The following is a 55,933-nucleotide window of genomic DNA, read 5'->3' as shown; positions in this document are numbered from 1 at the left end:
GCCAGGGCCTGCGTTTTCTGTCCGGCCAGCAACAGCAGGCGGACCTGCCAGCGCACATACCAGTCTTCGAGCGAATTTTTCATTGACACAGCTGCACCCCGATCTTCACGCAATGGGAGATCTTGGCCACTGTCGCCCCCGCCCAGACCAGCCCCAACAACAGAAACGCCACCAGTGGATGGTGGCGTTCCAGCACGAAACGCGGTGTGATCAGGCGCGCCAGCAGCACAAAGGGCCGTCCGATCTGTTCCAGCACCTGGTAGAACAGGTTGGTTGACTTGCGCTGCCCTGCCAGCAGTCCAAGCACCCATTGCCCGAACAGCGCCATCAGCGCGATTTCGGCAATCAGTTTGATGGCGAGGATGAGCGTCAGCATGTAAGGATCGTGTAACGGTGGGCCCATTCTGATTTGGTAACTTACCAACTCCTTACAAACTTGTCCGACAAGCACAGCCCTCCGGTCAAACACCAAGAGGGTTTACCCTGGCCCACTCTGGCCCGGATGTAGGATCGGTTCACCCCGTCACACAATCGTTGCGCCATGGACAACGCATCTTCATCTTCCAGCTTGCTCGCCAGCGCGCTGGAGAGCCACCGGGCTCTGGGCATGCTGGCGCCATCGACGCGGGCGTCCCTCGCAAAAGCCCTGGTCCCGGAGCAGGTGCCGGCCGGCGAACGACTGTCCGGCAGCGAGCGTTTCGGGGACCACCTCTACTGGCTGCTCGAAGGCCAGGCGGAGCTGCTCGATGCAGACGGCGACCCGGTGCTGGATCTGCAGGCGGGAGACCTGTTCGGCCTGGGCCTGGGCGATGCGCTGGGCGTCTTCGGTGCCAGGGCCACAACAGCCGCCACCTGCGTCCGACTGGATGCCCTTACGGTGCAGACCCTGTGTCGGGAAGCACCGGGACTGGCCTATTTCTTCGGCCCTGTTCCCGGCGCCCCCAGGCCGGGACCCGGCGCCAGGGTCGGAGGTGGCGGACCGAGCGACCCCGCGCTCAACCTCATGACCACACCGGTGCGCGCCCTGATCAAGCGCGAGCCGGTCGCGCTGTCGCCGCAGACCAGCATCCGCGAAGCCGCCCGGGTGATGAGCGAGAAGCGCGTGTCTTCGGTGCTGATCGTCGAACAGGACCTGCTGTTCGGCCTCATCACAGACCGCGACCTGCGCAACCGCGTGATCGCAGCCGGGCTCGACACCTCGCGTCCCATCGCCGACATCGCCACATTGGCGCCGATGAGCATCGACGTGCACAGCCCGGCCTTCGATGCACTGCTGCTCATGGCGCGACACAACATCCACCATGTGCCGGTGCTCGACGGCCAGCGCATCGCGGGCATGATCACCGCTACCGACCTGACCGAGCAGCACAGCACCTCGGCCGTCTACCTGGCGGGAGACATCTACAAGCAGACCACGCTCGAAGGACTGCAGGCGGTGGCGGGCAAGGTCAAGCGCCTGCAGCAGAGCCTGGCGGCGGCCGAGGCATCGGCCTACAGCACAGGCCACATCGTCACCGCCATCACCGACGCGATCACGAGCAGGCTGCTGCAGCTGGGCGAAGCGGAGCTCGGGCCGGCCCCGGTCGACTACGTGTGGGTGGCAGCGGGTTCGCAAGCCCGCAGCGAGCAGACAGCCAAGTCCGACCAAGACAACTGCATGGTGCTCGACGACGCCTACGACGAGGCGCTGCACGGGGCCTACTTCAAGGCTCTGTCGACCTTCGTCTGCGACGGGCTTGATGCCTGTGGCTACGTGCACTGCCCTGGCGAGATGATGGCGATGACGGACGAGTGGCGACAACCGCGGCGCAAGTGGATGGAGTACTTCGCACGCTGGACCGGCCAGCCCGATCCTAAGTCGCTCATGCTGACCTGCGTGTTCTTTGACCTGCGAGCCATCCACGGCAACCTGGACATGCTCGACAAGCTGCGGCGGGACGTCCTGCAGCGCACCCAGGGCAACAGCATCTTTCTGGCCTACATGGTCGGCAACGCGCTTCAGCACCAGCCCCCCCTGGGCTTGTTCAAAGGGCTCACCACCATCCGCAGCGGTGAGCACAAGGGAACGATCGACCTCAAGCACAGCGGCATCGTTCCCATCGTGGACCTGGCCCGCGTCTACGCGCTCGCTGGGGGCGACAGTGCCGTCAACACGCACGACCGCCTGCTCGGCGCGGCAGCGGGTGGTGCCATCAGCGAGCAGAGCGCCCGCGACCTGCGCGATGCCCTGGAGTTCCTGGCCTTTCTGCGCATTCAGCACCAGGCGCGCCAGATCACCGCGGGTCAGAACCCCGACAACTTCCTCAGCCCCGACGAGATCTCCAACTTCGAGCGCACCCAGCTCAAGGACGCCTTCGCGGTGGTGGCTTCTCTGCAGGGCGTGCTGGCCCAGAGATACCGGATGTGACCCCCCGCGCTGCCTGCGGCGGGGGGGTCAGTACCTGATCCGGGCGTAGTAGGTCTTCTGCGCGGCCTCGCGCGCTTGGCCGAGGGTGCGAATGCCCTTTTCCGCCAGCAGCGGAATCAGCTTGAGGAACACCTCGGCCGTCACCATGGCGTCGCCCATCGCGGTGTGGCGGCCGATGACGGTGACGTTGAAGCGCTCAGCGATCGCCTCCAGCCGGTGGGAGTCCTGGTTCGGGTGGATCACCGCCGACAGCAGCAGCGTGTCCAGCACCGGCTGGTCGAACGCCACACCGGTCTGCCCTTCCTTGAGCTGCAGAAAGCGCATGTCAAAGGCCGCGTTGTGCGCCACCAGCACCGTGTCCTGCGCAAACGCATGGAAGGCCGGCAGCACCTGGTCGATGGTCGGCTGGCCGATCACCATCTCGGGCTGGATGCCGTGGATCGGGATCGTGGCCGGCGGAATCGGCCGTTTCGGGTCCACCAGCTGCTCGAAACACTCCTGCCGCAGCAGCTTGTTGTTGACCAGGCGCGCAGCCCCGATCTGGATGATCTCGTCGCCCTGCGACGGGTTCAGGCCCGTGGTTTCGGTGTCGAACACGGTGTAGGTCAGCTCGGTCAGCAGGCGATCGTCCATCGAGCGCGTCTGCTCGGTGGTCTTGAACAGGTCGAAGTCGTAGTACTCGGGTCGGCTGTCGCTGCGCACGAAGGTGGCGGCATCCACCTGCTCCTGCGGGCTGGCCAGCGGCAGCAGGATGCGGAAAAAGGCCTGGTGGCGGATGCGCTCGCGCTCAAACCAGAAGGCGCCGTTGTGCCGCTCGACCACATCGCGCACCGTCAGGCGCTGGGTCTCGCCCCCCACCGTCATCGGGTCCATCTCCCAGCTCATCACGGTCTCGGTGCTCATGGCCTGGCCACTCCAGATCAGGTCCAGCCAGGCCTTGCCCGCCGCCCCGGTGGCAGGCTGCAGGCGCAGCTGCACGAAACGCACCTCGAACTCGTCAGACAGGCGCCCCGTCAGGTACACCAGGGCCTGGATCAGCGAAAAGCTCTCGATTCGCAACCACAGCGCGCCATCCACCTCGGCGGCCGACACCGGCACCGAGGTCGCCACCTCAATGCGCTTCAGGGCCGCGGTCACGAAGTCGGCACCCAGCATGTCCTCCAGCGGCCAGCGGGTCTTGAGGCTGTCGGCCGAGCCAGCCTCCAGGTCGCCGATGCGCCGGCTCAGGGCGCCTGTCTCGTCGCGGATCACGCCCAGAAAGCGCTCGCGCATCGCCGCATCCAGGTCGGGGTAGTCCAGCATGTCCAGCGCCGCCTGCATGTTGGCCAGCGCCGCCCGGCTGCGTTCGGTCAGCGTGTGCAGCACCTGGTCCTTGGCCGCCTCGACCTCGAACTCGCGCGTGATGTTGTCCAGCATGAGCACGAAGCCCGTCAGCGCCGCGCCGGACGCATCGGCCTCGTCGCCGGCCGGCGCGCGCACCGGCGTCATCTGCACGCGCAGCAGCTGGCCGGCCGGCGTGGTGGTGACGAACTGGGCCGAGGGCTGGGCGGCACCGCGCGCCATGCGCTGCTGGATGTTCTCCAGCGCGTGCGCCACCAGCTTGCGGTCGAACACGCTGTAGACCGAACGCCCCAGCCCGATCAGCTCGGCGCCCCCGGCCACGCCCGGCGCCTGCGACAGCGCACGGAACTGCATGCGCGCCCGGTTGTTGTAGAGCAGGATGCGCCCGTCCAGGTTGCAGACCACCACGCTCTGGGTCAGCTCCGACATCAGCGCCGCCAGCCGACTTTTCTCCTGCTCGATGCCGCGCGCCGCTTCGTGCACCTTGCGGTCCATCTCGCGGCGCAGGTCTTCCCGCTGTGCCACCAGCTGGTTGAACAGGCCCACCAGCACCTTGGTTTCTGCATTGCCCTTGGGCGTGAGTTCGCGCACCACGTCGGTCTTGAGCAGGACCTGGGCCTCCTCGGCCAGCTGCACCGAGGGCGTGACCCACAGGTCGAACCAGCGCTTGAGGCCCCAGCCGATCACCGCCATGCCGGCCGCCCAGGTCAGCACGAGCAGCGCCAGGCGGTCGCCCACGGTCTGCAGCACCGCCTGGCGTTCCTCGGCCTCCATGGCCGAACCGATGAGGCCGACGGTCGCACCCAGCCACAGCAGGGAGGCCACCGCGGCCGCGCCCAGCAGCCACCACAGGCGCGGGTCGGTCTTCTTCTGAAGACTCATGCAGCGCCCCCCAGCAGCTCCCGCACCTTCTGCACCAGTTCCTTGGTCGAGAACGGCTTGGTCATGTAGGCGTTGGCGCCCAGCGCCAGGCCCTTGGCCACGTCGGTGTCGCGCCCCTTGGCCGTGAGCATGACGATCAGCGTGTCTCGCACAGCCTCGTGGGCGCGCACCTCGCAACAGACGTCGAAGCCGGTCTTGATCGGCATCATCACGTCCAGCAGCACCAGCGCCGGTCGCTCACGGACGATGGCGTCCATCGCTTCCTGGCCGTCGCGCGCCAGCACCACCTCGTAGCCCTCGCGCTTCATCAGGAACTCCAGCGAGATCAGGATGTTCGGTTCGTCGTCGGCGATCAGAATCTTGGTGCTCATGTGTCTTGTCTCCTCTGTGGGTCTGTCTGTTCATGCCCTGCGGCCACTGGCAGCGAGAACCCGAAGCAGGCGCCCTGCCCCGGCTCCGACAGCAGCCACATGCGCCCGCCGAAATGCTCGACGATCTGGCGGCTGATGGGCAGCCCCAGCCCAGTGCCGCCGGGCCGGTAGTGCGCGTCGCCGGCCACCTGCCGGAACTTCTCGAACACCATGGCCTGCTGGTCCAGCGGTATGCCGGGGCCGTTGTCCTGAACCTCGATGCGCACGCTGCCACCATCGCAGTCCAGACGCAATACCACCTGTCCGTTCTCGCGCGGTGCGTACTTCAGCGCGTTCGACAGCAGGTTCAAAACCACCTGGGTCAGGCGGTCGGCATCTGCCTCCACCAGGGGCACATGCCCGACCAGTTCCCGCTGCAGCGCCACGCCACGCTCCCGGTACATCTCGGCCATGCTGTCGGCCGCCTGCTCGGCCACCTCGCGCAGGTCCACTTCGGCCACGGTCCACTCCGCATGCCCGGCCTCGATCTTGGCCATGTCCAGCACCTGGTTGACCAGGCGGCTCAGGCGCTCGGCCTCGGTCACGATGATGCCCAGAAACTGCTGCCGCTGCGCCAGTTCCATGGCGTCATCGTCGCGCATGAGTTCCGACAGCGCCCTGATGGATGTCAAAGGCGTGCGCAGCTCGTGCGTCACCGACGACATGAAGTCGTCCTTGAGCCGGTCCAGGCTCTGCAGCTTCTCATTGGCCTCCCGCAGCTCGGCGGTGGCACGCTCCAGCGACTGGGACTTGTCCTCCAGCGCCTTCGAATAGGCCCGCAGCTGCGACGCCTCGTCCAGGATGCGCATCACATCGTCGAGGTCCAGCTGCTCCTCCTCGGCCACCGAAGCCACCATCACCCGGGCCGAGGCGCTGCCGATGGCACCTGCCAACTGGGTCTCGACAAAGTGCACCAGTCGCGCGTCGGCCGGAATGTCGTCCAGCTGCGCCACGCCGCGGTCGCGCGCATGGGCCTGCAGCAACTGACCGGCCTTCGCGGCACCGAGGAAACGGGCCATCAGGGCCTGCAGGTCGGACACCTGAGCCCGCCCCTGCCAGAACACCGGGCGCGCACCCTCGGTGCGGTGAAACACATCGACAAACAGCAGCGCCTGACTGGTCTCTGCCGCCGTCGGTGCGCGCCAGAGGGACACCGCCACATAGGCGCCGACGTTGGCCAGCAGGCTCCAGAACAGCGCATGGGTCAGGTTGTCCAGGCCGCTCAGACCCAGAAAGGCCTCGGGCTTGAGCCAGGACCATCCGAACAGGCCATGGACCAGAAAGCCATCGGGCAGCCAGCCCGACTTTGCCAGCGACGGCAGCATCAGCGTGTAGGCCCACAGGCCGAAGCCCAGCACCAGGCCCGCCAGCGCACCGCGCTGGGTGCCGCCCTTCCAGTACATGCCACCCAGCATCGCGGGCGCGAACTGCGCCACCGCGGCAAAGCTGATCAGCCCGATGCTCACCAGCGCGTAGGCCTCGCCCGCCAGGTGGAAGTACAGGTAGCCCAGCAGCAGGATCAGCAGGATGGCCAGGCGCCGGATCAGCAACAGCAGCCCGGTCAGGTCGCTGGCCGAGCGCATGCCGACGCGGCGGCTGCGCAGCAGCAGCGGCATCACCAGGTCGTTGCACAGCATGGTCGACACCGCAATCGCTTCCACGATCACCATGCCTGTGGCGGCCGAGAGTCCGCCCACGAAGGCCAGCAGCGCCAGCCCGTGCAGCCCCTCGGACAAGGGCAGCGACAGCACGAAGGTCTCCGGGTCCATGCTGCCCGGGCCGAAATGCATCAGGCCACCGATGGCAATGGGCAGCACGAACAGGTTGATCAGCAGCAGGTACAGCGGAAACACCCAGACCGCGCGGCGCAGGTGCTGCTCGCGAACGTTCTCGACCACCATGACCTGGAACTGGCGCGGCAGGAACAGCACCGACAGCATGGCCAGCAGCGTCTGCCCGGTCCACTGTGCGTAGGCGAAGGGCTGGCCCTGGTCGAACTGCAGCAGGCGGTGGATGGCCTCCTGTGCGTCCGCTTTCTCGAACAGGTCACCCAGCCCGTCGTAGAGACCAAAGGACACGAACACGCCCACCGAAAGGAACGCCACCAGTTTGACCACCGACTCGAAGGCGATGGCCGCCACCATGCCCTCGTGCCGTTCGGTGCTGTCCAGATGCCGGGCACCGAACACCATGGTGAAGCCTGCCAGCGCCAGCGCCACATAGAGGGTGCTGTCGCGCCACCAGTGCTGCGGCGCCGCAGCCGCCTCGCCCGGCGGCGAGGTCAGCACCGCGTAGCCGCTGGCGATGGCCTTGAGCTGCAGGGCGATGTATGGAACGATGCCCACCAGCGTGATGAGCGTCACCAGCCCGGCCAGCAGCGGGCTCTTGCCGTAGCGGCTGGCAATGAAGTCGGCGATGGAGGTGATGCGGTAGGTGCGGGCGATGCGGATCATCTTGCGCACCACCATCCAGGCCAGGATCATGGCCAGCATGGGCCCCAGGTAGATCGGCAGGAACCACACGCCCGAACTGGCGGCGCGGCCAACGCTGCCGAAGTAGGTCCAGGCGGTGCAGTAGACCGCCATCGACAGCGCATAGACCCAGGCATTGCCGATGACCGAGCGCCCCGCCTGCGCGCGGCGGTCGCCCCAGTAAGCCACGGCAAACAGCAGCAGCAGATAGGCAAAGGAAACGCCGATGACCAGCGGGGCGGACAGCATGGTTCAGTGGCGTTCGCCTTCCGGCGTGACCTCGGGTGAGCGCTCGACGATCCAGGCCAGCGCGGCGATCATCAGGCCCCAGATCAGGAACAGCGCAGCCGGAAACAGCGGCAGGCCCAGCACCCGGACATCGTGGTCCCACAGAGCAAGCAGCGGAAAGTTGAACAGCAACAGACCCGCCACGAACAGGGCCACCAGGCGTTGGGCGTCCAGTCCTTGAAACATGCGCGTCTCCTCGGTCGGCGGCGGCCTCCTGGGGCCGCCTTTGTGCCTGATTGTGCGCCAGGCACTGACCCCGGCCTTACGCTGGCGCACAAAGCAAAACGGCCGGGCAGAGCCCGGCCGTTTTGGCATTCAAAGGTCGGCGGTTACTTGGCGGACGACGCCAGCAGCTGCCAAGTGTCGACCACCGAGTCGGGGTTCAGCGAGATCGAGCTGATGCCCTCATCTCGCAGCCACTGCGCGAAGTCCGGGTGATCGCTGGGGCCCTGGCCGCAGATACCCACGTACTTGCCCTCGGCCTTGCAGGCGCCAATGGCCAGCTTGAGCAAGGCCTTGACGGCCGGGTCGCGCTCGTCGAAGTCGTGCGCCAGCAGCTCCAGACCGGAGTCGCGGTCCAGACCCAGGGTGAGCTGGGTCAGGTCATTGGAGCCGATGGAGAAGCCGTCGAAGTACTGCAGGAAGTCCTTGGCCAGCACCGCGTTGCTCGGGATCTCGCACATCATGATCAGCTTGAGATCATGCTCGCCCCGCTTCAGACCCTTCGCCGCCAGCAGCTCAGTGACCTTGCGCGCCTGCTCCAGCGTGCGCACGAAGGGCACCATCACCTGCACGTTGGTCAGGCCCATGTCCTCGCGCACTCGCTTGAGCGCTTCGCACTCCATGGCAAAGGCTTCGGCGAAGTCCTCGCTGATGTAGCGCGCCGCGCCACGGAAGCCCAACATCGGGTTCTCTTCGTCGGGCTCGTAGCGGCTGCCGCCGACCAGCTTGCGGTACTCGTTGGACTTGAAGTCCGACAGGCGCACGATCACCGGCTTGGGCCAGAACGCAGCGGCAATCGTCGCCACACCTTCGGCCACCTTGTCGACGTAGAAGGCGCGCGGCGAGGCGTGGCCACGGGCCACCGATTCCACCGCCTTCTTCAGGTCGGCATCGACGGCCGGGTAGTCCAGGATGGCCTTGGGGTGCACGCCGATGTTGTTGTTGATGATGAACTCCAGCCTCGCCAGACCGACGCCGCCGTTGGGAATCTGGGCGAAGTCGAACGCCAGCTGGGGATTGCCCACGTTCATCATGATCTTGACGTCGATCTCGGGCATGGTGCCACGCTGCACTTCGGTGACCTCGGTCTCCAGCAGGCCGTCGTAGATGTGGCCGGTGTCACCCTCGGCACAGCTCACCGTCACCAGCGTCCCGTCCTTGAGATGGTCGGTGGCATTGCCGCAACCGACCACGGCCGGGATGCCCAGCTCGCGCGCGATGATGGCCGCGTGGCAGGTGCGGCCGCCGCGGTTGGTGACGATGGCGCTGGCGCGCTTCATCACCGGCTCCCAGTTCGGGTCGGTCATGTCGGTCACCAGCACGTCGCCGGGCTGGACCTTGTCCATCTCGCTGATGTTGTGCACCAGGCGTACGGGGCCGGTGCCGACCTTCTGGCCAATGGCGCGGCCCGAGGCCAGCACGGCGCCCTTGCCCTTGAGCTTGTAGCGCACCTCGGTCTTGCCAGCCGACTGGCTTTTCACCGTCTCGGGCCGGGCCTGCAGGATGTAGAGCTGGCCGTCGGTGCCGTCCTTGCCCCACTCGATGTCCATCGGACGCCCATAGTGCTGCTCGATCACCAGCGCGTAGTGCGCCAGTTGCTCCACTTCGGCGTTGGTCAGGCTGTAGCGGTTGCGCAGTTCGACTGGCACGTCCACGGTCTTCACCAGCTTCTTGGTGGCGGCCTTCTCCTCGGGCGTGGAGAACACCATCTCGATCAGCTTGCTGCCCAGGTTGCGGCGGATCACGGCCTTCTTGCCAGCCTTGAGCATGGGCTTGTGCACGTAGAACTCGTCGGGGTTCACCGCCCCCTGCACCACCGTCTCGCCCAGACCGTAGCTGGAGGTGATGAACACCACGTCCTCGAAGCCGGACTCGGTGTCGATGGTGAACATCACGCCCGCTGCGCCGAGGTCGGAGCGCACCATGCGCTGCACGCCGGCCGACAGCGCCACGTCGGCGTGGGCGAAGCCCTTGTGCACGCGGTAGCTGATGGCGCGATCGTTGTACAGGGAGGCAAACACCTCCTTCATCTTGTGCAGCACGTCCTCAATGCCGTGCACGTTCAGGAAGGTTTCCTGCTGGCCAGCGAACGAGGCATCCGGCAGGTCCTCGGCGGTAGCGGAAGAACGCACGGCGAACGAGGCGTCGGGGTTGCCTTCACTCAGGCGGGCGAACTCTTCGCGGATCGCCTTTTCCAGATCGGCCGGGAAAGGCTGGTTCTCGACCATGGCGCGGATCTCGGCGCCGGCTTCGGCCAGCGCGCGCACGTCCTCGGTGTCCAGCGCGTCCAGGCGGGCGTTGATGCGCTCGGTCAGACCATCGAATTTGAGGAACTCGCGGAAAGCATGGGCCGTGGTGGCGAAGCCCGTGGGCACCTTCACCCCCTGGGGCAGTTGCGAGATCATCTCGCCGAGGCTGGCGTTCTTGCCGCCGACGACCTCGACATCGCTCATTCGCAGTTTTTCGAAAGGCACGACCAGGGCGGTCGGCTCGAACAGGTTGGACATGGAAGACTCCTAAGGTTGAAAAACCGGGGGGCTCCATGCGCCAGCGGGTGACCTGTGGTTCTGTTATGGGTCGTGCACCGGGCAGGGGGCGAGCAATCTGGGCGCCCGTGATTGTAGGATGGTGCCGCCAGCGCCGGACCACCCCGTGTCCGCCCCCCTGTGAAATCAGCAGGGACTGGTCATGAAATTTCTTGAACACCGAGCGAGCCCTGCCATGCCCAACCGCACCGTCTTCTTCATCTCCGATGGCACCGGCATCACCGCCGAGACCTTCGGAAACGCCATCCTGGCCCAGTTCGAGACCACGGTCCGCCGGGTGCGCCTGCCGTTTCTGGACAGCGTGGACAAGGCCCACCAGGCCGTCCGCCAGATCAACCACACCGCCGAGGTCGAGGGCCGGCGCCCCCTGGTGTTCGCCACAGTGGTCAACATGGAGGTGCTGGCGGTGGTCAAGGAACACTGCCACGGCATGATGCTGGACATGTTCGGCACCTTCGTCGAACCGCTGGAAGATGAGTTGGGCATCAAGTCCAATCACCGGGTCGGACGCTTCTCCGACGCCTCCAAGAGCAAGGAGTACAACGACCGCATCGAGGCGATCAACTTCGCGCTGATGCACGACGATGGCCAGAGCCACAAGGACCTGGAGGGCTCGGACGTGATCCTGGTGGGCGTCAGCCGCAGCGGTAAGACGCCGACCTCGCTCTACCTGGCCATGCAGCATGGCCTGAAAGCCTCCAACTATCCCCTGATTCCCGAAGATTTCGAGCGCCGAAAGCTGCCCCCAGCACTGATGCCCCACCGCAAGAAGATCTTCGGCCTGACCATTGCCCCCGAACGGCTGTCCGAGATCCGCAACGAGCGGCGGCCCAACTCGCGCTACGCCAGCCTGGAAAACTGCCGGGCCGAGGTCAACGAGGCCGAGGCCATGATGCGCCGCGAGGGCATCCGCTGGCTCTCGACCACGACCAAGTCGATCGAAGAGATCGCCACCACCATCCTGCAGGAAATCCGGCCGGAACGGCTGGCGTACTGAGCCCTCCCGTCGCCCGGGTCAACCCTGCTTGACCCGCCCGCCTTTTTTGCCGGCCGGTGGCAGCCCGTGGGCATGGCGCCCCAGGGCGAAGGATGCAAAGAGCTTGATCCACAGGGTGGAGCCGGCGATGGCCACCCAGGTGTCGTAGTCCAGCAGGCCCAGCACCACCATCACGATCACGCATACGATGACCGTGCCTGCCACACCATTGATCGCCAGTTCATAGGGCGCCCATCGCTCCGCGTCGTGCGGGGGCACGCCCTTCTTCAACGCCACCTCGGAGAAGTCGCGCTTGACCAGAATGCGCCAGGTGCGCCGCAGCCAGAAGAAGGCCACCGGGAACAGCGCGAGGAAAAAGATGATGCGGATCGGAAAGATGCTCAGGCCGGATTCCATGAAGGGTCCTTGAAGACGGTTCGCCCAACGCTGGCGGGATGGGCATTGTGGCGCAGGGCCTGCCCGAAAAGCAAAGCCCCGCCGGTCGCCCGACGGGGCTTGTCACCCACCCCCGGGCAACCGGGCGGTGGGCCTGTCACGCTCAGTGACCGGTGGCCGCGCCCGCGCCCTTGGGGATACGGATCGACTCGACCAGGTCCTGGATGTGCTTCGGTGCCGGAGCCGTCATCTTGTTCACCAGGTAAGCCACGGCGAAGTTGACGATGGCGCCCAGGGTGCCGATGGCTTCCGGCGCGATGCCGAACCAGCCGTTGACACCACCGACCAGGTCCACGAACTCGGTGCCCTTGATGAAGAACAGGCCCTTGTGTGCGAACACGTAGAACAGCGTGGTGAACAGACCGGCCAGCATGCCGGCGATCGCACCCTTGTCGCTCATGGTCTTGCTGAAGATGCCCATCATGATCGCCGGGAAGATCGAGCTGGCGGCGATACCGAAGGCCAGGGCCACGGTACCGGCCGCGAAGCCCGGCGGATTCAGACCCAGGTAGCCCGAGATGACGATGGCCACGGCCATGGCGATCTTGCCGGCCAGCAGCTCGCCCTTTTCAGAGATGTTCGGGTTGAACACATTCTTGATCAGGTCGTGCGACACGGCGGACGAGATGGCCATCAGCAGACCGGCGGCAGTGGACAGCGCGGCCGCGATACCACCGGCGGCGACCAGGGCGATCACCCAGTTCGGCAGGTTGGCGATCTCGGGGTTGGCCATCACCATGATGTCTGCGTTGACGGTCAGCTCGTTACCGCCCCAGCCAGCGGCGGCGAACTTGCCGGCCTTGGCTTCGTCGTGCTTCTTCTGGGCAGCATCCACGGCGGCCTGTGCCTTGGCGACGTCGCCGCCTTCCTTGGTGGCCTTGGCCAGCGCAGCCTTGGCTTCGGCCAGACCGCTGTCGCTGTAGTACTGGATGCGACCGTCGCCGTTCTGGTCGGCAAACTTCAGCAGGCCGGTCTTTTCCCAGCGCTTCATCCAGTCCGGGCGCTGCTCGTACTGCAGGCTCGATTCGGCGGCGTACAGGTCGCCGTTGGTCTTCACGGCCGTGTTGACGGTGGCATGCAGGTTCAGCTTGGCCATGGCACCGACGGCGGGAGCGGTCGTGTACAGCAGGGCAATGAACACCAGGGCCCAGCCAGCGGACGAGCGCGCGTCAGCAACCTTCGGCACGGTGAAGAAGCGAACGATCACGTGCGGCAGACCCGCGGTACCGATCATCAGCGACACGGTGTAGAAGAACATGTTCAGCATCGAACCAGCGCTGTTGGTCGTGTACTGCTTGAAGCCGAGGTCGGTGACGACCTGGTCGAGCTTGGCCAGCAGCGGAGCTCCGGCGCCCTGCAGGTCGGCACCCAGCCCGGTCTGCGGGAAGAAGTGGCCCGTCAGGTTCAGCGAGATGAAGATCGCCGGGATGATGTAGGCGAAGATCAGCACGATGTACTGCGCCACCTGGGTGTAGGTGATGCCCTTCATGCCGCCGAACACCGCGTAAAAGAACACGATGGCCTGGCCGATGTAGATGCCGGTGGCGCTGTCGACGTTCAGGAAGCGCGAGAACGCCACGCCCACGCCCGTCATCTGGCCGATGATGTAGGTGGTCGACGCGGTCAGCAGGCAGATCACGGCCACGGTCGAGGCGGACTTCGAGTAGAAGCGGTCGCCAATGAACTGGGGCACTGTGAACTTGCCGAACTTGCGCAGGTACGGGGCCAGCAGCATGGCCAGCAGCACGTAGCCGCCGGTCCAGCCCATCAGGAACACGGCGCCGCCGTAACCCATGTTGGAGATCAGGCCGGCCATCGAGATGAACGAGGCTGCCGACATCCAGTCGGCGGCCGTGGCCATGCCGTTGGTAACCGGGTGCACGCCGCCGCCGGCGACGTAGAACTCCGAGACGCTGCCTGCGCGCGCCCAGAAGGCAATGCCGAGGTACAGCGCGAAGCTGGCACCCACGACGAGGTAGATGGTGGTTTGGAGATCCATGGAAGGTGCCTCTTGATCAGTCTTCGCTCACGCCGAACTTGCGGTCGAGTTTGCCCATCGCCCAGGCGTAGTAGAAGATCAGGACGATGAACACGTAGATGGATCCCTGCTGGGCGAACCAGAAACCCAGCGGATAGCCGCCAAGCTTGATGCCGTTGAGCATGTCCGCAAACAGGATGCCGGCGCCGTAGGACACCAGGAACCAGATGACCAGGATCTTGGTCAGCAGCCCCAGCGTTGCAGACCAGTAGGCCTTCGCGTTGCTTTCACTAGTCATGAAAGTTGTCTCCTCGAAGTGATGCGTTTGCTGTTTTGACGGCTGTCACCGCCGCGCTTTGCGCAACCGGAAAAGGACTTTTCCAATTGCCACGGGCCGGACTTTGGTTGCGCTTCCTTACAGCTAAATTGCTGCTGACTGTCAGCGGCGGTAATCCAAGGGTAAGTCCTAGGTAAGAGGGTCCACTTAGCCTCCGGAGCGTTTCCATTCAAAGGAGGACTCCATGGAAGACAAGATGGTCCAGCGCATCCTGGACAACCCCAAATACCAGCAGCTCAAGCAGCGGCGATCCAGCTTCGGCTGGTGGCTGACCGCCGCGATGATGATCGTCTACTACGGCTTCATCCTGCTGGTGGCCTTCAACAAGGAATGGCTGTCGCAGCGCCTCGGCGAAGGCGTGATGACGGTGGGCATTCCGGTCGGCTTCGGGGTGATCCTGTTCACCATCGTGATCACCGCGATCTACGTGCGCCGCGCCAACAGCGAGTTTGACGACCTGTCCCACGCCATCATCACCGAGGTGCACCAATGAACACCCGCACCTTGCTGCGCCCTGCCCTGACCCTGGGCGCCCTGTTCACCGCTTCAGCCGCCGCCCTGGCAGCCGGCGCCGATCTCGGCCAGGCGGAGAAGCAGGCCACCAACTGGACCGCGATCACCATGTTCGCGCTGTTCGTGGTGTTCACCCTGTTCATCACCAAGTGGGCCGCTGCCAAGACCAAGAGCGCCGCCGATTTCTACACCGCCGGTGGAGGCATCACCGGGTTCCAGAACGGCCTGGCGATTGCGGGCGACTACATGTCGGCCGCATCCTTCCTCGGCATCTCGGCCGCGGTGATGGCGTCCGGCTTTGACGGCCTGATCTACTCGATCGGCTTCCTGGTCGGCTGGCCGGTCATCACATTCCTGATGGCCGAGCGCCTGCGCAACCTGGGCAAGTTCACCTTCGCCGACGTGGCCGCCTTCCGCTTCGAGCAGAAGCCGATCCGCATCTTCGCGGCCTCGGGCACGCTGGTCGTGGTCGCCTTCTACCTGATCGCCCAGATGGTGGGCGCGGGCCAGCTGATCAAGCTGCTGTTCGGCCTGGAGTACTACATCGCCGTGATCATCGTCGGCGCGCTGATGATGGTGTACGTGCTGTTCGGCGGCATGACGGCTACCACCTGGGTGCAGATCATCAAGGCCTGCCTGCTGCTGGGCGGCGCTTCGTTCATGGCCTTCATGGTGCTGTGGCACTTCGGCTTCAGCCCCGAGGCCATGTTCGCCAAGGCGGTCGAGATCAAGGCGGGCCTGGCCGGCACAGCGGGCAAGACGCCCGAAGAAGCCGCCGCCGCGGGCCAGTCCATCATGGGCCCTGGCAACTTCGTGAAGGACCCGATCTCCGCCATCAGCTTCGGCATGGCGCTGATGTTCGGCACCGCCGGCCTGCCGCACATCCTGATGCGCTTCTTCACCGTACCCTCGGCCAAGGAAGCGCGCAAGTCCGTGATGTGGGCCACTGGCTGGATCGGCTACTTCTACCTGCTGACCTTCATCATCGGTTTCGGCGCCATCACCTTCGTGCTGACCAACCCCGACTTCCTGGACGCCAAGGGCGGCTTGCTGGGTGGCAACAACATGGCGGCCGTGCACCTGGCCAACGCCGTGGGCGGCAACGTGTTCCTGGGCTTCATCTCGGCCGTGGCCTTCGCGACCATCCTGGCCGTGGTAGCTGGCCTGACGCTCTCGGGCGCCTCGGCCGTGTCGCACGACATCTACGGTACGGTGATCAAGAAGGGCAAGGCCAACAGCGCCGACGAACTGCGCGTCTCCAGGATCACCACGATCTGCCTGGGCATCATCGCCGTGGTGCTGGGCATCGCCTTCGAGAAGCAGAACATCGCCTTCATGGTGTCGCTGGCCTTCGCGATTGCGGCGTCGGCCAACTTCCCGGTGCTCTTCATGAGCGTGCTGTGGAAGGACTGCACCACCAAGGGCGCGGTGATCGGTGGCTTCCTGGGCCTGATCTCGTCGGTCGCGTTGACCGTGGTGTCGCCCTCGGTGTGGGAAGCCACGCTGGGAAACCCCAAGGGCTCGGCGCTGTTCCCCTACACCTCGCCCGCCCTGTTCTCCATGACCATCGGCTTCGTCGGCATCTGGCTGTTCTCCATCCTGGACAACAGCGCGCGTGCCAAGAAGGACCGCGCGGGCTTCCTGGCCCAGCAGGTCCGGTCTGAAACCGGCATCGGTGCCGCGGGCGCGTCGGGTCACTGATCGGTTCCGCTTCCCCATGAAAAAGGCCACCGGGCAACCGGTGGCCTTTTTCTTTCCCGACGACGCCTTGTTGTCTGGTTCAGGCCGCCACGGCCGCTGGGGCCGGTGCCGCCACCGGCTGGCGGATCAGGTGATCGAACGCACTGAGCGCGGCCTTGGCACCCTCGCCCGCGGCGATCACGATCTGCTTGTACGGCACCGTGGTGCAGTCGCCCGCAGCGAACACGCCTTCGACATTGGTGTGACCCTTGGCATCGACCACGATCTCGCCGAAGCGGCTGAGCTCGACCGTGCCCTTGAGGAACTCGGTGTTGGGCACCAGGCCGATCTGCACGAACACGCCTTCGAGCGCGATATGGTGTTCCTGACCGCTCACACGGTCCTTGTACTTCAGGCCGTTGACCTTGCTGCCATCGCCAGTGATCTCGGTGGTCTGCGCGTTCACATGGATGGTGACGTTGGGCAGGCTCTTGAGCTTGCTCACCAGCACCGCGTCGGCCTTGAGCTGGTCGGCGAACTCGATCAGGGTCACGTGCTCGACGATGCCGGCCAGGTCGATGGCGGCTTCCACACCCGAGTTGCCGCCGCCGATGACCGCCGTGCGCTTGCCCTTGAACAGCGGGCCGTCGCAGTGCGGACAGTAGGCCACGCCCTTGTTCTTGTACTCCTGCTCGCCAGGCACGTTGACGTTGCGCCAGCGCGCACCGGTGGACAGGATCACGCTGCGCGCCTTGAGCACGCCGCCGTTTTCCATCTGCACCTGCACCAAACCGCCCGGCTCACTGGCGGGAATCAGCTGGTTGGCGCGCTGCAGGTTCATCACGTCCACCTCGTAGTGGCGCACCTGGGCTTCGAGCGCAGCGGCGAACTTCGGGCCGTCGGTTTCCAGCACCGAGATGTAGTTCTCGATCGCCATGGTGTCGTTGACCTGGCCGCCCATGCGCTCGGCCGCAATGCCCACGCGGATGCCCTTGCGGGCCGCGTACACGGCCGCCGCGGCACCGGCCGGACCACCGCCGACGATCAGCACGTCGTAGGCGTCCTTGGCGTTGAGCTTGACGGCCTCGCGCTCACCCGACTTCGTGTCCAGCTTGGCAACGATCTCTTCCACGCTCATGCGGCCCGAGGCAAACACCTGGCCGTTCATGAACACCATGGGCACGGCCATGATCTCGCGCTCGGTCACTTCCTGCTGGAAGGCGCCGCCTTCGATCACTACGGTCTTGATCTTCGGGTTCACGATGGCCATGAGCGAGAGCGCCTGCACCACGTCCGGGCAGTTGTGGCAGGTCAGGGACATGTAGACCTCGAAGCTGTAGTCACCGTCCAGCGCCTTGATCGAGTCGATCACGTCCTGTTCCACCTTGGGCGGGTGACCGCCGGTCCAGAGCAGCGCCAGCACCAGCGAGGTGAACTCGTGGCCCAGCGGCAGGCCGGCAAAGCGCACGCCAGTGGTTTCGCCCGCACGGGCGATCACGAAGGACGGCTTGCGGGCATCGTCGCCCGACGTGTCCAGGGTGACCTTGTCCGACAGGCTGGCGATGGTTTCCAGCAGCGAACGCATCTCGGCGCCGGTCTCGCTGTCGTCCAGCGACGCGATCAGCGTGATCGGCTGGCGCAGCATGCCGAGGTACTGCTGCAGCTGGGCTTTGAGGGTGTCGTCGAGCATGGGGAACTCCTTGAATGCGGTGCGTTGTGCGCGAAGCGTTGGGGGAAGGGCGCTCGGCGAATGGCCGCCGAACGCCCGACGCTCAAGACTCAGCGGGGATCAGATCTTGCCGACCAGGTCCAGCGAGGGAGCCAGGGTCTTGGCGCCTTCGTTCCACTTGGCGGGGCACACCTGGCCGGGGTTGGCGGCGGTGTACTGGGCGGCCTTGAGCTTGCGCACGGTTTCCTTCACGTCGCGGGCGATTTCGTTGGAGTGCACTTCCATCGTCTTGATCACGCCTTCGGGGCTGATCACGAAGGTGCCGCGCAGGGCCAGGCCTTCTTCTTCGATGTGCACGCCAAAGGCGCGGGTCAGCTGGTGCGTCGGGTCACCGACCAGGGGGAACTTGGCCTTGCCCACGGCGGGGCTGGTCTCGTGCCACACCTTGTGCGAGAAGTGGGTGTCGGTGGTGACGATGTAGACCTCGGCGCCGGCTTTCTGGAACTCGGCGTAGTTGTCGGCGGCGTCTTCGATCTCGGTCGGGCAGTTGAAGGTGAAGGCGGCCGGCATGAAGATCAGCACGGACCACTTGCCCTGCAGGCTCTTCTCGGTCACTTCGATGAACTCGCCCTTGCCCGTGCGGTTGACGAAGGCGGTGGTCTTGAAGGGCTGCACTTGCGTGTTGATGATGGACAGCGCGTTGATCAGGGACATGGTGTTTTCCTGTGAAGAGGTTGAAGGGAATCGGAAACGGGAAGCGATGGATATCGCGACGGGATGAATCATAGTCGACATCTATCAATCTTCCGCATTGATAGTTTACATCGGGCCGATAGTCTTTGCTGCTATGCAGCAATCGCACACCCCGTCGACAGGCTTGATTGGTGTGGACCGCTTGCTACAAATAGCGCACAAAATGTCTGCCGAGTAAAGACTTTATTGAGAATCGTTTTTGTTTGCAATATCATCGCGACTCCAGCCAGCCACAGCGCCTTGCGTTGAAGCCAGCCGACAACCTGTTCGACCCGAGCTTCCATGTCCCAACGTCGCAAGAACCTGCGCGCCCGTGCCGGCCGCCCCCACCCTGCCCCTTCTTCCCACCTGCCCGCCGCCTCCAGCGTGATGCTGCCCCTGGGCGCCATGCTGCTGGCCAGCTCCTTCGGCGCCCTGGCCCAGACCGCTCCCGCCAGCGAGGACAAGCAGCTGCCCACCGTGGTGGTGCGTGAAAAGGCCCTGGCTCCCGAAGGCAAGGACGCGCTGCAAGCCACAGAGACCACCATCGGCAAGGGCAAACAGCAGCTGCGCGACATTCCACAGTCGGTCACCGTCGTGACCGAACGCCTGATCGACGACCGCAACCTCGACACCGTCAAGGAAGCGCTGAAGAACACCGCCGGCATCACCTTCCTGGCCGCCGAGGGTGGTGAGGAAGACATCCGCCTGCGCGGCTTCGCGCTGCAGGCCACCGGTGACCTCTTCATCGACGGCATGCGCGACCCGGCCATCTACGACCGCGACACCTTCGCCATGGACCGCATGGAAGTGCTGCGTGGCTCGGCCTCGATGCTCTTCGGCCGCGGCTCCACCGGCGGTGCCGTCAACCAGGTGTCCAAGACGCCGCGGCTGATCGACGAGCACCAGGTCGACCTGACACTGGGCAACCACAAGTACGTGCGCGCCACCGGTGACTTCAATATCAAGACCGGCGAAAGCTCGGCCCTGCGCCTCAACGCCATGGCCACCAAGGCCGACAACAACGGCAGCGGCGCCAGCCTGGACAAGCGCGGCATGGCGGTGGCCTACCGCACCGGCATCGGCGAGCGCGACGAGTTCCTCGCCAGCCTCTACCACCTGGACAACAACAACGGCGTCAACTACGGCATGCCGTTCATTGCCCCTGCCCGAGGCTCCAACGACCGCACGCTGCTGCCGGTCGACCCCGATACCAACTACGGCCTGGCCAGCGACTACAACGACTCCAGCGCCACCATCGCCGGCCTGGCCCACACCCACCGCTTCAGCCGCGACAGCGAACTCAAGACCCAGGTGCGCGTGGGCAAGTTCGACCGCGACCTGCGCTCGGGCGCGATCCGCTTCTGCACGCAAGGCGTGAACCAGCAGACCGGCGCCATCACCAACCCGAACTGCCCGACCGCAGTCAGCCTGGACAACTTCGGCCCCGGCACCGTGCTGACGCGCGGCACCCACCTGAAGATCCAGAAGCTGGACACGGTCCAGGCGCAGTCGGACTTCAGCACCAAGTTCGACGCGCTGGGCGTGAAGCATGAGCTGATCGCTGGTGTCGATGTCTCCCGCGAAGAGCGCACGGTCTACGCCGCGCGCTCGGCCGCGCAGGGCGGTGTCACCATCACCAAGCCCACCACCACCATCGGCACCCCGGAAGACGGCGCCTCGGTGAACGAAGCCAGCCGCGTGCTGCGCGTGAACAACGCCTATGTGGCCACCGGCGTCGGCGCCTATGTGCAGGACGTGATCCAGGTCGCACCGGCCTGGAAGGTCGTTGGCGGCGTGCGCTACGACAACCTCAATGGCGACTACGACATCAACGCGATCCCGGACGCGGCCCCCGGCCCGGTCACGGCCACCAAGTACCGCATGCACGTCTCCGAGTTCAGCCCGCGCATCGGCGCCTTGTTCCAGCCCACGCCGCTGCACTCCTTCCACGTGTCCGCCGGCTCCTCGTTCAACACCTCGGGCGACGCCTACTCGCTGAGCGCCTCCAACGCCGACACCGATCCGGAAAAGAGCGTCAACCTCGAACTCGGCGCCAAGCTCGACTCGGCGGACAAGCGCTTTTCCACCCGCCTGGCCATTTTCCGCTCGACCAAGACCAACGAGCGCAACACCGACCCGGACCTGCCGGTCACCGTGCTCAGCGGCAAGCGCCACGTCGCCGGCTTCGAGGCCGACATCACCGGCCGCCTGACCCCGCAGTGGGAGGTCTACGGCTCCTACATGTGGCTGCCGGTGGCGCGCGTCGACAAGGCCGCGCCCTGCCCGGCCACCGGCGCCTGCGCGCAGTCGGCCATCGGCGAGCGCCCGGGCGACCGCCCGGCCCTCACGCCCGAGCACAGCGGCACGGTGTGGAGCACCTACCAGGTCACGCCCCGCCTGCGCATGGGCGCCGGCCTGAACTTCCGCAGCTCGCAGAGCCCGACCCGCGTGGCCTTCAAGGTGCCGTCCTACACCACCGTCGACCTGATGGCCGAGTACACGTTCGACTTCGAACGCCTCTCGATCAAGGCCTACCTGGCCAACGCCACCGACAAGCTCTATGCCGACCAGCTCTACCCGGCGCACTACATCCCGGGTGCCGGTCGCACGCTGCAGGTGACCGCCAGCCTGAAGTTCTGATTTCAAACCCATGCCCCCACAGCCGCCCCGCGCAAGCCGGGCGGCTTTTCCGCTGAAAGACCACGACAGATCCCACGATGCTGCTGACCCTGCCCGACATCCTGTCGCCCGACGACATCCGCACTGCTCGCGCCTTACTGCACGACGCCCCCTGGACCGATGGCCGTGACAGCGCCGGTCCGCAGGCGCTCACCGTCAAGAACAACCAGCAACTGCCACATGACTGCGAGGCCGCGACCCGCATCCGTCAGATGGTGCTGGACGGGCTGAACCGATCCGCCCTGTTCTTCAGTGCCGCACTGCCGCTGCGCATCTTCACGCCGCGCATCAACCGCTACGGCGGCGAACACAACACCTACGGCAACCACATCGACAACGCCGTGCGCCTCAAGGCCACGACCGCCGGCACCGAATACGTGCGCACCGACGTCTCCTGCACCGTGTTCCTCAGCGACCCGGAGGAGTACGACGGCGGCGAGCTCACCGTCAGCGACACCTACGGCACGCGCGGCGTCAAGCTGCCAGCCGGCCACGCGGTGCTCTATCCTGGCACGAGCCTGCACCAGGTCACCCCCGTCACGCGGGGCGAGCGCCTGGCCTGCTTTCTCTGGGTACAAAGCATGGTGCGCAGCGACGAGCAACGACGCCTGCTCTACGAACTAGACATGAACCTGCTGGCCCTGCGCCAGCGCCACGGCGAGACCACCGAAACGACGGGTCTCACTGGGACATACCACAACCTGCTTCGGATGTGGGCCGAAACATGACAGAACCGGTCACGCTCGCCGACCACGAACGCCTGGCGCGGGAGTGCATGGACCCCGGCGCCTGGGCCTACCTGTTCGGGGGCGCCGCCGACGAAATCACGCTGCGGGACAACTGCACCGCCTGGCAGCGTCTGCAACTTCGTCCCAGGGTGCTGCGCCCGCTCGTCGGTGGCCACGCGCGCCGCACGCTGCTGGGCCGGGAACTGGCGCACCCGCTGCTGGTCGCCCCCATGGCCTACCAGCGGCTGGCGCACCCACAGGGCGAACTGGCCAGCGCGCTGGCGGCGGCGGTGATGGGTTTGGGCTATGTGCTGAGCACGCAGGCTTCGGTGCCCCTTGAAGAAGTGGCCCGCCTCGCCCATGGCGAAACTGCCCGCGGACCACTCTGGTTCCAGCTCTACCTGCAGCCCGACCGTGGTCTGACGCAGTCGCTGGTGGCGCGCGCCGAGGCCGCTGGCTACGAGGCCCTGGTGCTCACGGTGGACGCCCCCGTGCAGGGCAGCCGCGACCAGGAGCGCCGCTCCGGTTTCCAGCTACCCCCTGGTGTGGTGGCGGTCAACCTGCCCGACGGCGTCGCCACGGCGGCCGGCGGCCCTGGTCTGTGTGGCGGCCTGGCGGAACACGCTCCGACCTGGGAAGACCTGGTCTGGCTGCGCTCGGTCACACAGTTGCCCATCCTGCTCAAGGGCATCACCCACCCGGACGACGCCCGTCTGGCTATCGAGCACGGCGCTGCGGGCGTGATCGTCTCCAACCACGGCGGCCGCACTCTGGACACCGTGCCTGCCACCGCCGTTCTGCTGCCTGAGATCGTGGCGGCCGTGGACGGCCACGTGCCGGTGCTGGTCGATGGCGGCGTGCGCCGCGGCACCGATGTGCTCAAGGCCCTGGCGCTGGGCGCCAGCGCGGTGCTGGTCGGCCGCCCGGTGCTGCACGGGCTGGCGAACGCCGGTGCGACCGGTGTCGCCCAGGTGCTGCGTCTGATCTGCGACGAGCTGGAGATCGCCATGGCGCTGTGCGGCTGCCGCACGCTCGATGAGGTGGGGCCTGCGCAGCTTCAGCCGCGCTCGTGAGCAGAAAAATTTTGCCCAATCAACAGAATACGAACCATTCTCATTTATAATCGCGACATCGTTTTTCGGCCCATCGCCTTCACCAGAGAGCTCACCATGACCGGAACCCTGACCACTCTCTTTGTCAGCCTCGCCCTGCTGCTGGGCGCCCTGTGGTGGGTGTTCCGTCCCTGACAAGGACCGGCTCCGTTCCGACGACACCTACACTATGAGTTCCGCCGCTCTTGGCCTTCCCGTCCCTCCGGCACCGTCTGCCGGCGACGCACGCGAGGCACATTCCAACCCAGCTCCCATGGACCGCCGTCTGCTCATCGTGGCCGCCGTCATCGGCTTTCACGTGCTGGGCCTCTGGGCCCTGCAGGCCGGTCTGCTGCGGCGCGCCGTGGAGCTGGTGGTGCCCGTGGCGGTGATGGCCGAGTTGATCGAGCCGCCCCAGCCCCAAGTCACGCCGGAGCCCACTCCGCCCAAGCCACAGCCCGCCCCAAAACCGGTGGCGCCCGTACAGCGCGCGGTCAAACAGGCCCCAATGCCGCTGGCCATTGCCGACCCAGCCCCGGCGCCCGAAGCCCCCACAGGCGTGGTCAGCGCGCCACCCGAACCCGCGCCGGCGGTCACCGAGCCTGTGGCGGCTGCCCCGGTGGCGCCACCGGCTCCGCCCAAGGTGGAACTGCCGTCCAGCGACGCCAACTACCTGAACAACCCGCAGCCGCCTTACCCTCCACTGTCCAAGCGGCTGCGGGAGCAAGGCCGTGTCATCGTCCGTGTCCACATCAGCACCGACGGCCTCGCCACCCGCGCCGAGGTCCAGAAATCCAGTGGCTTCCCTCGCCTGGACGAGACCGCAGTCCAGACCGTGCTGCGCTGGCGCTATGTGCCTGGCAAGCGGGCCGGCGTGCCCGAAGCCATGTGGTACCTGGTGCCAATCGATTTCCGCCTCGAAGACTGACCTTCGTAAACCCTCCGATTTCTCAGAATTTTTCATGGACACTCCTCTCGCAAGCTCGGGCCTGGCCCACGTCTGGTCGCAAGGCGACGCCGTCACCCGCACCGTCGCCCTGGTGCTGCTGGTCATGTCGTTGGCCACCTGGATCATCATTCTCTGGAAGGTGCTGGACCAGCGCGCCCAGCGCCTGCAGGCCAAGGCCAGCGAAGGCTTCTGGCACAGTGCCGATTTCGCCGAGGGGCTGGACAAGCTCGGTGCCGCCGACCACAACCCCTTCCGCGCCCTGGCAGTAGAAGGCCGTGAAGCGCAGCGCCACATCCTGCACAAGGACGGCCGGCAGGCTCCGCAGCTGCACGACAGCCTGGACGTGAGCGACTGGATCGAGCGCTGCCTGCGCCGCACGCTGGACGACCACGTCGCCAAGGCACAGAGCGGCCTGACGGTGCTGGCCTCCATCGCCTCCACCGCGCCCTTCGTGGGCCTGTTCGGCACCGTCTGGGGCATCTACCACGCACTGCTGGGCATCGGCGCCGCCGGTCAGGTCAGCATCGACCAGGTGGCCGGCCCGATCGGCGAGGCGCTGATCATGACCGCGCTGGGTCTGCTGGTGGCGATTCCCGCGGTGCTGGGCTACAACGCCCTGGTGCGAGGCAACAAGGCCATCCTGCACAAGCTCAACCGCTTCGCCCACGACCTGCACGCCTACTTCGTCACCGGCGCCCGTGTCAGCTCCGGGGCTGACGCCAAGGTGCTGCCGATGAAGAAGGCCTGATCAAGGAGTCCCCATGGCCATCGGAACCCAGGACGACAGCGACGAAATGATGGCGGAGATCAACATGATCCCGTTCATCGACGTCATGCTGGTGCTGCTCATCATCTTCATCATCACGGTGCCGGTCATCAAACACGCGGTCAAGGTCGACCTGCCGCGCGCCAGCAACGAGAAGCTGGTCGACAAGCCGGAAAACGTGCGCCTGTCGGTCGACGCCTCTGGCGCCTACTACTGGAACGAAACGCCCGTCGACGACGCCGAGCTGGGCACCCGCCTGTCGCAGATTGCGGCCATGGAGCCGCAGCCCGAGCTGCACATGCGCGGCGACAAGGACGTGCGCTACGAGCGCGTGGCACTGGCCATGGCCAGCGCCCAGCGCGCGGGTGTGCGCAAGATCGGTTTCATCACGGAGCCCGTACAGCCATGAACCGTCCGACCACCTCTACTCCTGTGTCGACCAGCCCGGTCACGGCCCCTGCTCCGACGTCGGCTGCGGGCGCTGCGCCCGTGCTCAGCAGCCAGTCGGTGCTGCAGGGCCGGTCGCAGGTGGCCATCGAGCACAACGGCGCGGTCTACCGCCTGCAGACCACCCGCCAGGGCAAGCTCATCCTCACCAAGTGAGCAGCCCGACCTGAGCGTTTTTTCAATCGTGGGGCGACCCGGGGTATGAGCAATTCCCCGAGCGTCGTTTTTCGCCAGCCAGGGGGCCGAAGGCCCCGTTAGCCAGGCGTTTTTTCAGATCACAGACCGATTGCGGCGATGCCCGCCTTGGCGATCTGGGCGTCCTCGCTGGACTTCACGCCGCTGACGCCCACCGCGCCGATGCACTGGCCATCCTTGATTACCGGTACACCACCTTCGAGCAGGCCCTGCACCGTCGGCGCGCTCAGGAACGAAGTGCGGCCCTGGTTGATGACGTCCTCATAGACCTTGCTCTCCTTGCGGCTGAGCGCCGCCGTGTGGGCCTTGGCCGGCGCGATGTGCGAAGACATGGCGGGCGCGCCGTCCAGGCGCTGCAGCCAGAGCAGATGACCGCCGTCGTCGACGATGGCAATGGTGACGGCCCACTGGTTCTTCAGGGCCTCGGCTTCGGCGGCGGCGGCAATGGCCTTGACGTCGGCGAGTTCGAGCACGGCTTTGGTTTTCATGAAAACAGTCCTGCAGAAAATGAAATGAAAAGCGAACGATAACGCGTTCATTGCAGAACCGGCGATCAAAACTGTTCTCACCGCGCGGACGCTCGACAGCACTTTCCACACGCCAACGAGCACCGCCCTACAATGCGCCGCACGCGGCCTTCCGCCGACCAACAGGAGAGACCATGACCGACTTCACCCAATACCAAGGCACTGCCGGTGCCCTGAGCGCCGAGCGCAACAAGGTGCTGCGCAACACCTACTGGCTGCTGGCCCTGTGCATGCTCCCCACCGTGCTGGGTGCCTGGATCGGCGTGAGCACCGGCATCACCCGCAACATTGGCGGCATCGTCGGCATGGTGCTGTTCATCGGCGGCATGATGGCCTTCCAGTTCGCGATCTACCGTTTCCGCAACTCGGGGGCGGGTGTGGCCATCCTGATGGCTTTCACCTTCTTCATGGGCCTGATGCTCTCGCGCCTGCTGGGTGTGGTGCTGGGCATGGGCAACGGCACCACGCTGGTGATGGCCGCCTTCGCCAGCACGGCCGGCGTCTTCTTCACCATGGCCACGCTGGCCACCGTGATCAAGCGCGACCTCAGCGGCATGGGCCGCTGGCTGTTCGCCGGCATGATCGCCATCCTGATTGCCGCGGTGATCAACGTCTTCATCGGCAGTTCGGCCATGATGCTGGCCCTGACCGCCCTGAGCACGCTGGTCTTCAGCCTGTACATGCTCTACGACGTGAAGAACATCATCGACGGCGGCGAGACCAACTACATTGTGGCCGCCACCCAGCTGTTCATCGACATCTTCGCGGTGTTCCAGAACCTGCTGGCGCTGTTCGGCATCATGGGTGGCGACGACTGATCCGTCGGACTACACCTTCGACACAAGGGGACCTCCAGGTCCCCTTTTTCATGCCTGTGCGCTCTCAAGTTCTCGTTTGCGCCGCCGAAAACGAAGACAAACCTCGTTCAAGCACCATGCGACACCTTGCCCTGCCCCTCTGCCTGTGCGCCGCCCTGCTGGCCGGTTGCGACGCGCTGGGCATTGAAAGTGCCACCCAGGTGGCCGAGCGCAAACAGGCCGAGGCCCACGCCATCGGCAGTGCCTGCCGGCATGCGATCCGCAGCATCGAGGACTGCTTCAAGTCCAACCCCAAAGCCGGCAAGGCCGCCGTGTTTGCGGGCTGGAAGGAAATGGACCAGTACATGCGCGACAACCAGATCGTCGGCATGCCGTCCGCCATCGATTCGCCCACAGGCGAGGAGCTGGTCGAACACAAAGACACCGCAGCCCAGGACGAACACGTCTCGGGTGACGCGAAGTCATCCTCCGGGAAGAAGGCAACCGACAAGGCCCCGGCCGGCAAATCGTCCGGCGACGCCAAGACCCAGAGGTCCTGACAGCCTGGGCCCACCTTGGCCGGCTGAGCCTCAGGGCAGTTCAAACACCGCCATGCTCTCGACGTGCGCCGTGTGCGGGAACATGTTGACCACCCCCGCCGCCGTGCAACGGTAGCCCGCCTGGTGCACCAGCAGGCCGGCGTCGCGCGCCAACGTCGCCGGGTTGCAGCTCACATAGACGATGCGCCGGGGCGGCGTCCAGCCAGCGCGCAGCTCCGGCTGCTGGTGCAGGTCGGCCAGTGCCTTGGACAGCGCAAACGCGCCTTCCCGCGGCGGATCCACCAGCCACTTGTCCGCCACACCATCGGACACCAGCATCTCGGGCGTCATCTCGAACAGGTTGCGTGCCACGAAGGTCGTGGGCGCCAGCGGCGACGGGCGCCCCTGCTGGTTGAACGCGAGGTTCTCACGCGAGCGCGCCACCAGCGCCTCGCTGCCCTCGATGCCCAGCACCTCACCAGCACCCGTGGCAATCGGCAGGGTGAAGTTGCCCAGACCGCAGAACCAGTCGATTACGCGCTCGCTCTTATGCGCATCCAGCAGGCGCAGCGCGCGCGCCACCAGCACCCGGTTGATGTGCGGATTGACCTGGGTGAAGTCGGTCGGTTTGAAGGGCATGGTGATGCCGAACTCGGGCAGGCGGTAGCTCAGCTGCGCCCCGCCCTCGTCGAGCAGCCGGACCGTGTCCGGGCCCTTGGGCTGCAGCCACCACTGCACGCCGTGCTGCTGGCCAAAAGCGCGCAGCCGGACCAGATCGTCCTCGCTGAGCGGCTCCAGATGCCGGAGCACCAGGGCGGTGACGTCATCGCCGCAGGCCAATTCGATCTGGGGGCAGGTCTCGCGGGCGTCCATGCCGTAGATCAGTTCGCGCAGCGGCATGAGCAGCATGCTCACATGAGGAGGCAGCACACGGCAGACCTGCATGTCGGCCACGTAGCGGCTCTTGCGCTCGTGAAAACCGATCAGCACCACACCCTTCTTGTGCACGAAGCGCACCGACAGGCGCGCGCGGTAGCGGTAGCCCCAGGCCGGCCCTTCGATCGGGCGCAGCAGCATCTCGGCCTTGACCTTGGCCAGATGCCAGAGGTTGTCTTCCAGCACACGCTGCTTGATCGCCACCTGCGAGCTGGCATGCAGGTGCTGCATCTTGCAGCCACCGCAAGCGCCTTCATGCAACCCGAAGTGCGGACAGCCAGGGGTGACCCGCTGCGGCGATTCGCGGTGGATCTCGGTCAGCGTGGCCGCTTCCCAGTTGTTCTTCTTGCGATGGACCTTGGCGCTGACGATCTCGAACGGCAATGCGCCGTCGATGAACACGACCTTGCCATCGGGCCGGTGGGCGATGCCCTGCGCCTCGATGTCGAGCGATTCGACAAACAGCTGGCCGTCGGGCAGGCCGGCAGAGGGTGACGCGGGAATGTGTGGATCTTGTTGTGTGGGGCTGTCTTGGCTCATGCCCCGATTGTCTCAGGCCCAGGCGGCGAGGTATTCCTGCCAGTGGCTTTCCGTCGGCGCCAGTTGGCCCAGCGTCTCTTTAACGAACGCGATTTCCTGCTCGTACTCCGCTTCGGTGAGGCCGCCACGCATCTTTTGGAAACGGCAGTACACCAGATAGGTGTTCATCACGTCAGTCTCGCAGTAGCGGCGGATGTCCTCCAGACGCCCATCGAGGTACTGCGGATAGACCTGTGAGCCGTCCATGCCCAGCTTGCCGGGAAAGCCGCAGAGCTTGGCCAGCGCGTCCAGGGGCGCGTTGTTCTTGGGGCTGTACATCGCCAGCAGGTCCATCAGGTCCAGATGGCGCATGTGGTAGCGGCTGATGTAGTTGTTCCACTTGTACTCGCGGTCGTCCTCGCCCAAGTCCCAGTACTTGCTGGCTTCGACCCCATGGCGCAGGCCGCGGTAGTGCAGCACGGGCAGGTCGAAGCCGCCGCCGTTCCAGCTCACCAGCTGCGGCTGGTGCTTTTCGATGCTGTTGAAGAAGGTCTGGATGACCCGGCCTTCGCTTTGGCCGTCGCGGTCGACAAAGGAGTGCACGCGCAGGCCCTCGGCATTGCGGAACACCACGCTGATGACGAGCACCCTTTGCAGATGCAGCGGGGCGAAATCGCTCTGCCCCTTGTCCTTGCGCTCGTTCAGCCAGGCCTCATACACCTGGGCATCAGAAGCCTCTGCCGGCATGTCGCGCAGCCTGCGCAACCCATCGACATCCGGAATCGACTCGATGTCAAAAACCAGCACCGGCCAGGCCATGTGCCGGCCCGCTCAGCGCTTGGGCAGGTAGGCCACCGGGTCGACCGGTTTGCCGTTGCGGCGCACCTCGAAATGCAGCTTGACCCGATCGGCGTCGCTGCTGCCCATCTCGGCGATGCGCTGCCCCTGCTTCACGGTCTGGTCTTCACGCACCAGCAGGGCCTGGTTGTGGGCGTAGGCCGTGAGAAAGGTGTTGTTGTGCTTGAGGATGATCAGGTTGCCGTAGCCGCGCAGACCGGCACCGGCATACACCACACGCCCATCGGCGGCAGCGAGCACCGGATCACCCAGACGACCGCTGATGGACACACCCTTGTTCTTGCCCTCGTCGAAGGAGGCCACCACCGCCCCTTGGGCCGGCCACACGAATGCGACATCGTCGGCACCGGCGGAAACGGGCTCCGTGGCCGGTGCGGGTGTGGCCGCAGTCGGCGCGGTGGGCGTTGCACCCGGCGTGCCTGGTGCGGGGGGCGTGTTCAGGGGCCGTGCCACCACGCCCGGCGTGGCCACTGGCGCAGCGGTTACACCGGTCGCTGTGGGGGCTGCGCCCGATACGGGCGGCGTCACCCGCAGGACCTGACCGACTTCGATCAGGTTGGGGTTGGTCAGGTTGTTCCATGCCTGCACGTCGCGTGGTGCCTGGCCCGCCTCCAGCGCGATCCGGTACAGGGTATCGCCTGGGCGAACGGTGTAATAACCCGGTTTGCCAGCGTTCTCCGCACCTGGCAAGGGCTTGCCTTCGGAAGGCCGCGCCGCGCCGGAACGGTCCTCGACCGGGGCGGGCTGGCTCAGTCGCCGTGTGGAGCATCCGGCCGTCAGCACCAGTCCCCCCATCAGGGTCCACAGGGCCACACCGCGCCATGAGATGCGCCGCGTGCGCACTGGCTGTCTTTCGAAATCCCGCTTGTTCATTCCTGTTTCCTGCCTGATGTCAGGCCCGTTTCCACCCGGGCACTGCCTCTACGAAACACTTGCCGGCCGCATGTGGGCCGAAAGGTTTCACGAAACGCCTGATTTTAGAGGCACGAAGAGCACCGGCTCCAATACAGAACGTGTGAATCCGTGAGCATGGCGCTCAATGACGATCAGGTGCTGCTGGCCCGAGTCGGTCACTGCGGGTGCCACGAGGCGCCCCCCGACCGCGAGTTGTTCGATCCATGCCTGCGGCACATCGTTCCCGCCCGCAGCGGCCACGATGCCGGCGTAGGGGGCGCCTTGCGGATAACCTGGCATGCCATCGCCGAACAGAAGATGGACATTGGCCAGTCGGAAGGCTCGAAGGTTGTCGCGCGCCTTCTCATGCAGTGCTCGCAGCCGCTCGATGCTGTAGACCTCCTGTACCAGATGGCTCAGCACCGCGGCCTGGTAGCCACAGCCGGTTCCGACGTCCAGCACCCGGCCGATGCGGCCTTCCCTGCCCTGGCACAGCAACTCCAGCATGCGCGCCACCACGCTGGGCTTGGAGATGGTCTGCCCCAAGCCGATCGGCAGGCTGGTGTCCTCATAAGCCTGATTGGCCAGCGCGGTGTCCACGAAACGGTGCCGTTCCACCGCCTGCATGGCGCCCAGCACGCCCGGATGGGAGATGCCCTGGGCCTGCAGCTTGCGCACCATGGCTTGCCGAACCGCCACCGAATCCATGCCGACGCCACGCGGGGCTGCGTTCGCAGCCATGGGCGCCGGGCTGCGACCCTGCACCGCCGATGTGACGCCGGGCCTGTTGACCGGCGCAGCCGGAGCTGTGTCCAGGCGGGCGGGAAACCCCGGCCGCGGCTTGCCGGAGGCAGGGGCTGCAGAAGCGCTCCTGGTCGGCGGCGGAGCGGGGTTTGTCCGCTTCATGGCGTTCCAGCGCCCATCGCGGCAGCCGTCGGAACCCAGTAGGCGAGTCGTTCGTGGTCGGTGAGGTCCACCTGCAGCGGCGTGATGCTAGCGAAGCCCTGCGCTGTGGCATGAAAGTCGGTGCCTTCGGCATCGTCCTTGGCCGGACCGGCGCTGCCGATCCAGTACATGGTTTCACCGCGTGGATTCGTCTGCGTGATCACCTGTTCGGCCGCATGGCGGCGCCCAAGCCGGGCGACCTTGAACCCCCGGATCTGCTCCGCCGGACGGCAGGGGATGTTGACGTTCAGCAGCCACGGCGCCTGTCGCCGACCCGCGTCGTCCCCGGACGGCAGCGTCGGCAGCAGGTGTCTGACCAGCTCGGCGGCCTTCTGTCCGGCCACCTCCAAGTGCGCCCAGCCCCGCTCGGTCTGGGAAAACGCGATGGCGGGGATGCCGAACAAGTAACCCTCCATTGCCGCTCCGACGGTGCCGGAGTAAATCGTGTCGTCCCCCATGTTGGCGCCGTTGTTGATGCCGGACACCACCAGATCGGGCCGATAGCCAAGCAAGCCTGTCAAAGCGATGTGCACACAGTCGGCCGGCGTACCGTTCACATAGCGGAAACCGTTGGCCGCGCGGTGCACATACAGCGGCGAGTGCAGGGTCAGCGCGTTGGACTTGGCACTGTTGTTGTGCTCGGGCGCCACCACCTCCACGTCGGCCAGGCCCTTGAGCGCCTCGTACAGGGCCACGATGCCGGGCGCCTGGTAACCATCGTCGTTGGAGATGAGAATTTTCATTGGCAGGATTTTAGGCGGCCCGCCCCGGGTCGCACCCGGGACATGGGGCCGCACAGGTGACGCCCATTGTTTGCGGCCCTGCCTATCATGCGTCGACCCTGACAACACCGGAGACGACCGATGCAAGCCTGGCTTTGCGAAAACCCTGTGGGCGTGGAGGCCCTGACCTGGAAAGAACTGCCCACACCCGAACCCGGACCGGGCGAGGTGCTGATCGAGATCCAGGCCGCCAGCCTCAATTTCCCGGATCTGCTGATTGTGCAGAACAAGTACCAGATGAAACCTCCGCTGCCCTTTGTACCCGGATCGGAATACGCTGGCGTGGTTCGAGCAGTCGGTGAAGGCGTGACGCACTTGCAGGTCGGCCAAAGCGTTGCCTGCCTGAGCGGCACCGGCGGTTTCGGCACCCACACGCTCGCGCCCGCAGCGCTGTGCATGCCGCTGCCACCGGGCTTCCCGCCCGTGGATGCTGCTGCATTCATCATGATCTACGCCACTTCGCAGCACGCGCTGGTGGACCGCGCCCAGCTCAAGGCCGGCGAGACCGTGCTGGTGCTTGGCGCCGCTGGTGGCGTCGGCACGGCCGCGATCCAGCTGGCCAAAGCCGCCGGTGCGCGGGTGATTGCTGCCGCGTCGAGCGACGACAAGTGCGCCCTGTGCAGGCAGTTGGGTGCCGACGAAACCATCAACTACAGCGTGCACACACCGCAGACCACGCTGCGCGACGAAATCAAGCGGTTGACCGGTGGCAAGGGGCCCGACGTGATCTACGACCCTGTCGGCGGCGACTTCGCCGAGCCGGCTTTCCGGTCCATCGCCTGGCGTGGCCGCTATCTGGTGGTGGGCTTTGCCAGCGGTCCAATCCCGAGCCTGCCGCTGAACCTGTCTCTGCTCAAAGGCGCAAGCATCGTGGGCGTGTTCTGGGGCGACTTTGCCAAGCGCGAACCGAAAGCCAATGCCCAGATGATGCAGACGCTGGCTACGATGTACATGAAGGGCCAGATCAAACCGGTGATCGACCAGACCCTGCCGATGAAAGACCTGCCGAAGGCCTACGCCATCATGGGTTCGCGTTCGGTCAAGGGTAAGCTGGTGCTGGTGAACTGACCGGAAGGCCCGCCAGAAGCCAAAAACGACAAAGCCCGGCGAACGCCGGGCTTTGATCATGTTTTTTGGGGTGGCTGATGGGACTCGAACCCACGACAACAGGAATCACAATCCTGGACTCTACCAACTGAGCTACAGCCACCGCAAGCCAGCGATTATAGCGTGAACCTTTACTGTTTTGGCTCGGGCACCAGGATCTTGACCTTGAACCTTTGCTTGAGCAGCTCGTAGTGAGCCTGCGCCTCGGCGGTGGCCCACCACTGGGCGTATTGCTGCACTTCCTGGTTCTGAGCCGAAGGCGTGGCGCGCTGCAGCACCTTCTCCACCTTCACGATCGCATAGCCCTGCTCGCCCAGGTCCACACCGGCCCAGGATGGCAACTGCTTGGGATCGGTGCTGAGCGCCGCCCTCAGGACCTGTCCAGCCACGCCCTGCGGGTTGTCGCGAGAGACGACCACAGACGCCGGTAGCGCAGTGGTGTCGCTGCCCGACTTGAGCCCTTCCAGCTTGCGGGCCCCCTCTTCCCTGGCCATCTGGGCGGACCGCTGAGCGATCAGGCGAGCGCGCACGCTTTCGCGGACCTCGGCCAGTGGCAGCGTGCGAGCTGGCGCGTGGCTCACGACACGGGCCGCAGTCATCTGCCCCGAAGCCGTTTCGATCGCTTCTGTGTTGCGCTTGTTCTGCAGGGAGTCGGGCGCAAACAGGGCAGCGAGCAGGCGCTCGTTGGCCAGCACACCGGAACCCGGTACCGGCTGCCGTATCAGGCCCTTTGCGGTCTTGATCTCGAGCTTGAACTGGTCTGCTGCGGGCTTGAGGCTTTCCGCCTGCTCGTAGACCATGTTGCCGAAACCGTCCGCGCTTTCTGCGAAGCGCTTCTGTGCCTGCTGCTTCTTCAGATCGGTCTCGATCTGCGGACGCATTTCTTCGAACGTCTTCTGTTTGGGGGCCTTGATGTCGGTGAGTTGGATGATGTGGTAACCGAACTCGGTTTCCACCAGATCAGAAATCTCACCCTTCTTGAGCGCGAAAACCACGTCCTCGAATGGTTTGACCATCGCACCACGTCCGAAGAACTCCAGGTCGCCGCCCTTGGCAGCAGACCCGGTGTCCTGCGAGTTGGCTTTGGCCACGTCCGCGAAGGTCTCGGGCGCCTTGCGCACCTGCTCCAGCAGGGCCCGGGCCTTGGCCTTGACCTTTTCGCGCTGCTCGGCGGGCGCGCCGGCTGCGGCGTTGAGCAGGATGTGACTGGCGCGGCGCTCCTCGTCACCGGAGAGTTTGGCCACGTTTTCCTTGTAGTAGGCACGCAGGTCTTCTTCGTTGAGCGTCAGGCCCTTGGCGATTTCCGCGGCATCGAGCACGAGGTACTCGACGTCGATCTGCTCGGGCGCCTGGAACAGGGCCTGGTTGTCCTTATAGAACTGCTCGATCTCGGCATCGGTCAGCGCCACTTTGGCCGCAAAGTCTTTGGCGGCCAGCGTCAGAACACGCACTTCACGGCGTTCGAAAAAAGCATTGAGCGACACCTGGGCCACGGACGGAGGCGCGAACCCGGTGCCTTGCACACCACCGAGAACCTGACGCATGGACAGGTCGGAGCGGATGCGAGACTCGAAGCCCTCGGGCGTCAATCCCTGGCGCGCAACCATCTGCGCATAGCGCTCAACATCCAGCGAGCCATCGGGCTTGCGCAAGGCGGCGATGCTGGGATCTTCCTGGAGCGCACGCGCCAGTCGCTGATCGCTGGTGTAGAGGTGGTCTTTCTGCACGGCGGCGGCCAGCACGCGGTCGCGCACCAGCCGCTCCAGGGTGGCGTAGCGGGCGGCGTCGCTGTCAAGCAGTTTGGCATCGAGGTTGGGCATCTGCTCCCGCAGGCGTTGCGCCTCGTTCCGGTGCGCCTCGTCCCACTCGCTCTTGCGGATGTCGTGACCATCCACCGTCGCCACGGCTTCACCGCGCTGGTTGAAGTCGGTGAAGCCCTGGACACCGAACAGCACGAAGGACGGGATGATCAGTATCAGCAGGAAGCCCATGAGGTACTTCTTGTGATTGCGGATGGAGTCGAACATGCCTGGAATCCTGCTACTTCAAACAAACGCCGACACCGGGATGTCGACAACAAAAAAGGCGAACCCGAGTTCGCCTTCTTGATGGTGGTGGGTGCTGACGGGGTCGAACCGCCGACCTACGCCTTGTAAGGGCGCCGCTCTACCGACTGAGCTAAGCACCCCACCGGGTACCTTTGGTTGCTCAGTTCAGAGCATCCTTGAGGGCCTTGCCCGGACGGAACTTCGGAACCTTGGCTGCCTTGATTTTAATCTCAGCGCCGGTGCGGGGATTGCGACCCTTGCGAGCGGGACGTTTGGTCACGGCGAACGACCCGAAACCCACCAGGGACACCGTGCCACCCTTCTTCAGGGTGGTGCGGATGGCGGTGATGGTGGAGTCCAGTGCGCGGGTGGCCGCAGCCTTGGAGATGTCGGCGTGCTTGGCGATGTGCTCGACGAGTTCTGTTTTGTTCACAAATAGCCCCTCTATAAGAAATAAAAGTTCGTCTCATCAGGCGAGTGCGTGATGGTGAAACACCGGCCGCCACTGCCTGCAGTTTCTGGTTGGATCACAGGTCGCATTGGTGCGGAAAAACCACCGTCCATGCGCATCTTCATTAGACCCACTGGCCTGCTGCACTGTCAATACAGAGGCCGTCGAAACCCCCAACGAACGCCAGAACCGCGAGATTCTATGCGGTTTCCATGGGCTCCCAGCGACGCACTCGCGACGGACGCCATGGCCCGCACACCCGGTCAACCCGCTTGCACTCTGGCAGCAATGGCCTTGCCGAGATCGCTGGTGCTGGCCTGCCCACCGAGGTCGCGTGTGCGCGGCGCATCGCTGCCGGGCGCCAGGCACTCCTCGATCGCACGCATGATGGCGTCGTGGGCAGCCTGATGCCCTAGGAACTCCAGCATCATGGCACCGCACCAGATCTGACCGATCGGATTGGCGATGCCCTGCCCTGCAATGTCCGGGGCCGAACCATGAACGGGCTCGAACAGTGAGGGATGCTGGCGCGTGGGGTTGAGGTTGGCACTGGGAGCGATGCCAATGGTGCCGGTGCAGGCAGGCCCCAGGTCGGAGAGGATGTCGCCGAACAGGTTGCTACCTACCACCACATCGAAGAAATCCGGGCGCTGGACGAAGTGCGCCGTGAGGATGTCGATGTGGAACTTGTCCACCTTTACGTCGGGGTACTCCTTCGCCATGGCCTCGACCCGTTCGTCCCAGTAGGGCATGGTGATGGCGATGCCGTTGGATTTGGTGGCGCTGGTCAGGTGCTTCTTCGGGCGGGAACGCGCGACTTCGAAGGCATGTCGCAACACCCGATCCACACCGACGCGAGACATCACCGTCTCCTGCACCACGATCTCGCGCTCGGTACCGGCGTACATGCGACCCCCGATGCTGCTGTACTCGCCTTCTGTGTTCTCCCGCACGATCACCATGTCGATCTCCCCGGGTTCGCGCGGGCTTCCGTCGCGCCGCACCACCGGCGCCCGCACCCCGGGCATCAGCCTGGCCGGGCGCACATTGACATATTGGTCGAACTCGCGGCGGAACATCAGCAGCGATCCCCAGAGCGAGACGTGGTCGGGCACCTTGTCGGGCCAGCCAACCGCACCGAAATAGATCGCGTCGTGGCCTCCGATCTGCTCTTTCCAGTCGTCCGGCAGCATCTTGCCGTGGCGCTCGTAGTAGTCGCAGCTGGAGAAGTCGAAATGGTCGAACTGCAGGCCGATGCCGAACCTGGTTGCGGCCGCTTCGAGGACGCGCAGGCCCTCAGGCATGACTTCGGTACCGATGCCGTCTCCGGCGATGACTGCGATGCGATGGGCGGATGACATGGGAAGCTCCTTTGCTTGGGATGTGCGCTGAGCTTACGGCTCCTTTGAACAATAATTTGTCCATTAATTATTTCCAAAAAAGAAAGAATTGGACCGTCCTGATCTGGAGCTTGTGCTGGCCGTCCGGCGCCACGGCAGCCTCGTCACCGCAGCACGCGCACTCAAGGTGGCACCGTCGGTGGTGACCAAACGACTGGCGGCACTGGAAGCCCGGCTGGGCACCCGGCTGTTCCAGCGCACCACCCGCCGAGTGAGCCCGACCGCGGATGGCGACACGCTGTGCGAGCGTGCGCAAGAGTTGCTGCGTGCCTTCGAGTCCGCCGAGGCGGAACTGCGGGAGCGCCAGGCCGAGCCGTCCGGGCCGGTCCGGCTGGCAGCCACCTTCGGCTTCGGCCGCATGTGGCTGGGACCGGCGCTCGCGTCGTTCCAGTCGCTGTACCCCAAGGTGAACGTCCAGGTTCAGCTGACGGAACAGTTGCCCGACCTCACCGTCGAGGGCATGGATGGGGCGATCTGGTTGTGGAATGCACCGGCCCAGCGCGCGGGCGAGTGGACCGAACGGCGGCTCGCCAACAACCAGCGTGTGCTGGTGGCCTCGCCGGCCTACCTGCGCCGGCGGGGCGTACCCCGCTCGCTGGACGAGCTGTCACAGCACAACTGCCTGGTGGTGCGCGAGAACGGCAGCGGCGCGGAGCTGCGCTTCGACCACTGGCGCCTTCAACGGACCGGAGCGCGCGAGTGGACCCACACGCCAGTGCGGGGTCCGCTGTCGAGCAACTCCGGCGAACTGGTGCGCGACTGGTGCCTGGCGGGCCACGGCATCATGCTGCGCAGCCTGTGGGACGTGGCGCCGCTGCTCGCGCGCGGCGAACTGGTGCGGGTGCTGGACGAATGGAGCATGCCCGACGCTGACGTTCACTGGATCGCGCCCTACCGGGCGCAGGTGCCGCGGCGCGTCCGGTTGCTGGTGGACTTCCTGGCCGAGCACTTCAAGGAAGAACCGTGGCGCCGTCACGACGCGCCCGCTCCGCTCAGCGAGAAGGCCGCACCACCAGGCTCACGCCGAAAGCGGTGAGCGCGGTGCCGGCAATCGTCGTCGCCGTGATCGGCTCGGCGAACAGTACCCAGGCAATGAGCGCCGTGCAGGGCGGCACCAGGTACATCAGGCTGGTCACCGACGCGGCCGCACCGCGCTGGATCAGCATGTAGAGCAGCGAACTGCCGCCCAGCGTCAGGCCGAGCACGGACCACGCCATGGCGCCCACCAGCTCGGCGTTCCAGTGCATGCGTTCAGTCTCCAGCAGCGCCAGCGGCAGCGTCACCACCAGCGCCGCCGCCAACTGAACCGTGTTCGCTGTGCGCACGTCGCAGGGCTGGACGAAGCGCTTCTGATACAGCGTGCCAGCGGTGATCGCGAACAGGGCCATCACCGCAAACGACAGGTTCAGCCAGTTGGCCGAGTCGCCCGGGCCACCGGCACCGAACTTGCGGGAGACCACCAGCACCAAGCCGGCAAAGCCCAGCAGCAAGCCCAGCCACTGGCGGCGCGACACATGGTGCCCACCCACGGAGGTGAGCCAGATCGCGGTGAGCACGGGTTGGATGCCGACGATCAGCGACGAGAGGCCGGACCCCATGCCGGCCTTGACCGCGGCCCAGACTCCGCCCAGGTAGCCTGCATGCATGAGCACGCCGGTGACAGCCAGATGAAGCGCCTGCCGGCGATCGGACGGCCACTTCACACCTGCTACCACGATCCAGGGTAGAAAACAGAGGATGGACAGCGCGTAGCGCACCGCAAGAAAGGACATCGGCGGCGCGTGCGGCATGCCGTAGCGCGCGACGATGAAGCCTGTGCTCCAGATCAGCACGAACACCCAGGGCATGGCACGAAGCCATGCATTGTTGCCAGTGTTCATCAGTGCGAGCGGGCGCGGATCTCGGGCAGCGCCTTCTGGAGGTAGTACACCATGGACCAGACGGTCAACACTGCCGAAATCCAGATCAGCCAGGTCCCCCAGACATGGGTGTCGATGACGCCGAACAGCGTGCCATTGAACAACAGGAAGGGAATCGCAATCATCTGCACAGAGGTCTTGACCTTGCCGATCATGTGCACCGCCACGCTCTTGGTGGCGCCGATGATGGCCATCCACTCGCGCAGCGACGAGATGGCGATCTCGCGGCCGATGATGATCAGCGCAACGAATACATCGGCCCGCTCCAGGTGCACCAGCACCAGCAGGCACGCGCAGACCAGGAACTTGTCGGCCACCGGGTCAAGGAAGGCGCCGAAGGCCGAGGTCTGGTTGAGCTTGCGCGCCAGGTAGCCATCGGCCCAGTCGGTGGCGGCAAACACGATGAACATCACGGTCGCAATGAGGTTCTGCTGCGCCGGGCTCACACCTTCCAGATAGAACACACCGATGATCAGGGGAATGGCGACGATTCGCGCCCAGGTCAGCAGGGTGGGAAGGTTGAAGAACATGCCGAGATTATGGGGGTGGTTTTGTACACTGGCCGGCCATGTCGCCCCCTCCCCCTCTCCCCGCGGCGCCTCGGAGCTTGGGCACCTTCACCTTGCGGTTCACGCTCGTCGCGGCGTTCACCGGCATCACGCTGCTGGTCAGCCTGGTCATTGGCCTGGCCACGTCCAGTCTGGTGGGCGACTTCGTGCGGGACGAATTCCGCCTGCGCATGTCCGATCTGGTGGCGGTCGCCGCCACGCAGATCGACGTGCAGGCCCACCACCGCCTGCAGACCCCGAAAGACCAGGACAGCCCTGAGTACCGCGCGCTGCGCGATCACCTGCGCAAGATCAGGGATCACGGGACCCACGTCCGCTTCATCTACACCACCCGACAGCGGCCGGACGGCCAGGTGGTCTTTGTCGTGGACGCCGAAGAGAAACCGGAGGATTTCAGCGCGCTCGGCGACGTGTACGCCGACGTGAGCCCCGAACTGCGGGCCGCCCTGTCGGCGCCCCGGGGCACGGCCAAGGCCTTTGTCACTCAGCGCTTCTACACCGACGCCTGGGGCACCTGGATGTCGGCCTACGCACCGCTGTACCTGCCCGACGGGCGCCTGGACGCGGTGCTCGGGCTGGACATGTCGGCGGACCGCATCCTCCAGCAGGAGCGGCAGTACCAGTACGCGCTCTGGGGGGCTTGCGCGGTGCTCGCGCTGCTGCTCATGCCGCTGGCTTACTGGATGGCGCACCGCATCCGGCGCCCGCTGTCGCAGCTGGAGGGCGACATGCGCAAGGTGCGCCAGTTCGACCTGGAAAGCACGCCGCCCATCCGCTCACGGGTTATCGAAATCAACCGCATGGTGGAACAGCTCGACAGCATGCGTTCGGGCCTGCGCTCGTTCCAGAAGTACGTGCCGGCCGAGCTGGTGCGGCGGCTCATCGCACGGGGGGTCGATGCCGAGCTGGGCGGCACGCAGCAGGAGATGACCTTCTTCATGTCCGACGTCGAGGGCTTCACGACGCTCAGCGAGCGGCTTGCACCGGACGAGCTGGTGCACCACCTGGGCGAGTACCTGACCGCCGTCTCTGGCAGCCTGCTGGGGGCTGGCGCCACGGTCGACCAGTACATCGGCGATGCGGTGCTGGCCTTCTGGAACGCGCCCGAGCCGGTAACCGACCATCCGCAGCGCGCCTGCGATGCGGCCCTGGCGGTCCAGGAGGCCGTTGCAAAGCTCAATCTCGACTGGGAGGCGCAGGGTCGACATGTAGCGTTCAGGACTCGCATCGGCATCAACACCGGTGAGGCCATCGTCGGCAACATCGGCTCCACCGACCGCATGAGCTACACCGTGATTGGCGACCAGGTGAACCTGGTCAGCCGGCTCGAAACGACCAACAAGTTCTATGGCACCTCGATCCTGCTGTCCGAGCACACGCAGAAGCGGGTGCAGGCGCAGTTCGTGACCCGCCTGGTGGATCAGCTGGTGGCTTACGGCAAAAGCCGTCCGATCCGGGTGTACGAGCTGCTGGGTCGTCGGGGTGCGGTGACGTCGGAGCGGCTGGACATGGTGGCCGACTACGAGGCCGCGTTCACCCACTACCAGGGGCGCGACTTCGGCACGGCAATGGCGCTGCTGGAGGCCCACCCGGACGACCCGCCGTCGCGGGTGCTGCACAGCCGCTGCCGCCGCTACCTGGACCACCCGCCGCTGGCGGAATGGGACGGCAGCTTTCTGTTCACCAGCAAGTAGGCCGCCCCGGCGGTCAGTGCAGCGCCCGGTAGATGGCATCGGCCAGCTCGGCCGAAATACCTTCGACGGTGCTCAGGTCCTCGACGCTGGCGGCCGCCACGCCGCGCACGCCGCCAAAGCGCTGCAGCAGCCGCGCCCGCTTCTTGGGCCCAACGCCCGGGATGTCTTCCAGCTTGCTGCCACCCGTGCGAACCTTGGCGCGCTGCGCCCGCATGCCGGTGATGGCAAAGCGGTGCGCCTCATCGCGGATCTGCGCCACCAGCATCAGCGCCGCCGAGTCGTGGCCCAGATAGACCTTCTCGCGCCCGTCGGCGAACACCAGTTCCTCCAGCCCGACCTTGCGGCCTTCGCCCTTCTCGACACCCACGATCAGCGAGAGGTCCAGCCCCAGCTGCTGGAACACCTCGCGCGCCATGCTGACCTGGCCCTTCCCTCCGTCGACCAGCACCAGGTCGGGCATGCGCGGACCCTTGGGCGCCTCGCCCGCCAACTCGGCCGCGGGCTCTGGTGCGTCCGCCACATTCGCCGGAACCTCCACCGCGCCGGCCGAAGCCTCCTGCCCCACACCCTGCTCGGCCCGCAACGCCTCGGCGATCTTGCCGTAGCGCCGCAGCAGCACCTGGCGCATGGCCGCGAAGTCGTCACCGGGCGTGATGCCGTCGATGTTGTAGCGGCGGTACTGGCTGTTCTGCATCTTGTGCGCCTCGAACACCACGCAGGACGCCTGGGTCGATTCGCCCGCCGTGTGCGAGATGTCGAAGCACTCGATGCGCAGCTCGTCCAGGTTGTCGTCAGGCAGCCCCAGCGCCTCGGCCAGCGCGCGTGTGCGCGCCTGCTGCGAGCCTTCTTCGGCCAGCAGGCGGGCCAGCGCGATCTCGGCGTTCTTCTGCGCCATGTCCAGCCACGCGCGCCGGTGTTCGCGCGGCTGGTGCACCGCGTGCACCTTGGCCCCGTTCTGCTCGGTCAGGGCCTCCATCAGGGTCCGGCTCACCGGATGACTCGTCACCAGGGTGTGCGGCAGCGAAGCCCCGAGGTAGTGCTGTGCGATGAAGGCCTCCAGCACCCGTACGTGCACCCGCTCCATCGGGTCGGCAGCGGACGGTGAATCGGCTTCCGACTCCAATGCCTCGTCGATCTGGGTCGCATCGTCGACGTGGGCCGGGAAGTAAGGCCGGTCGCCCAGGTGCCGGCCGCCGCGCACCATGGCCAGGTTCACGCAGGCCCGCCCGCCCAGCACCTTCACTGCCAGCACATCGACGTCCTTGTCCGAGAGGTTGTCCATCGCCTGCTGCTGCAGCACGCGGGAGAGCGCGCTCATCTGGTTGCGGATCTCGGCCGCCTGCTCGAACTCCAGCTTCTCGGCGTGGGCCATCATGCGCGCCTGCAGCGCATCGAGCACCTCCTGGGTCTCGCCGCGCAGGAAGCGCTCGGCGTCGGCCACGTCCCGCCCATAGGCCTCGGTGTCGATCAGGTCCACGCAAGGGCCGGTGCAGCGCTTGATCTGGTAGAGCAGGCAGGGCCGGGTGCGGTTCGCGAACACCGTGTCCTCGCAGGTGCGCAGGCGGAACACCTTCTGCAACAGCGTGATGGTCTCCTTCACCGCCCATGCGCTGGGGTACGGGCCGTAGTAGCTGTGCCGCCGGTCGACCACGCCGCGGTAGTAGGCCATGCGCGGGAACGCCAGCATCGGCAGGGGCTTGGTCCCGGCGGTCCGGAAGGTCTCGCGGGTGCCGGTGATCTTGAGATAGGGGTAGCTCTTGTCGTCCCGGAACAGGATGTTGAACTTGGGGTTCAGCGTCTTGATCAGGTTGTTTTCCAGCAGCAGCGCCTCAGCTTCGGTGCGCACCACCGTGGTCTCCATGCGCACGATGCGGCTGACCATGTGGCCGATGCGGGTGCCGTCGTGGTTCTTCTGGAAGTAGCTGCTGACGCGCTTCTTCAGGTTGCGCGCCTTGCCGACGTAAAGCAGCTGGTCCTGGGCATCGAAGTACCGGTACACCCCGGGCAGGCCAGGCAGTGCCGCCACCTCGGCCAGCAGTTGTTCGGAATGCGGTGCGTCGGGTGCGTGACTGGACATGGGGCCGTATTGTGAATCCGTCGCGGTAGACAATTGGCCCATGCAATGGGACATCTTCTGCCGGGTCATCGACAACCTGGGCGACATCGGCGTGTGCTGGCGGCTGTGCGCCGGACTGGCAGCGCGCCAAGAGCGCGTGCGCCTGTGGATCGACGTGCCCGACGATCTGGACTGGATGGTGCCGGGCGCGCGGGAGGGTCACGTCCCCGGGGTCGAAGTCATCCACTGGACGGCCCCGTTGCAGGCCCCTGCCGGCCCCACCGCCGACGTGTGGATCGAGGCGTTCGGCTGCGACCCTGCGGACGAATGCCTCGCCGATCTGGCCGTGCGGGTGCGGCAAGGCGACGCAGCGCCAGTCTGGCTGAACCTGGAATACATGAGCGCAGAAGCCTACGTCGAGCGCTGCCACCGCCTGCCATCGCCCATCATGACCGGCCCTCTGCAGGGCCTGACCAAGTGGTTCTTCTACCCCGGCTTCACACCCCGGACCGGAGGCCTGCTGCGCGAGGTGGACCTGGCCGCGCGGCAAACGGCCTTCGACGCGCCCGCCTGGCTGGCGTCGCACGCCCTGCCCGTCGGCAACATTCCGCGAGCCAGTCTGTTCTGTTACGAACCCCCGGCCCTTGGCAAGGTGCTGCAGGAAGTGGGGGCGCAGGCCCCCAGCGACTGGATGGTCACCGCCGGTCGGGCCGCCGATGCCGTCGCGACCGAGCTCGGCAAGGGTCTGGACACTGGCCTGGCCCGGCTGCACGCCGTGCCCCGCCTGACCCAGCACGACTACGACCACCTGCTCTGGTCCTGCGACCTCAATTTCGTGCGCGGCGAAGACTCTCTGGTGCGAGCGCTGTGGGCAGGCAAGCCCTTTGTCTGGCACATCTACCCGCAGCACGACAAGGCGCACCACGCCAAGCTCGAGGCCTTCCTGGACTGGCTGGAGGCGCCCGCTTCGCTGCGTGATTTCCACCGGGCCTGGAACGGCGTTACGGCCCCTGCCACGGTCTGGCCGGGCTGGGACACGGTGCGCGGCTGGCAGGCCTGCGCCCTGGCTGCGCGCCAGCGCCTGCTGGCTCAGCCGGACCTGATCAGCCAGCTGCTCGGCTTCGTTGCCGAAAAGCATTAAAATTCAAGGCTTTGCTAGAAGCGTCGCCGCGAAAGGAACCGCGGCCCAACCTGTTGGAACCCCTATGAAAATCGCCCAAGAAATCCGCGCCGGCAACGTGATCATGCACGGCAAGGACCCCATGATCGTCCTGCGCACCGAGTACGCCCGCGGCGGCCGCGGCGCCGCCACCGTCCGCATGAAGCTCAAGGGCCTGCTGGGCAACATCGGCACCGAAGTCGTCTTCAAGGCCGACGACAAGATGGACCAGATCATCCTGGACAAGAAGGAGTGCACCTACTCCTACTTCGCCGACCCGATGTACGTCTGCATGGACACCGAGTACAACCAGTACGAAGTGGAAGCCGAGAACATGGGCGACGCCCTGAACTACCTCGAAGACGGCATGGCCGTTGAAGTGGTGTTCTACGAAGGCAAGGCCATCTCCGTTGAACTGCCCACCAGCATCGTGCGCGAGATCACCTGGACCGAACCCGCCGTCAAGGGCGACACGTCCGGCAAGGTGCTCAAGCCCGCCAAGATCGCCACCGGCTTCGAAGTGGCCGTGCCGCTGTTCGTGGAACAGGGCGACAAGATCGAAATCGACACCCGCACCGGCGAATACCGCAAGCGCGTCTGATCGCGCTCCCGCCCCACAGAAAGGCTCCCGCAAGGAGCCTTTTTTGTTGTTGCTACCCTTGCACCATGGACCTTCTCTCCCGCATCGCCGACGTCATCATCCCGGTCTTCCTGATCGTGGCCATCGGCTACGGCTATGCGCGCCGCAAGGTGCCGGACCTGTCCACCTTCAACCGCATCGCGCTGGACGTGCTGGCGCCCGTGCTGGTGTATTCGGCGCTGGCGGCCAAGGACTTCCGCCTGGCCGATCATGTGCCGCTGCTGATGGGTGGCACGGTGCTGATACTGGGCAGCGGCCTGCTGGCCTGGCCGCTGGCGCGCTGGTTCGGCGCGCAGCCGCGCACACTGGTGCCGGTGGTGATGTTCAACAACTGCGGCAACATGGGGTTACCGCTGGCCCTGCTGGCCTTCGGCCCGTCGCACTTTGGTGCAGCAGTCGCGCTGTTCTCGGTTAGCAACCTATTCCACTTTTCGATCGGCGCGCGCATCACCAGCGCCTCGGCCCGCACGCGCGACCTGCTGACCAGCCCGCTAATGGTCGCCACCGTGCTCGGATTCGCCAGTGCGCTCACCGACATCCGTCCGCCCGACGTGCTGCTGGGGGGCCTGAAGCTGCTGGGCGACGCGATGTTGCCCATGATGCTGTTCGCCCTGGGCGTGCGGCTGACCTCGCTCACCCGTTCCGGTCTGGCGCTGGGCCTGCTGGGTGCACTGGCCAGACCGCTGCTTGGGCTGGCCATCGGCATCCCTCTTGCTTGGGCCCTGGGACTGGAGGGCGCGGCGCGCGGACAGTTGCTGCTGTTTGCCGCCCTGCCCCCGGCCGTGATGCAGTTCATGCTGGCCGAGCGCTACCACCAGGAGCCCGACAAGGTCGCTGCCATGATCATGCTGGGCAACGCACTGGCGGTGGTGTTCGTGCCGCTGGCACTCGCCATCGGGCTGTGAGATCAGAATGTGACCCGCACCATAAGGAATCCGACATGGAACAGCACCAGTACCTGAACGAGCGCCGCATCGCCGACGCATGGGCCGACCTGCAGGCCCACGCCAACAGCGGCAACACCCTGCAGGCCGACGCCTACCGACTGGCCTTTGCCGACCCCGAGTTTCTGCTGCGCAGAGAGACGCGCGGCATCCGCTTCCAGCTCGAGCTGCTCAAGCCCGATCTGGCGCAACAGGATCTGGGCATCGAGAACACCATCGTGGTCTTCGGCAGCGCGCGTGTGCGCGAACCTGCTGAGGCCCAGGAACAGCTGGAATTCGCCGAGGCCAGCGGCGATGCACGCGCCATTGCCAAGGCACGCGCACTGCTGCGCAACGCCCACTTCTACGACCGGGCGCGCGAGTTCGCCCGCATCGTGGCGCGCTACAGCGCGCGCTGCCCGAAGGAAGACCAGCTGTTCATCTGCACCGGTGGCGGCCCCGGCATCATGGAAGCGGCCAACCGCGGCGCGCACGACGAGAACGCGCCCAATGTGGGTCTGAACATCGCGCTGCCGCACGAGCAATCGGGCAACCGCTTCATCTCACCCGAGCTGAGCTTCAAGTTCCACTACTTCGCGCTGCGCAAGATGCACTTCATGATGCGTGCGAAGGCGCTGGTGGCCTTCCCGGGCGGCTTCGGCACGCTCGACGAACTGTTTGAAGTCATCACCCTGGTGCAGTGCAAGAAAGCCAAGCCCGTACCCATCGTGCTGTTCGGCAGCGACTACTGGAAGCGCCTGATCCACTTCGACGTGCTGGTCGAAGAAGGAATGATCTCGCCCGAAGACGTTGATCTGTTCAAGCTGGTGGACGATCCGCAGGACGCCTGGAAGCACATCGTGCAGTTCTACGACCTGCCGAAGGTCTGAGCCCCTGCGGGCTCAGACCGCCGCTCATTCGCTCCAGCCCCCGCCGAGCGCTTTGTATAGCGCCACCTGGTTCTGCTGCTGCGCCAGCCGGATCTGTGCCAGCGCCTGCTGGGTGGCGAACAGCGAGCGCTGTGCGTCCAGCACATCGAGGTAGCTCGCCACGCCATTGCGGTAGCGCAGCTCGGCCAGACGGAATCGGTCGGTCTCGGCCTGGGCCTGAGCCTCCTGCGCCGAGAGCTGCTCGCCCAGCGTGGCGCGCCCTGCCAGCGCATCAGCCACCTCGCGGAACGCGGTCTGGATGGCTTTTTCATACTGGGCGATGGCGATGTCCCGGCCGACTTTTGCCGAGTCCAGGTTGGCCTGGTTGCGCCCCATGTCGAAGATCGGCAGCAGGGCCTGCGGCGCCAGCGAGAAGCCCCAGGACCCGTCCTTGAACAGACCCGAGAGCTCGTTGCTGACCGTGCCGACACTGGCCGTCAGCGAGATGCGCGGAAAGAAGGCGGCCCGTGCGGCCCCAATGTTGGCGTTGGCGGCGACCATCTGCTGCTCGGCCTGCCGGATGTCAGCGCGGCGGGTCAGCAGTTCCGACGGCAGGCCCTCAGGGACCGGCTGGAACGGCGCCACGTCGCCTGCGCCGGGCAGCAGGTTGGCTGGCACCTCCTGCCCCACCAGCAAGGTCAGGGCGTTCAGGTCCTGCGCGATGGTGCGGCGCTGTTGCGCCAGCGTGGCGCGCGCCGCCGCGGTCAGGGACTCCGCCTGGCGCAGGTCCAGCGCAGACGCCGCGCCGTTGTCAAAGCGCAGCTTCGTCAGCCGCAGCGAATCCTCGCGCGTGGCCAGGGTGCGCTGGGTCAGCGCCAGCAGGGCCTCGTCGGTCTGCAGGCCGAGCCAGCTGCTGGCCACCGAGGCCACCAGACTGGTCTGCACCGCGCGCTGCGCCTCCTCGCTCGCGAGGAACTGCGCGAGCGCGGCGTCCTTGAGGCTGGCCACGCGGCCAAAGAAGTCCAGCTCCCAGCTGGCCATGGCCAGGCCCGCGGTGTAGGTGCTGCTGATGTCGCCGCTGGCGGTGGGCTGGCGGTTGCCGGCCACAGAGGCGTTGACCGTGGGCACCTGGTCGGCGCGGCGCACCTGGTACTGCGCGCGCACCTGCTCGATGTTCAGCGTCGCCACCCGCAGGTCGCGGTTGTTCTTCAGGGCCAGCGCCACCAGCTCGCGCAGGCGGGCATCCGTGATGAAGCTCTCCCAGGCCTGCACCGGGCCGCTGGCGGTGACCGAGGCGGGCTGTCCGGGGAAGGTGGTCGGGACGGGCGCCACGGGACGCTCCAGCGTCGGCGTCATCGAGCAGCCGGCCATCAGGGCCGCTGCCGCCAGCGCGCCCAGGGAAAAGAAACGGGTGTCAGACATGGTGTACCCCATGGTGTTGGGCCTCGGCCTCGTGCAGGCGCTGCTGGCGCTCGCTGTCCTTGAAGAATGTGCGCACCAGCACGAAGAAGATCGGAACGAAGATCACGGCCAGCACGGTGCCGGTCAGCATGCCGCCGATCACGCCGGTGCCAATGGCGCGCTGACTGGCCGAGCCGGCCCCGCTGGCCAGGAACAGCGGCAGCACGCCCAGGGTGAAGGCCATCGAGGTCATCACGATCGGACGGAAGCGCATGTGCGCCGCCGCCAGCGCCGCCTGGATCACGTTGTGACCCTGGGCCTGCATGTCCTTGGCGAACTCGATGATCAGGATCGCATTCTTGGCCGACAGGCCGATGATCGTGATCAGGCCCACCTGGAAGTAGACGTCGTTGGCATAGCCGCGCAGCAACGTGGCCAGCAGCACGCCGAGCACGCCCAGTGGCACCACCAGGATCACGGCCATCGGAATCGACCAGCTTTCATACAACGCGGCCAAGCAGAGGAACACGGCCAGGATGGCGAAGGCGTAGAGGATCATGGCCTGCGAGCCAGCGAGCTTTTCCTCGCGCGACTGACCCGTCCATTCGAAGCCGAAGCCCTGTGGCAGTTTCGCCGCCAGCGCCTCCATCTCGGCCATGGCCTGGCCGGTGCTCACGCCCGGCGCGGCGCTGCCGCTGATGCGCATGGCCGGATAGCCGTTGTATCGCACGGTCTGCATCGGGCCGGTAATCCAGTGGGTGCTGGCAAAGGCCGACAGCGGCACCGCCTGCCCCTTGTTGTTGAGCACGTTGATGCGCAGCAGGTCTTCGGGCTGCATGCGGGCCGTGGCATCGGCCTGCACCACCACACGCTGCAGTCGCCCGGCGTTGGGGAAGTCGTTGACGTAACTGGAGCCCAGCGCAGTGCCGATGGCGGCGCTGACGCTGTCGAAGCCCACGCCCAGCGCATTGGCGCGGTCGCGGTCGATGTCGATCTGCAGCTGCGGCGCGTCTTCCAGACCGTCCGGCCGCACCTGGGTCAGCAGCTTGCTCTGCGAGGCCATGCCCAGCATCTGGTTGCGTGCGTTCAGCAGCGCCTCGCGGCCCAGACCTGCGCGGTCCTGCAGACGGAAGCTGAAGCCCGATGAGGACCCCAGTTCAGGAATCGGGGGCGGGCTCAGCGGGAAGACAAAGGCGTCGCGGATGCCCGAGAGTGCGCCGAATGCCCGGCCGGCGATGGACTGCGCGTCGCTGCCAGGCGCCGTGCGCTCGGCCCAGTCCTTGAGCGTCACGAAGGCGAGCGCTGCGTTCTGGCCCTGGCCCGAGAAGCTGAAACCCAGCACGCCGACCATGCCCTCCACTTCGGGCTGCTGCAGCATGAAGCCTTCAACCTGCTTCATCACCTCCAGCGTGCGCTCCTGCGTCGCGCCCGGTGGCAGCTGCACGTTGACCAGCAGGTTGCCCTGGTCCTCGCTGGGGAGGAACGAGCTGGGCAGGCGCTGGTAGATCACTGCCACCGCCGCCACGATGGCCACGTAGATGAGCATGGTGCGACCCGCGCGCGGCAGCAGGCGCGACACGCCAGCCTCGTAGCGCTTGGCGGTGCGCGAGAAGGTGCGGTTGAACCAGCCGAAGAAGCCCTTCTTCTCGTGGTGATGCCCGGCCTCGACCGGCTTGAGCAGCGTGGCGCACAGCGCGGGCGTCAGCGACAGCGCCATGAAAGCGGAGAAGGCGATGGACACGCCCATCACCGCCGCGAACTGGCGGTAGATGTTGCCCACCGAGCCGCTGAAGAAGGCCAGCGGCACGAACACCGAGATCAGCACCACGGTCACGCCGATGATGGCGCCCGAGATCTGGCCCATGGCCTTGCGCGTGGCTTCCAGCGGCGGCAGGCCTTCCTCGCTCATGATGCGCTCGACGTTCTCCACCACCACGATGGCGTCGTCCACCACGATGCCGATCACCAGCACCATGCCGAACATGGTCAGCACGTTGATCGAGAAGCCCATGGTCAGCAGCGCGGCGAAGGTGCCCAGCAGCGCCACCGGCACCACCACGGTGGGAATCAGCGTGTAGCGCCAGTTCTGCAGGAACACCAGCATCACCAGGAACACCAGAGCGACAGCCTCCAGAAGGGTCTTGGCCACTTCCTGGATGGAGATCTTCACGAACTTGGAGCTGTCGTAGGGGATCGTCCAGCTCATGCCCTTGGGGAAGAACTTCTCCAGTTCGGTCATGCGCGCACGCACCGCCTCTGCCGTTGCCAGCGCGTTGCCGCTGGGCGCCAGCTGCACACCAATGCCGGTGGAGGGCTTGCCGTTCAGGCGCGCCGAGGTGGCGTAGGCCTGGGCACCGAGTTCGATGCGGGCCACATCCTTCAGGCGCACGGTGGCGCCGTCGCTGCTGGCGCGCAGCACGATGTTGCCGAACTGCTCGACGCTGGCGAGCTGGCCGTTGACCACCACGGTGGCCGCGATGCTCTGGCCCGCCACGTTGGGCAGCGCACCGATTTCACCGGCGGACACCTGCGCGTTCTGTGCGCGGATGGCGTTGGTGACGTCGGCCGCGCTGAGGTTGAAGCCGAGCAGCTTGGCCGGGTCGATCCAGATTCGCATCGCGCGTTCGGTGCCGAACAGCTGGGCCTGGCCCACGCCGGGCAGACGCTGGATTTCCGGCACGACGCTGCGCGAGGCGTAGTCGCCCAGGGCCACCGGGTCCAGGGCGGGGTCATCGCTGGTCAGGATCGCGAACAGCAGGAAGTTGTTGCGCGACTTGTCCACGCGCACACCCTGCTGCGTCACGGCCGCCGGCAGGCGGGGCGTGGCGCGCGAAAGGCGGTTCTGCACGTCCACCTGCGCCAGGTCGGCGTTGGTGCCGGGCTCGAAGCTCAGCGTGATGCTGCCGGTGCCGTTGGCCTGGGCCACCGCTTCCATATAGATCAGGCCCGGAGAGCCGTTCATCTCCTGCTCGATGACGGACAGCACGCTGTCTTCCAGCGTCTTGGCCGATGCACCCGGGTAAGTGGCGTTGATGACGATAGACGGTGGCGCCACCGGCGGGTATTGCGCGATCGGCAGCTGGGTGATGGACACCGCGCCCGCCACCATGATGAAGAGCGCGATCACCCACGCGAAGATGGGGCGCTCGATGAAGAATTTCGCCATGTCGGGCGCTCCTTACTTGGCGGGTTCCGCAGCCGGTTTCTCTTCAGCAGCGGGTTTGGCAGCCGCTGCAGGAGCGGCCGGGGCTGCAGGCTGGCTGCCCGGCGGCGCCCACGGCACGGCCTTGACGGGAGTGCCCGGGGGCATCATCTGCAGCTTCTGGAAGCCGTCGACCATCACCTGCTCCCCGGCCTTCAGGCCATCGAGCACGACCCAGCGGCCGCCCTGTTGACCGCCCACCTTGACCGGGCGCTTCTCGATCTTGCCGTCTGCCCCCACCACCGACACCGTGTCGCCCTGCGCCGTGCGTGTCACCGCCTGTTGCGGCAGCGTGATGGCGTTGCTCGCCACAGCCTGCTCCAGCCGCACACGCACGTACAGCCCCGGCAGCAGCATGCCGCCCGGGTTGGGCACCTCGGCACGCAGCGTCACCTGACCGGTGGTGGCATCGACGGTCAGGTCGGAGAACAGCAGCTTGCCTGGCTTGGCGTGTTCGCTGCCGTCGTCGAGCACCACGCGGACCGCCGCAGCGCCCTCGCCGGCGCCCTTGAGCTGGCCGGCCTCCATCGCACGCTTCAGGCGCATGGCCTCGGAGGCCGACTGGGTGAAGTTGACGTACAGCGGATCGACTTGCTGGATCACGGCCAGCGCCGTCGCCTCGCCCTGGCCGACCAGAGCGCCTTCGGTCACCAGCGCGCGGCCGATGCGGCCCGAGATGGGGGCGGTCACGCTGGCGTAGTTGAGGTTGATGCCGGCTGTCTGCACGGCCGCCTTGGCGGCAGCCACATCGGCCTCGGCCGCCTTCTGGGCCGCGACGGCGTTGGTGTATTCCTGCTGGCTGATCGCGTTCTCGGCCACCAGCGGCTTGTAGCGTTCGGCCACCGCGGTGGTGCTGGCCAGGTTCGCCTGGGCGCGGGCCAGGCTGGCCTGTGCGCTTTGAAGGGTGGCCTGGTAGGGCGCGGCATCGATGCGGAACAGCGCCTGACCGGCCTTCACATCGCTGCCTTCCTTGAACAGGCGCTGCTGCAGGATGCCGGCCGCGCGAGCCCGCACCTGTGCCACGCGCGAAGCCTCCAGCCGGCCCGGCAGCTCGGTCTGCAGGCCAACATCACCCGGCTGCACCGTCACCACGCCCACTTCCGGCGCGGGCATGCCCCCGCCCGGTGCGCCGCCACCGGCGGGCGGTGCTTCGGCATTGCCGCAGGCGGCCAGCGCCGCCACCAGCGGCAGCAGCAGGAAGGTCTGGCGCAGACGCGCGCCGGAGAATGTGCGCGCCGCGGGCGGCGTCGGAGAAGCAGGGGATGAAGCGAGCATGAAGAACCTCATGGGCGACGAATGAAGACGGAACCTGGACGGACACGCCATCCTGCGCAAAGCGCATGCCAGCGTTACCGAAGGGGTCGAAGTATACATACAGACACGAATGTATGTATATTCGTGGGGTCTCTTTCTTTGTGAACACAGCCATGGTCCGCCGCACCAAAGCCGACGCCGAAGCCACCCGCACCGCCCTGCTCGATGCCGCGGAACAGCTGTTCCAGGCCAACGGGGTCTCTCGCACCTCGCTGCAGGAGATCGCGAGCGCAGCCGGCACCACGCGCGGCGCCATCTACTGGCACTTCAAGGACAAGGCGGACCTGTTCAACGCCATGATGGACCGGGTGACGCTGCCACTGGAACAGTCGACCTATGCCGCGCAGGCAGCGGAAGCCCCTTTGCATCAGATCCGGACATCGGTCCTGATCGCCCTGCACAAAACCGCCACCGACGAACAGGCCCGCCGCGTGTTTGAAATCGCCACCCAGCAGGTCGAGTACAACGGCGAGATGCTGGCCGTGCGCGAACGCAAGCTGCGCTGGCGCGACGAATACCTGAGTCATCTCATCCAGCAGTTCGATGCAGCCGCCGCCGACGCGGGCATCCGGCTGACCGTCCCCACCCGCAGTGCGGCCTTGGGCCTCAAGGCCATCCTCACCGGCCTGCTAGACAACTGGCTGCTGGATACCCGCGACTTCGACCTCGTCGAAGTCGGCACCCAGGTGATGGACAGCTACCTGGCGGGGCTGGGCTTCAGCGCCCTGGAGGCACCGAAGGCGGCAGCGCCTCGGGCTGCGGCGCGCGTGAAGGCAGCCGCAGATGCAAGGCCGCCTGCGCCAGCAAGTTCGCCGACACCGGCGCGGTCACGAACACGAACAGAGTGATCAGCAGCTCGGCGAGGCCGGGCCGACCCTGCGCCCAGCCCAGCAGCAGCGAGGCCAGCAGCACACCGCCCACGCCCAGGGTGGACGACTTGGTGGGCGCGTGCAGGCGCATGTAGAAGTCGGGCAGGCGCACCATGCCGATGGCGCCCACCAGCAGGAAGAAGGCGCCGGTCACGATCAGGATCGCAGCCGCCCATTCGATCAACGGATTCAGTTCCATCGTTTCACTCCACCACATCGCCGCGGCTGAGGTAACGCGCCAGCGCCACCGTGCCGACAAAACCCAGCAGCGCCACGATCAGCGCGGCCTCGAACAGCAACGGCGTCTGCCAGCGCAGGCCCAGCAGCACCACCAGTGCCACCAGACTCAGGTAGAGGGTGTCCAGTGCCAGCACACGGTCCGCGATGGTCGGGCCGCGCAGCAGGCGCCAGCCGCAGAGCAACAGGGTCAGGGTCACGGCGCCGATGCCCAGGGTCAGCGCGAGGTCCAGCACGTTCATGCGGCGCCCTCCCCGTCCAGCCGGAAGATGGTCATCAGCGGCGCCTCGTAGCGCGCCTTCATGTCGGCCACCATGCCGGGCGCGTCGTCGCAGTTCAGGGCGTGCACCCAGATGCAGTGAGCTGCCTCGTCCACCACGGCCGAGACCGTACCCGGCGTCATGGTGATGATGCTGGCGAACAGCGCATTGACGCGGTGGTGTTCGCTGGCCAGCGGCACCCGCAGCCAGGCCGGCTGCGGCCGGCTCATGGGACCGAGCACCAGTCTGGCCACGGTGATGTTGGACAGCACGATGTCCCACAGCACCACGCAGGTCAGGCGGATCGCGGCGCCCCAGCGGATCGGGCTGCCCGCGTGCAGCAGGCCGCGCAGCAGCCGCGGAACGATCAGCCCCAGCAGTGTGGCCGAGAGCAGGTGGACCGGCTCCAGGCTGCGCGAGAGTGCCAGCCAGCTGGCGGCCAGCAGCAGCGACAGCACCGGGTGGTCGAACCAGCCGCCACGGCGGTCGAGGGTGTCGGACTTCATGGCAGTTTCTCCTGGACAGGGGCGGCGCGCTGGCCGTCGTAGGGGCGCGTGCTGGGCGCTGCGTCCGCCCCGAGCACGGCGCGCCCGTAGTCAGCGTTGACCGACAGCTGCGACGCCGCAGCGTCGGCATAGCGTTTGACCGGTGCGGCCAGCACCGCCAGCGCCACCGTCAGCGCCATGAAGGCCCACACAGGCGCCCGCAGATTGGCACTGCCGCCTGGCGCGTTCTCATCCACCACCGGCTGCACGTGCCAGAACACGATGACACCAGCGCGCGCCAGGCCGACGATGGTGAGGAACCCCACCGCAAGCACCACGCTCCAGACCCAGGCCTGCGCCGCCAGGCCGCTGCTGGCCTGCAGCACCATGAGCTTGCCCAGGAAGCCCGGGAGCGGCGGCAGGCCGGCGGCCGAGGCGGCGCCGAACAGCAGCATCACGCCCAGCAGCACCGGCTCGCGCACCGCGTTCGCCGGCTGCAGCTTGTCCACGCACTCGCCGCGCTGCGCAGCGATGAGCTCGACCAGCAGGAACAGGCCCGCGATGACGATGGTGCTGTGCAGCGTGTAGTACAGCGCGGCCGAGAGCGTTTCGGGCGTGAACAGGCCGACGGCTGCCAGGATGGTACCCACCGAGGACACGGTGAGGTAGGCCACCAGCCGGCCCAGGCTGTGCGCCGCCAGCGCGCCCAACACACCCAGCGCGCTGGTGGCCAGCGCAAGGGGCAGCAGCCAGTCGGTCACCGCCTC

51 protein-coding genes, 2 tRNA genes and 1 pseudogene (2 of these 54 only partly in view) are annotated in these 55,933 nt (G+C 66.2%); 21 read left to right on the top strand and 33 right to left on the bottom strand.

The features are described 5' to 3' along the window. Both ACFOPI_RS08005 and ACFOPI_RS08000 read right to left on the bottom strand, forming a co-directional pair. Positions 1 to 83, bottom strand: partial view of a tetratricopeptide repeat protein gene (locus ACFOPI_RS08005; RefSeq protein WP_382172754.1) — the 5' portion only. Its footprint begins 493 nt before the window's first position; only the first 83 of its 576 coding nucleotides appear in the window; its start codon is at positions 81 to 83; its stop codon lies beyond the left edge, outside the window. Next, positions 80 to 376: a hypothetical protein gene (locus ACFOPI_RS08000; protein WP_382172752.1), complete on the bottom strand. Its 297-nt coding sequence runs from the start codon at positions 374 to 376 to the stop codon at positions 80 to 82. The genes ACFOPI_RS08005 and ACFOPI_RS08000 overlap by 4 nt, the downstream gene beginning before the upstream one ends. 165 nt (positions 377 to 541) lie before the next feature. On the opposite strand from ACFOPI_RS08000, the gene ACFOPI_RS07995 reads away from it, so the two are divergent. Beyond that, complete coding sequence (locus ACFOPI_RS07995) at positions 542 to 2,407, top strand: putative nucleotidyltransferase substrate binding domain-containing protein (protein ID WP_382172750.1); 1,866 nt, start codon at positions 542 to 544, stop codon at positions 2,405 to 2,407. A 27-nt stretch (positions 2,408 to 2,434) separates the two neighbouring features. Here the strand turns inward: ACFOPI_RS07995 and ACFOPI_RS07990 are convergent, their stop codons facing one another. The 5 genes from ACFOPI_RS07990 to ppsA form a co-directional block, all read right to left on the bottom strand. Continuing rightward, positions 2,435 to 4,630: a 3'-5' exonuclease gene (locus ACFOPI_RS07990; protein WP_382172748.1), complete on the bottom strand. Its 2,196-nt coding sequence runs from the start codon at positions 4,628 to 4,630 to the stop codon at positions 2,435 to 2,437. Next, entirely contained in the window at positions 4,627 to 5,001 is a 375-nt protein-coding gene (locus tag ACFOPI_RS07985; RefSeq protein WP_382172746.1) for a response regulator transcription factor, read from the bottom strand. The genes ACFOPI_RS07990 and ACFOPI_RS07985 overlap by 4 nt, the downstream gene beginning before the upstream one ends. Continuing rightward, positions 4,998 to 7,760 (bottom strand): ATP-binding protein, encoded by a 2,763-nt coding sequence (locus ACFOPI_RS07980; RefSeq protein ID WP_382172744.1) that lies wholly within the window; start codon positions 7,758 to 7,760, stop codon positions 4,998 to 5,000. Before ACFOPI_RS07980 ends, ACFOPI_RS07985 begins: the two co-directional genes overlap by 4 nt. A gap of 3 nt (positions 7,761 to 7,763) precedes the next feature. Then, complete coding sequence (locus tag ACFOPI_RS07975; RefSeq protein WP_382172743.1) at positions 7,764 to 7,985, bottom strand: hypothetical protein; 222 nt, start codon at positions 7,983 to 7,985, stop codon at positions 7,764 to 7,766. A gap of 143 nt (positions 7,986 to 8,128) precedes the next feature. Beyond that, complete coding sequence (gene ppsA / locus ACFOPI_RS07970; protein WP_382172741.1) at positions 8,129 to 10,528, bottom strand: phosphoenolpyruvate synthase; 2,400 nt, start codon at positions 10,526 to 10,528, stop codon at positions 8,129 to 8,131. 214 nt (positions 10,529 to 10,742) lie between these two features. Between ppsA and ppsR the strand changes: the two genes are divergently transcribed. Continuing rightward, positions 10,743 to 11,564, top strand: coding sequence for a posphoenolpyruvate synthetase regulatory kinase/phosphorylase PpsR (gene ppsR / locus ACFOPI_RS07965; protein WP_382172739.1), 822 nt, complete (start codon positions 10,743 to 10,745; stop codon positions 11,562 to 11,564). Between the two features lie 18 nt (positions 11,565 to 11,582). On the opposite strand, the gene ACFOPI_RS07960 is transcribed toward ppsR, so the two are convergent. From ACFOPI_RS07960 to ACFOPI_RS07950, 3 genes are all read right to left on the bottom strand, one after another. After that, positions 11,583 to 11,960, bottom strand: a complete 378-nt coding sequence (locus ACFOPI_RS07960) for a hypothetical protein (protein WP_382172737.1) — start codon at positions 11,958 to 11,960, stop codon at positions 11,583 to 11,585. 142 nt (positions 11,961 to 12,102) lie between these two features. Continuing rightward, a complete protein-coding gene (locus ACFOPI_RS07955; protein ID WP_382172735.1) occupies positions 12,103 to 13,998 on the bottom strand; it encodes a sodium:solute symporter family protein in 1,896 nt (631 codons plus the stop codon). 16 nt (positions 13,999 to 14,014) lie between these two features. Then, positions 14,015 to 14,275, bottom strand: a complete 261-nt coding sequence (locus tag ACFOPI_RS07950; RefSeq protein WP_382172733.1) for a DUF4212 domain-containing protein — start codon at positions 14,273 to 14,275, stop codon at positions 14,015 to 14,017. Between the two features lie 223 nt (positions 14,276 to 14,498). On the opposite strand from ACFOPI_RS07950, the gene ACFOPI_RS07945 reads away from it, so the two are divergent. Both ACFOPI_RS07945 and ACFOPI_RS07940 read left to right on the top strand, forming a co-directional pair. Further along, positions 14,499 to 14,807 carry a DUF485 domain-containing protein gene (locus tag ACFOPI_RS07945; protein WP_382172731.1) on the top strand — a complete coding sequence of 103 codons (309 nt, stop codon included), beginning with the start codon at positions 14,499 to 14,501 and terminating at the stop codon, positions 14,805 to 14,807. Next, a complete protein-coding gene (locus ACFOPI_RS07940) occupies positions 14,804 to 16,528 on the top strand; it encodes a cation acetate symporter (protein ID WP_382172729.1) in 1,725 nt (574 codons plus the stop codon). The genes ACFOPI_RS07945 and ACFOPI_RS07940 overlap by 4 nt, the downstream gene beginning before the upstream one ends. A gap of 79 nt (positions 16,529 to 16,607) precedes the next feature. On the opposite strand, the gene ahpF is transcribed toward ACFOPI_RS07940, so the two are convergent. Then, the gene (ahpF, locus tag ACFOPI_RS07935; protein ID WP_382172728.1) at positions 16,608 to 18,197 is read right to left on the bottom strand and encodes an alkyl hydroperoxide reductase subunit F; all 1,590 of its coding nucleotides are present in this window, start codon (positions 18,195 to 18,197) and stop codon (positions 16,608 to 16,610) included. 99 nt (positions 18,198 to 18,296) lie between these two features. Continuing rightward, positions 18,297 to 18,872: an alkyl hydroperoxide reductase subunit C gene (gene ahpC / locus ACFOPI_RS07930; protein ID WP_066154756.1), complete on the bottom strand. Its 576-nt coding sequence runs from the start codon at positions 18,870 to 18,872 to the stop codon at positions 18,297 to 18,299. A 339-nt stretch (positions 18,873 to 19,211) separates the two neighbouring features. On the opposite strand from ahpC, the gene ACFOPI_RS07925 reads away from it, so the two are divergent. From ACFOPI_RS07925 to hemP, 7 genes are all read left to right on the top strand, one after another. Then, positions 19,212 to 21,551, top strand: coding sequence for a TonB-dependent receptor (locus ACFOPI_RS07925; protein WP_382172726.1), 2,340 nt, complete (start codon positions 19,212 to 19,214; stop codon positions 21,549 to 21,551). 77 nt (positions 21,552 to 21,628) lie between these two features. Next, positions 21,629 to 22,318: a Fe2+-dependent dioxygenase gene (locus ACFOPI_RS07920; protein WP_382172724.1), complete on the top strand. Its 690-nt coding sequence runs from the start codon at positions 21,629 to 21,631 to the stop codon at positions 22,316 to 22,318. Next, a complete protein-coding gene (locus tag ACFOPI_RS07915) occupies positions 22,315 to 23,391 on the top strand; it encodes an alpha-hydroxy acid oxidase (RefSeq protein WP_382172722.1) in 1,077 nt (358 codons plus the stop codon). The genes ACFOPI_RS07920 and ACFOPI_RS07915 overlap by 4 nt, the downstream gene beginning before the upstream one ends. 292 nt (positions 23,392 to 23,683) lie before the next feature. Beyond that, positions 23,684 to 24,337, top strand: coding sequence for an energy transducer TonB (locus tag ACFOPI_RS07910; RefSeq protein ID WP_382172720.1), 654 nt, complete (start codon positions 23,684 to 23,686; stop codon positions 24,335 to 24,337). Positions 24,338 to 24,371: 34 nt separating this feature from the next. Beyond that, positions 24,372 to 25,106 carry a MotA/TolQ/ExbB proton channel family protein gene (locus tag ACFOPI_RS07905; RefSeq protein ID WP_382172718.1) on the top strand — a complete coding sequence of 245 codons (735 nt, stop codon included), beginning with the start codon at positions 24,372 to 24,374 and terminating at the stop codon, positions 25,104 to 25,106. 13 nt (positions 25,107 to 25,119) lie between these two features. Beyond that, complete coding sequence (locus ACFOPI_RS07900; protein WP_382172716.1) at positions 25,120 to 25,533, top strand: ExbD/TolR family protein; 414 nt, start codon at positions 25,120 to 25,122, stop codon at positions 25,531 to 25,533. Beyond that, positions 25,530 to 25,727: a hemin uptake protein HemP gene (gene hemP, locus ACFOPI_RS07895; RefSeq protein ID WP_382172715.1), complete on the top strand. Its 198-nt coding sequence runs from the start codon at positions 25,530 to 25,532 to the stop codon at positions 25,725 to 25,727. The genes ACFOPI_RS07900 and hemP overlap by 4 nt, the downstream gene beginning before the upstream one ends. 119 nt (positions 25,728 to 25,846) lie before the next feature. On the opposite strand, the gene ACFOPI_RS07890 is transcribed toward hemP, so the two are convergent. Beyond that, positions 25,847 to 26,254, bottom strand: a complete 408-nt coding sequence (locus ACFOPI_RS07890; RefSeq protein ID WP_382172713.1) for a GlcG/HbpS family heme-binding protein — start codon at positions 26,252 to 26,254, stop codon at positions 25,847 to 25,849. Positions 26,255 to 26,427: 173 nt separating this feature from the next. Here ACFOPI_RS07890 and ACFOPI_RS07885 point away from each other — a divergent pair, with 173 nt between their 5' ends. After that, a complete protein-coding gene (locus ACFOPI_RS07885; RefSeq protein WP_382172712.1) occupies positions 26,428 to 27,111 on the top strand; it encodes a Bax inhibitor-1 family protein in 684 nt (227 codons plus the stop codon). Positions 27,112 to 27,227: 116 nt separating this feature from the next. Then, positions 27,228 to 27,650: a hypothetical protein gene (locus ACFOPI_RS07880; protein ID WP_382172710.1), complete on the top strand. Its 423-nt coding sequence runs from the start codon at positions 27,228 to 27,230 to the stop codon at positions 27,648 to 27,650. A gap of 30 nt (positions 27,651 to 27,680) precedes the next feature. Here the strand turns inward: ACFOPI_RS07880 and rlmD are convergent, their stop codons facing one another. The 5 genes from rlmD to surE form a co-directional block, all read right to left on the bottom strand. After that, positions 27,681 to 29,105, bottom strand: coding sequence for a 23S rRNA (uracil(1939)-C(5))-methyltransferase RlmD (rlmD, locus tag ACFOPI_RS07875; RefSeq protein WP_382172708.1), 1,425 nt, complete (start codon positions 29,103 to 29,105; stop codon positions 27,681 to 27,683). Between the two features lie 12 nt (positions 29,106 to 29,117). Continuing rightward, positions 29,118 to 29,903 (bottom strand): 3'-5' exonuclease, encoded by a 786-nt coding sequence (locus tag ACFOPI_RS07870; protein WP_382172706.1) that lies wholly within the window; start codon positions 29,901 to 29,903, stop codon positions 29,118 to 29,120. A 12-nt stretch (positions 29,904 to 29,915) separates the two neighbouring features. Next, positions 29,916 to 30,815 (bottom strand): peptidoglycan DD-metalloendopeptidase family protein, encoded by a 900-nt coding sequence (locus ACFOPI_RS07865; protein WP_382172705.1) that lies wholly within the window; start codon positions 30,813 to 30,815, stop codon positions 29,916 to 29,918. Positions 30,816 to 30,902: 87 nt separating this feature from the next. Further along, on the bottom strand, positions 30,903 to 31,577 hold the full coding sequence (locus ACFOPI_RS07860; protein WP_382172703.1) for a protein-L-isoaspartate(D-aspartate) O-methyltransferase: 675 nt from the start codon (positions 31,575 to 31,577) through the stop codon (positions 30,903 to 30,905). Between the two features lie 161 nt (positions 31,578 to 31,738). After that, positions 31,739 to 32,524, bottom strand: coding sequence for a 5'/3'-nucleotidase SurE (surE, locus tag ACFOPI_RS07855; RefSeq protein ID WP_382172702.1), 786 nt, complete (start codon positions 32,522 to 32,524; stop codon positions 31,739 to 31,741). Positions 32,525 to 32,644: 120 nt separating this feature from the next. Between surE and ACFOPI_RS07850 the strand changes: the two genes are divergently transcribed. After that, positions 32,645 to 33,631 carry an NADPH:quinone oxidoreductase family protein gene (locus ACFOPI_RS07850; protein WP_382172700.1) on the top strand — a complete coding sequence of 329 codons (987 nt, stop codon included), beginning with the start codon at positions 32,645 to 32,647 and terminating at the stop codon, positions 33,629 to 33,631. A gap of 66 nt (positions 33,632 to 33,697) precedes the next feature. Here the strand turns inward: ACFOPI_RS07850 and ACFOPI_RS07845 are convergent. From ACFOPI_RS07845 to ACFOPI_RS07825, 5 genes are all read right to left on the bottom strand, one after another. Continuing rightward, positions 33,698 to 33,773, bottom strand: a tRNA-His gene (locus ACFOPI_RS07845). A 28-nt stretch (positions 33,774 to 33,801) separates the two neighbouring features. Next, entirely contained in the window at positions 33,802 to 35,697 is a 1,896-nt protein-coding gene (locus ACFOPI_RS07840; protein ID WP_382172698.1) for a SurA N-terminal domain-containing protein, read from the bottom strand. A gap of 85 nt (positions 35,698 to 35,782) precedes the next feature. Continuing rightward, a tRNA-Val gene (locus ACFOPI_RS07835) sits at positions 35,783 to 35,858 on the bottom strand. Positions 35,859 to 35,878: 20 nt separating this feature from the next. Further along, a complete protein-coding gene (locus tag ACFOPI_RS07830; RefSeq protein WP_066158910.1) occupies positions 35,879 to 36,151 on the bottom strand; it encodes an HU family DNA-binding protein in 273 nt (90 codons plus the stop codon). Positions 36,152 to 36,432: 281 nt separating this feature from the next. Next, positions 36,433 to 37,530: a tartrate dehydrogenase gene (locus ACFOPI_RS07825; RefSeq protein ID WP_382172696.1), complete on the bottom strand. Its 1,098-nt coding sequence runs from the start codon at positions 37,528 to 37,530 to the stop codon at positions 36,433 to 36,435. 88 nt (positions 37,531 to 37,618) lie between these two features. Here ACFOPI_RS07825 and ACFOPI_RS07820 point away from each other — a divergent pair, with 88 nt between their 5' ends. Then, the gene (locus ACFOPI_RS07820) at positions 37,619 to 38,605 is read left to right on the top strand and encodes a LysR family transcriptional regulator (RefSeq protein WP_382172694.1); all 987 of its coding nucleotides are present in this window, start codon (positions 37,619 to 37,621) and stop codon (positions 38,603 to 38,605) included. Here the strand turns inward: ACFOPI_RS07820 and ACFOPI_RS07815 are convergent. Together ACFOPI_RS07815 and pgsA are read right to left on the bottom strand one after the other, a co-directional pair. Next, complete coding sequence (locus tag ACFOPI_RS07815; protein WP_382172692.1) at positions 38,562 to 39,449, bottom strand: DMT family transporter; 888 nt, start codon at positions 39,447 to 39,449, stop codon at positions 38,562 to 38,564. The two genes, ACFOPI_RS07820 and ACFOPI_RS07815, sit on opposite strands and share 44 nt — an antisense overlap. Further along, entirely contained in the window at positions 39,449 to 40,018 is a 570-nt protein-coding gene (gene pgsA, locus ACFOPI_RS07810) for a CDP-diacylglycerol--glycerol-3-phosphate 3-phosphatidyltransferase (protein WP_382172690.1), read from the bottom strand. The genes ACFOPI_RS07815 and pgsA overlap by 1 nt, the downstream gene beginning before the upstream one ends. Before the next feature lie 77 nt (positions 40,019 to 40,095). Between pgsA and ACFOPI_RS07805 the strand changes: the two genes are divergently transcribed. Continuing rightward, entirely contained in the window at positions 40,096 to 41,751 is a 1,656-nt protein-coding gene (locus tag ACFOPI_RS07805) for an adenylate/guanylate cyclase domain-containing protein (RefSeq protein ID WP_382172688.1), read from the top strand. A 13-nt stretch (positions 41,752 to 41,764) separates the two neighbouring features. Here ACFOPI_RS07805 and uvrC read toward each other — a convergent pair whose 3' ends face one another. Further along, positions 41,765 to 43,828, bottom strand: a complete 2,064-nt coding sequence (gene uvrC / locus ACFOPI_RS07800) for an excinuclease ABC subunit UvrC (RefSeq protein WP_382172686.1) — start codon at positions 43,826 to 43,828, stop codon at positions 41,765 to 41,767. A 40-nt stretch (positions 43,829 to 43,868) separates the two neighbouring features. Here uvrC and earP point away from each other — a divergent pair, with 40 nt between their 5' ends. The 4 genes from earP (at position 43,869) to ACFOPI_RS07780 (ending at position 47,419) form a co-directional block, all read left to right on the top strand. Further along, positions 43,869 to 44,948, top strand: coding sequence for an elongation factor P maturation arginine rhamnosyltransferase EarP (gene earP, locus ACFOPI_RS07795; RefSeq protein WP_382172684.1), 1,080 nt, complete (start codon positions 43,869 to 43,871; stop codon positions 44,946 to 44,948). 64 nt (positions 44,949 to 45,012) lie between these two features. Continuing rightward, entirely contained in the window at positions 45,013 to 45,567 is a 555-nt protein-coding gene (gene efp, locus ACFOPI_RS07790) for an elongation factor P (protein ID WP_066158929.1), read from the top strand. Between the two features lie 65 nt (positions 45,568 to 45,632). Continuing rightward, positions 45,633 to 46,511: an AEC family transporter gene (locus tag ACFOPI_RS07785; protein WP_382172682.1), complete on the top strand. Its 879-nt coding sequence runs from the start codon at positions 45,633 to 45,635 to the stop codon at positions 46,509 to 46,511. 35 nt (positions 46,512 to 46,546) lie between these two features. Beyond that, entirely contained in the window at positions 46,547 to 47,419 is an 873-nt protein-coding gene (locus ACFOPI_RS07780) for an LOG family protein (protein WP_382172680.1), read from the top strand. A 24-nt stretch (positions 47,420 to 47,443) separates the two neighbouring features. Here the strand turns inward: ACFOPI_RS07780 and ACFOPI_RS07775 are convergent, their stop codons facing one another. Genes ACFOPI_RS07775 through ACFOPI_RS07765 form a run of 3 tightly spaced genes read right to left on the bottom strand, consistent with a single transcriptional unit; the run spans position 47,444 to position 53,276 of the window. Next, positions 47,444 to 48,820: an efflux transporter outer membrane subunit gene (locus ACFOPI_RS07775; protein ID WP_382172678.1), complete on the bottom strand. Its 1,377-nt coding sequence runs from the start codon at positions 48,818 to 48,820 to the stop codon at positions 47,444 to 47,446. Next, positions 48,813 to 51,965, bottom strand: coding sequence for an efflux RND transporter permease subunit (locus tag ACFOPI_RS07770; protein ID WP_382172676.1), 3,153 nt, complete (start codon positions 51,963 to 51,965; stop codon positions 48,813 to 48,815). The genes ACFOPI_RS07775 and ACFOPI_RS07770 overlap by 8 nt, the downstream gene beginning before the upstream one ends. A 12-nt stretch (positions 51,966 to 51,977) precedes the next feature. Then, the gene (locus ACFOPI_RS07765; RefSeq protein WP_382172674.1) at positions 51,978 to 53,276 is read right to left on the bottom strand and encodes an efflux RND transporter periplasmic adaptor subunit; all 1,299 of its coding nucleotides are present in this window, start codon (positions 53,274 to 53,276) and stop codon (positions 51,978 to 51,980) included. A 152-nt stretch (positions 53,277 to 53,428) separates the two neighbouring features. Between ACFOPI_RS07765 and ACFOPI_RS07760 the strand changes: the two genes are divergently transcribed. After that, entirely contained in the window at positions 53,429 to 54,163 is a 735-nt protein-coding gene (locus tag ACFOPI_RS07760; RefSeq protein WP_382172672.1) for a TetR family transcriptional regulator, read from the top strand. Here the strand turns inward: ACFOPI_RS07760 and mnhG are convergent. The 4 genes and pseudogenes from mnhG to ACFOPI_RS07740 all read right to left on the bottom strand — a co-directional run. Next, positions 54,138 to 54,383 (bottom strand): annotated as a pseudogene (mnhG, locus tag ACFOPI_RS07755) (monovalent cation/H(+) antiporter subunit G); the annotation flags it as partial. The gene ACFOPI_RS07760 and the pseudogene mnhG overlap by 26 nt on opposite strands. A 4-nt stretch (positions 54,384 to 54,387) precedes the next feature. Continuing rightward, positions 54,388 to 54,663 carry a K+/H+ antiporter subunit F gene (locus tag ACFOPI_RS07750; RefSeq protein ID WP_382172670.1) on the bottom strand — a complete coding sequence of 92 codons (276 nt, stop codon included), beginning with the start codon at positions 54,661 to 54,663 and terminating at the stop codon, positions 54,388 to 54,390. Then, the gene (locus ACFOPI_RS07745; protein ID WP_382172668.1) at positions 54,660 to 55,187 is read right to left on the bottom strand and encodes a Na+/H+ antiporter subunit E; all 528 of its coding nucleotides are present in this window, start codon (positions 55,185 to 55,187) and stop codon (positions 54,660 to 54,662) included. Before ACFOPI_RS07745 ends, ACFOPI_RS07750 begins: the two co-directional genes overlap by 4 nt. Next, positions 55,184 to 55,933: the 3' portion of a monovalent cation/H+ antiporter subunit D gene (locus ACFOPI_RS07740; RefSeq protein WP_382172666.1), read on the bottom strand. It continues 864 nt past the right edge of the window; 750 of the gene's 1,614 nt are visible here — the last part of the coding sequence; its start codon lies beyond the right edge, outside the window; its stop codon occupies positions 55,184 to 55,186. The genes ACFOPI_RS07745 and ACFOPI_RS07740 overlap by 4 nt, the downstream gene beginning before the upstream one ends.

The sequence above is a fragment of the Hydrogenophaga luteola genome (assembly GCF_042648585.1).
GTDB lineage: Bacteria > Pseudomonadota > Gammaproteobacteria > Burkholderiales > Burkholderiaceae_C > Hydrogenophaga > Hydrogenophaga luteola.
This window is presented reverse-complemented; position numbering and strand designations above follow the sequence as displayed.

Bases quoted from the DNA above. Each gene is read 5' to 3' on its own strand.
- ACFOPI_RS07870 (WP_382172706.1), bottom strand. From the start codon at position 29,903: ATGGCCTGGCCGGTGCTGGTTTTTGACATCGAGTCGATTCCGGATGTC.
- ACFOPI_RS07980 (WP_382172744.1), bottom strand. From the start codon at position 7,760: ATGCTGTCCGCCCCGCTGGTCATCGGCGTTTCCTTTGCCTATCTGCTG.
- ACFOPI_RS07765 (WP_382172674.1), bottom strand. From the start codon at position 53,276: ATGCTCGCTTCATCCCCTGCTTCTCCGACGCCGCCCGCGGCGCGCACA.
- ACFOPI_RS07995 (WP_382172750.1), top strand. From the start codon at position 542: ATGGACAACGCATCTTCATCTTCCAGCTTGCTCGCCAGCGCGCTGGAG.
- ACFOPI_RS07960 (WP_382172737.1), bottom strand. From the start codon at position 11,960: ATGGAATCCGGCCTGAGCATCTTTCCGATCCGCATCATCTTTTTCCTC.
- ACFOPI_RS07815 (WP_382172692.1), bottom strand. From the start codon at position 39,449: ATGAACACTGGCAACAATGCATGGCTTCGTGCCATGCCCTGGGTGTTC.
- ACFOPI_RS07900 (WP_382172716.1), top strand. From the start codon at position 25,120: ATGGCCATCGGAACCCAGGACGACAGCGACGAAATGATGGCGGAGATC.
- ACFOPI_RS07990 (WP_382172748.1), bottom strand. From the start codon at position 4,630: ATGAGTCTTCAGAAGAAGACCGACCCGCGCCTGTGGTGGCTGCTGGGC.
- ACFOPI_RS07880 (WP_382172710.1), top strand. From the start codon at position 27,228: ATGCGACACCTTGCCCTGCCCCTCTGCCTGTGCGCCGCCCTGCTGGCC.
- ACFOPI_RS07910 (WP_382172720.1), top strand. From the start codon at position 23,684: ATGGACCGCCGTCTGCTCATCGTGGCCGCCGTCATCGGCTTTCACGTG.
- ACFOPI_RS07760 (WP_382172672.1), top strand. From the start codon at position 53,429: ATGGTCCGCCGCACCAAAGCCGACGCCGAAGCCACCCGCACCGCCCTG.
- ACFOPI_RS07825 (WP_382172696.1), bottom strand. From the start codon at position 37,530: ATGTCATCCGCCCATCGCATCGCAGTCATCGCCGGAGACGGCATCGGT.
- uvrC (WP_382172686.1), bottom strand. From the start codon at position 43,828: ATGTCCAGTCACGCACCCGACGCACCGCATTCCGAACAACTGCTGGCC.
- ACFOPI_RS07950 (WP_382172733.1), bottom strand. From the start codon at position 14,275: ATGACTAGTGAAAGCAACGCGAAGGCCTACTGGTCTGCAACGCTGGGG.
- ACFOPI_RS07780 (WP_382172680.1), top strand. From the start codon at position 46,547: ATGGAACAGCACCAGTACCTGAACGAGCGCCGCATCGCCGACGCATGG.
- ACFOPI_RS07840 (WP_382172698.1), bottom strand. From the start codon at position 35,697: ATGTTCGACTCCATCCGCAATCACAAGAAGTACCTCATGGGCTTCCTG.
- ACFOPI_RS07850 (WP_382172700.1), top strand. From the start codon at position 32,645: ATGCAAGCCTGGCTTTGCGAAAACCCTGTGGGCGTGGAGGCCCTGACC.
- ACFOPI_RS07925 (WP_382172726.1), top strand. From the start codon at position 19,212: ATGTCCCAACGTCGCAAGAACCTGCGCGCCCGTGCCGGCCGCCCCCAC.
- ACFOPI_RS07985 (WP_382172746.1), bottom strand. From the start codon at position 5,001: ATGAGCACCAAGATTCTGATCGCCGACGACGAACCGAACATCCTGATC.
- ACFOPI_RS07905 (WP_382172718.1), top strand. From the start codon at position 24,372: ATGGACACTCCTCTCGCAAGCTCGGGCCTGGCCCACGTCTGGTCGCAA.
- ACFOPI_RS07745 (WP_382172668.1), bottom strand. From the start codon at position 55,187: ATGAAGTCCGACACCCTCGACCGCCGTGGCGGCTGGTTCGACCACCCG.
- ACFOPI_RS07885 (WP_382172712.1), top strand. From the start codon at position 26,428: ATGACCGACTTCACCCAATACCAAGGCACTGCCGGTGCCCTGAGCGCC.
- ACFOPI_RS07750 (WP_382172670.1), bottom strand. From the start codon at position 54,663: ATGAACGTGCTGGACCTCGCGCTGACCCTGGGCATCGGCGCCGTGACC.
- ACFOPI_RS08000 (WP_382172752.1), bottom strand. From the start codon at position 376: ATGCTGACGCTCATCCTCGCCATCAAACTGATTGCCGAAATCGCGCTG.
- hemP (WP_382172715.1), top strand. From the start codon at position 25,530: ATGAACCGTCCGACCACCTCTACTCCTGTGTCGACCAGCCCGGTCACG.
- pgsA (WP_382172690.1), bottom strand. From the start codon at position 40,018: ATGTTCTTCAACCTTCCCACCCTGCTGACCTGGGCGCGAATCGTCGCC.
- ACFOPI_RS07945 (WP_382172731.1), top strand. From the start codon at position 14,499: ATGGAAGACAAGATGGTCCAGCGCATCCTGGACAACCCCAAATACCAG.
- ACFOPI_RS07785 (WP_382172682.1), top strand. From the start codon at position 45,633: ATGGACCTTCTCTCCCGCATCGCCGACGTCATCATCCCGGTCTTCCTG.
- ACFOPI_RS07955 (WP_382172735.1), bottom strand. From the start codon at position 13,998: ATGGATCTCCAAACCACCATCTACCTCGTCGTGGGTGCCAGCTTCGCG.
- ACFOPI_RS07915 (WP_382172722.1), top strand. From the start codon at position 22,315: ATGACAGAACCGGTCACGCTCGCCGACCACGAACGCCTGGCGCGGGAG.
- ACFOPI_RS07975 (WP_382172743.1), bottom strand. From the start codon at position 7,985: ATGTTTCAAGGACTGGACGCCCAACGCCTGGTGGCCCTGTTCGTGGCG.
- ahpF (WP_382172728.1), bottom strand. From the start codon at position 18,197: ATGCTCGACGACACCCTCAAAGCCCAGCTGCAGCAGTACCTCGGCATG.
- ACFOPI_RS07860 (WP_382172703.1), bottom strand. From the start codon at position 31,577: ATGGCTGCGAACGCAGCCCCGCGTGGCGTCGGCATGGATTCGGTGGCG.
- ppsR (WP_382172739.1), top strand. From the start codon at position 10,743: ATGCCCAACCGCACCGTCTTCTTCATCTCCGATGGCACCGGCATCACC.
- efp (WP_066158929.1), top strand. From the start codon at position 45,013: ATGAAAATCGCCCAAGAAATCCGCGCCGGCAACGTGATCATGCACGGC.
- ACFOPI_RS07940 (WP_382172729.1), top strand. From the start codon at position 14,804: ATGAACACCCGCACCTTGCTGCGCCCTGCCCTGACCCTGGGCGCCCTG.
- rlmD (WP_382172708.1), bottom strand. From the start codon at position 29,105: ATGAGCCAAGACAGCCCCACACAACAAGATCCACACATTCCCGCGTCA.
- ACFOPI_RS07770 (WP_382172676.1), bottom strand. From the start codon at position 51,965: ATGGCGAAATTCTTCATCGAGCGCCCCATCTTCGCGTGGGTGATCGCG.
- earP (WP_382172684.1), top strand. From the start codon at position 43,869: ATGCAATGGGACATCTTCTGCCGGGTCATCGACAACCTGGGCGACATC.
- ppsA (WP_382172741.1), bottom strand. From the start codon at position 10,528: ATGTCCAACCTGTTCGAGCCGACCGCCCTGGTCGTGCCTTTCGAAAAA.
- ACFOPI_RS07890 (WP_382172713.1), bottom strand. From the start codon at position 26,254: ATGAAAACCAAAGCCGTGCTCGAACTCGCCGACGTCAAGGCCATTGCC.
- ACFOPI_RS07865 (WP_382172705.1), bottom strand. From the start codon at position 30,815: ATGAACAAGCGGGATTTCGAAAGACAGCCAGTGCGCACGCGGCGCATC.
- surE (WP_382172702.1), bottom strand. From the start codon at position 32,524: ATGAAAATTCTCATCTCCAACGACGATGGTTACCAGGCGCCCGGCATC.
- ACFOPI_RS07920 (WP_382172724.1), top strand. From the start codon at position 21,629: ATGCTGCTGACCCTGCCCGACATCCTGTCGCCCGACGACATCCGCACT.
- ACFOPI_RS07775 (WP_382172678.1), bottom strand. From the start codon at position 48,820: ATGTCTGACACCCGTTTCTTTTCCCTGGGCGCGCTGGCGGCAGCGGCC.